Source organism: Flavobacterium sp. AK-345, from assembly GCF_058310175.1.
Genome location: NZ_JBZEER010000005.1, coordinates 288,358 through 346,028, shown reverse-complemented (window position 1 = coordinate 346,028; position 57,671 = coordinate 288,358). Strand labels below are relative to the sequence as shown.

Annotated in this window: 55 protein-coding genes and 1 tRNA gene (2 of these 56 only partly in view); 25 read left to right on the top strand and 31 right to left on the bottom strand. The window is 33.0% G+C overall.

Annotated elements, in window-relative coordinates; genetic code table 11:
• Positions 1–261 carry the beginning of an ABC transporter permease gene (locus AC4FQ3_RS12190; RefSeq protein ID WP_042565142.1) on the bottom strand. 984 nt of this gene lie to the left of the window's left edge, so 261 of the gene's 1,245 nt are visible here — the first part of the coding sequence; the start codon lies at positions 259–261; its stop codon lies beyond the left edge, outside the window.
• Positions 262–473: 212 nt separating this feature from the next.
• Here AC4FQ3_RS12190 and hisS point away from each other — a divergent pair, with 212 nt between their 5' ends.
• From hisS to AC4FQ3_RS12130, 12 genes are all read left to right on the top strand, one after another.
• The gene (gene hisS / locus AC4FQ3_RS12185) at positions 474–1,901 is read left to right on the top strand and encodes a histidine--tRNA ligase (RefSeq protein WP_491182023.1); all 1,428 of its coding nucleotides are present in this window, start codon (positions 474–476) and stop codon (positions 1,899–1,901) included.
• A 299-nt stretch (positions 1,902–2,200) separates the two neighbouring features.
• Positions 2,201–2,271: transfer RNA gene (locus AC4FQ3_RS12180), tRNA-Trp, on the top strand.
• A 613-nt stretch (positions 2,272–2,884) separates the two neighbouring features.
• Complete coding sequence (locus AC4FQ3_RS12175; protein ID WP_042565144.1) at positions 2,885–3,463, top strand: nucleotide exchange factor GrpE; 579 nt, start codon at positions 2,885–2,887, stop codon at positions 3,461–3,463.
• Between the two features lie 81 nt (positions 3,464–3,544).
• Positions 3,545–4,657, top strand: a complete 1,113-nt coding sequence (gene dnaJ, locus AC4FQ3_RS12170) for a molecular chaperone DnaJ (protein WP_073395470.1) — start codon at positions 3,545–3,547, stop codon at positions 4,655–4,657.
• A 163-nt stretch (positions 4,658–4,820) separates the two neighbouring features.
• Complete coding sequence (locus AC4FQ3_RS12165; protein ID WP_491182022.1) at positions 4,821–5,747, top strand: ABC transporter ATP-binding protein; 927 nt, start codon at positions 4,821–4,823, stop codon at positions 5,745–5,747.
• Between the two features lie 71 nt (positions 5,748–5,818).
• A complete protein-coding gene (locus AC4FQ3_RS12160; RefSeq protein WP_491182021.1) occupies positions 5,819–7,135 on the top strand; it encodes an ABC transporter permease in 1,317 nt (438 codons plus the stop codon).
• Positions 7,136–7,239: 104 nt separating this feature from the next.
• Positions 7,240–8,403: a sigma-54-dependent transcriptional regulator gene (locus tag AC4FQ3_RS12155; RefSeq protein WP_491182020.1), complete on the top strand. Its 1,164-nt coding sequence runs from the start codon at positions 7,240–7,242 to the stop codon at positions 8,401–8,403.
• Between the two features lie 152 nt (positions 8,404–8,555).
• Positions 8,556–9,218: a DEAD/DEAH box helicase gene (locus AC4FQ3_RS12150; protein ID WP_042565150.1), complete on the top strand. Its 663-nt coding sequence runs from the start codon at positions 8,556–8,558 to the stop codon at positions 9,216–9,218.
• A gap of 84 nt (positions 9,219–9,302) precedes the next feature.
• A complete protein-coding gene (locus tag AC4FQ3_RS12145) occupies positions 9,303–10,118 on the top strand; it encodes an alpha/beta hydrolase (RefSeq protein ID WP_073395466.1) in 816 nt (271 codons plus the stop codon).
• 19 nt (positions 10,119–10,137) lie between these two features.
• On the top strand, positions 10,138–10,356 hold the full coding sequence (locus AC4FQ3_RS12140) for a putative signal transducing protein (RefSeq protein ID WP_042565152.1): 219 nt from the start codon (positions 10,138–10,140) through the stop codon (positions 10,354–10,356).
• A 73-nt stretch (positions 10,357–10,429) separates the two neighbouring features.
• The gene (locus AC4FQ3_RS12135) at positions 10,430–11,257 is read left to right on the top strand and encodes a Cof-type HAD-IIB family hydrolase (RefSeq protein ID WP_491182019.1); all 828 of its coding nucleotides are present in this window, start codon (positions 10,430–10,432) and stop codon (positions 11,255–11,257) included.
• Positions 11,241–11,768 (top strand): GNAT family N-acetyltransferase, encoded by a 528-nt coding sequence (locus tag AC4FQ3_RS12130; RefSeq protein WP_491182018.1) that lies wholly within the window; start codon positions 11,241–11,243, stop codon positions 11,766–11,768. The genes AC4FQ3_RS12135 and AC4FQ3_RS12130 overlap by 17 nt, the downstream gene beginning before the upstream one ends.
• A gap of 107 nt (positions 11,769–11,875) precedes the next feature.
• Here AC4FQ3_RS12130 and AC4FQ3_RS12125 read toward each other — a convergent pair whose 3' ends face one another.
• Positions 11,876–12,406, bottom strand: coding sequence for a hypothetical protein (locus AC4FQ3_RS12125; RefSeq protein ID WP_042565155.1), 531 nt, complete (start codon positions 12,404–12,406; stop codon positions 11,876–11,878).
• Positions 12,407–12,911: 505 nt separating this feature from the next.
• On the opposite strand from AC4FQ3_RS12125, the gene mtaB reads away from it, so the two are divergent.
• The gene (gene mtaB, locus AC4FQ3_RS12120; protein WP_042565156.1) at positions 12,912–14,246 is read left to right on the top strand and encodes a tRNA (N(6)-L-threonylcarbamoyladenosine(37)-C(2))-methylthiotransferase MtaB; all 1,335 of its coding nucleotides are present in this window, start codon (positions 12,912–12,914) and stop codon (positions 14,244–14,246) included.
• 147 nt (positions 14,247–14,393) lie between these two features.
• Here mtaB and AC4FQ3_RS12115 read toward each other — a convergent pair whose 3' ends face one another.
• The 8 genes from AC4FQ3_RS12115 to AC4FQ3_RS12080 form a co-directional block, all read right to left on the bottom strand.
• The gene (locus AC4FQ3_RS12115) at positions 14,394–14,903 is read right to left on the bottom strand and encodes a hypothetical protein (protein WP_073395522.1); all 510 of its coding nucleotides are present in this window, start codon (positions 14,901–14,903) and stop codon (positions 14,394–14,396) included.
• Positions 14,904–15,193: 290 nt separating this feature from the next.
• Complete coding sequence (locus tag AC4FQ3_RS12110; protein WP_491182017.1) at positions 15,194–15,910, bottom strand: 3-ketoacyl-ACP reductase; 717 nt, start codon at positions 15,908–15,910, stop codon at positions 15,194–15,196.
• Between the two features lie 115 nt (positions 15,911–16,025).
• On the bottom strand, positions 16,026–16,613 hold the full coding sequence (locus AC4FQ3_RS12105) for an LURP-one-related/scramblase family protein (protein ID WP_491182016.1): 588 nt from the start codon (positions 16,611–16,613) through the stop codon (positions 16,026–16,028).
• A 37-nt stretch (positions 16,614–16,650) separates the two neighbouring features.
• Positions 16,651–17,352 carry an SIMPL domain-containing protein gene (locus AC4FQ3_RS12100; protein WP_491182015.1) on the bottom strand — a complete coding sequence of 234 codons (702 nt, stop codon included), beginning with the start codon at positions 17,350–17,352 and terminating at the stop codon, positions 16,651–16,653.
• A 248-nt stretch (positions 17,353–17,600) separates the two neighbouring features.
• Positions 17,601–19,766, bottom strand: coding sequence for a vWA domain-containing protein (locus tag AC4FQ3_RS12095; RefSeq protein ID WP_491182014.1), 2,166 nt, complete (start codon positions 19,764–19,766; stop codon positions 17,601–17,603).
• A gap of 79 nt (positions 19,767–19,845) precedes the next feature.
• Positions 19,846–20,811 carry a hypothetical protein gene (locus AC4FQ3_RS12090; protein ID WP_491182013.1) on the bottom strand — a complete coding sequence of 322 codons (966 nt, stop codon included), beginning with the start codon at positions 20,809–20,811 and terminating at the stop codon, positions 19,846–19,848.
• Positions 20,812–20,813: 2 nt separating this feature from the next.
• Complete coding sequence (locus AC4FQ3_RS12085; RefSeq protein ID WP_042565163.1) at positions 20,814–21,314, bottom strand: RNA polymerase sigma factor; 501 nt, start codon at positions 21,312–21,314, stop codon at positions 20,814–20,816.
• Between the two features lie 451 nt (positions 21,315–21,765).
• Positions 21,766–22,602 carry a DUF6929 family protein gene (locus AC4FQ3_RS12080; protein ID WP_491182012.1) on the bottom strand — a complete coding sequence of 279 codons (837 nt, stop codon included), beginning with the start codon at positions 22,600–22,602 and terminating at the stop codon, positions 21,766–21,768.
• 135 nt (positions 22,603–22,737) lie between these two features.
• Here AC4FQ3_RS12080 and AC4FQ3_RS12075 point away from each other — a divergent pair, with 135 nt between their 5' ends.
• Entirely contained in the window at positions 22,738–23,619 is an 882-nt protein-coding gene (locus tag AC4FQ3_RS12075; protein ID WP_491182011.1) for a PPK2 family polyphosphate kinase, read from the top strand.
• A gap of 171 nt (positions 23,620–23,790) precedes the next feature.
• Here the strand turns inward: AC4FQ3_RS12075 and AC4FQ3_RS12070 are convergent, their stop codons facing one another.
• Positions 23,791–24,309 carry a hypothetical protein gene (locus AC4FQ3_RS12070; RefSeq protein ID WP_042565167.1) on the bottom strand — a complete coding sequence of 173 codons (519 nt, stop codon included), beginning with the start codon at positions 24,307–24,309 and terminating at the stop codon, positions 23,791–23,793.
• A gap of 369 nt (positions 24,310–24,678) precedes the next feature.
• Here AC4FQ3_RS12070 and AC4FQ3_RS12065 point away from each other — a divergent pair, with 369 nt between their 5' ends.
• Both AC4FQ3_RS12065 and AC4FQ3_RS12060 read left to right on the top strand, forming a co-directional pair.
• Positions 24,679–24,906 (top strand): DUF8828 family protein, encoded by a 228-nt coding sequence (locus tag AC4FQ3_RS12065; protein WP_017495128.1) that lies wholly within the window; start codon positions 24,679–24,681, stop codon positions 24,904–24,906.
• 47 nt (positions 24,907–24,953) lie between these two features.
• Positions 24,954–26,891: an LTA synthase family protein gene (locus AC4FQ3_RS12060; protein ID WP_491182010.1), complete on the top strand. Its 1,938-nt coding sequence runs from the start codon at positions 24,954–24,956 to the stop codon at positions 26,889–26,891.
• Between the two features lie 59 nt (positions 26,892–26,950).
• Here the strand turns inward: AC4FQ3_RS12060 and meaB are convergent, their stop codons facing one another.
• The 5 genes from meaB to AC4FQ3_RS12035 all read right to left on the bottom strand — a co-directional run bounded on the left by meaB (position 26,951) and on the right by AC4FQ3_RS12035 (position 30,520).
• The gene (gene meaB, locus AC4FQ3_RS12055; protein ID WP_042565169.1) at positions 26,951–28,048 is read right to left on the bottom strand and encodes a methylmalonyl Co-A mutase-associated GTPase MeaB; all 1,098 of its coding nucleotides are present in this window, start codon (positions 28,046–28,048) and stop codon (positions 26,951–26,953) included.
• A 140-nt stretch (positions 28,049–28,188) separates the two neighbouring features.
• Complete coding sequence (locus tag AC4FQ3_RS12050; protein WP_042565251.1) at positions 28,189–28,830, bottom strand: NAD(P)-dependent oxidoreductase; 642 nt, start codon at positions 28,828–28,830, stop codon at positions 28,189–28,191.
• Between the two features lie 55 nt (positions 28,831–28,885).
• Positions 28,886–29,293, bottom strand: a complete 408-nt coding sequence (locus AC4FQ3_RS12045) for an Rrf2 family transcriptional regulator (protein WP_491182009.1) — start codon at positions 29,291–29,293, stop codon at positions 28,886–28,888.
• A gap of 142 nt (positions 29,294–29,435) precedes the next feature.
• Positions 29,436–29,900 carry a DoxX family protein gene (locus AC4FQ3_RS12040; protein WP_491182008.1) on the bottom strand — a complete coding sequence of 155 codons (465 nt, stop codon included), beginning with the start codon at positions 29,898–29,900 and terminating at the stop codon, positions 29,436–29,438.
• Between the two features lie 53 nt (positions 29,901–29,953).
• Positions 29,954–30,520, bottom strand: coding sequence for a Crp/Fnr family transcriptional regulator (locus AC4FQ3_RS12035; RefSeq protein ID WP_042565172.1), 567 nt, complete (start codon positions 30,518–30,520; stop codon positions 29,954–29,956).
• A 105-nt stretch (positions 30,521–30,625) separates the two neighbouring features.
• Between AC4FQ3_RS12035 and AC4FQ3_RS12030 the strand changes: the two genes are divergently transcribed.
• Together AC4FQ3_RS12030 and AC4FQ3_RS12025 are read left to right on the top strand one after the other, a co-directional pair.
• Positions 30,626–31,537, top strand: coding sequence for an AEC family transporter (locus AC4FQ3_RS12030; RefSeq protein ID WP_491182007.1), 912 nt, complete (start codon positions 30,626–30,628; stop codon positions 31,535–31,537).
• Between the two features lie 111 nt (positions 31,538–31,648).
• Positions 31,649–32,287: a peroxiredoxin gene (locus AC4FQ3_RS12025; protein ID WP_042565174.1), complete on the top strand. Its 639-nt coding sequence runs from the start codon at positions 31,649–31,651 to the stop codon at positions 32,285–32,287.
• 133 nt (positions 32,288–32,420) lie between these two features.
• Here AC4FQ3_RS12025 and AC4FQ3_RS12020 read toward each other — a convergent pair whose 3' ends face one another.
• From AC4FQ3_RS12020 to AC4FQ3_RS12005, 4 genes are all read right to left on the bottom strand, one after another.
• Positions 32,421–34,655, bottom strand: coding sequence for a cation:proton antiporter domain-containing protein (locus tag AC4FQ3_RS12020; RefSeq protein ID WP_302097265.1), 2,235 nt, complete (start codon positions 34,653–34,655; stop codon positions 32,421–32,423).
• Between the two features lie 228 nt (positions 34,656–34,883).
• Positions 34,884–36,230, bottom strand: coding sequence for an adenylosuccinate lyase (gene purB / locus AC4FQ3_RS12015; RefSeq protein WP_463460049.1), 1,347 nt, complete (start codon positions 36,228–36,230; stop codon positions 34,884–34,886).
• A gap of 90 nt (positions 36,231–36,320) precedes the next feature.
• Positions 36,321–36,908, bottom strand: a complete 588-nt coding sequence (locus AC4FQ3_RS12010) for a sterol desaturase family protein (protein ID WP_491182006.1) — start codon at positions 36,906–36,908, stop codon at positions 36,321–36,323.
• 101 nt (positions 36,909–37,009) lie between these two features.
• Complete coding sequence (locus AC4FQ3_RS12005) at positions 37,010–37,711, bottom strand: SIR2 family NAD-dependent protein deacylase (RefSeq protein ID WP_491182005.1); 702 nt, start codon at positions 37,709–37,711, stop codon at positions 37,010–37,012.
• Positions 37,712–37,773: 62 nt separating this feature from the next.
• On the opposite strand from AC4FQ3_RS12005, the gene cysC reads away from it, so the two are divergent.
• The 5 genes from cysC to AC4FQ3_RS11980 all read left to right on the top strand — a co-directional run bounded on the left by cysC (position 37,774) and on the right by AC4FQ3_RS11980 (position 41,175).
• Complete coding sequence (cysC, locus tag AC4FQ3_RS12000; RefSeq protein WP_491182004.1) at positions 37,774–38,367, top strand: adenylyl-sulfate kinase; 594 nt, start codon at positions 37,774–37,776, stop codon at positions 38,365–38,367.
• A 16-nt stretch (positions 38,368–38,383) separates the two neighbouring features.
• The gene (locus AC4FQ3_RS11995; RefSeq protein WP_491182003.1) at positions 38,384–39,067 is read left to right on the top strand and encodes an aspartyl/asparaginyl beta-hydroxylase domain-containing protein; all 684 of its coding nucleotides are present in this window, start codon (positions 38,384–38,386) and stop codon (positions 39,065–39,067) included.
• 8 nt (positions 39,068–39,075) lie between these two features.
• On the top strand, positions 39,076–40,035 hold the full coding sequence (locus tag AC4FQ3_RS11990) for a sulfotransferase family protein (RefSeq protein WP_491182002.1): 960 nt from the start codon (positions 39,076–39,078) through the stop codon (positions 40,033–40,035).
• 136 nt (positions 40,036–40,171) lie between these two features.
• Positions 40,172–40,453, top strand: a complete 282-nt coding sequence (locus tag AC4FQ3_RS11985; protein WP_491182001.1) for a hypothetical protein — start codon at positions 40,172–40,174, stop codon at positions 40,451–40,453.
• Between the two features lie 59 nt (positions 40,454–40,512).
• Positions 40,513–41,175: a TrmH family RNA methyltransferase gene (locus AC4FQ3_RS11980; RefSeq protein WP_491182000.1), complete on the top strand. Its 663-nt coding sequence runs from the start codon at positions 40,513–40,515 to the stop codon at positions 41,173–41,175.
• A 97-nt stretch (positions 41,176–41,272) separates the two neighbouring features.
• Here AC4FQ3_RS11980 and AC4FQ3_RS11975 read toward each other — a convergent pair whose 3' ends face one another.
• From AC4FQ3_RS11975 to AC4FQ3_RS11945, 7 genes are all read right to left on the bottom strand, one after another.
• Complete coding sequence (locus AC4FQ3_RS11975) at positions 41,273–42,880, bottom strand: PepSY domain-containing protein (RefSeq protein WP_491181999.1); 1,608 nt, start codon at positions 42,878–42,880, stop codon at positions 41,273–41,275.
• Positions 42,881–42,991: 111 nt separating this feature from the next.
• Positions 42,992–45,151: a TonB-dependent receptor gene (locus tag AC4FQ3_RS11970; RefSeq protein WP_491181998.1), complete on the bottom strand. Its 2,160-nt coding sequence runs from the start codon at positions 45,149–45,151 to the stop codon at positions 42,992–42,994.
• A gap of 97 nt (positions 45,152–45,248) precedes the next feature.
• Positions 45,249–45,626 (bottom strand): hypothetical protein, encoded by a 378-nt coding sequence (locus AC4FQ3_RS11965; RefSeq protein ID WP_491181997.1) that lies wholly within the window; start codon positions 45,624–45,626, stop codon positions 45,249–45,251.
• 243 nt (positions 45,627–45,869) lie between these two features.
• Complete coding sequence (gene secA / locus AC4FQ3_RS11960) at positions 45,870–49,214, bottom strand: preprotein translocase subunit SecA (protein ID WP_491181996.1); 3,345 nt, start codon at positions 49,212–49,214, stop codon at positions 45,870–45,872.
• An 89-nt stretch (positions 49,215–49,303) separates the two neighbouring features.
• A complete protein-coding gene (locus AC4FQ3_RS11955) occupies positions 49,304–49,525 on the bottom strand; it encodes a DUF2795 domain-containing protein (RefSeq protein WP_007138072.1) in 222 nt (73 codons plus the stop codon).
• Between the two features lie 263 nt (positions 49,526–49,788).
• Entirely contained in the window at positions 49,789–50,358 is a 570-nt protein-coding gene (locus AC4FQ3_RS11950; RefSeq protein WP_042565188.1) for a cob(I)yrinic acid a,c-diamide adenosyltransferase, read from the bottom strand.
• A gap of 86 nt (positions 50,359–50,444) precedes the next feature.
• A complete protein-coding gene (locus tag AC4FQ3_RS11945) occupies positions 50,445–51,131 on the bottom strand; it encodes an ABC transporter ATP-binding protein (protein ID WP_491181995.1) in 687 nt (228 codons plus the stop codon).
• 312 nt (positions 51,132–51,443) lie between these two features.
• On the opposite strand from AC4FQ3_RS11945, the gene AC4FQ3_RS11940 reads away from it, so the two are divergent.
• A complete protein-coding gene (locus AC4FQ3_RS11940) occupies positions 51,444–52,100 on the top strand; it encodes a DUF6565 domain-containing protein (RefSeq protein ID WP_042565190.1) in 657 nt (218 codons plus the stop codon).
• Positions 52,101–52,173: 73 nt separating this feature from the next.
• Here AC4FQ3_RS11940 and AC4FQ3_RS11935 read toward each other — a convergent pair whose 3' ends face one another.
• From AC4FQ3_RS11935 to AC4FQ3_RS11920, 4 genes are all read right to left on the bottom strand, one after another.
• A complete protein-coding gene (locus tag AC4FQ3_RS11935; RefSeq protein ID WP_052483664.1) occupies positions 52,174–53,181 on the bottom strand; it encodes a pyocin knob domain-containing protein in 1,008 nt (335 codons plus the stop codon).
• Between the two features lie 92 nt (positions 53,182–53,273).
• Positions 53,274–54,065, bottom strand: a complete 792-nt coding sequence (locus tag AC4FQ3_RS11930; RefSeq protein ID WP_042565191.1) for an O-methyltransferase — start codon at positions 54,063–54,065, stop codon at positions 53,274–53,276.
• A gap of 100 nt (positions 54,066–54,165) precedes the next feature.
• A complete protein-coding gene (locus AC4FQ3_RS11925) occupies positions 54,166–56,028 on the bottom strand; it encodes an ABC-F family ATP-binding cassette domain-containing protein (RefSeq protein ID WP_302097249.1) in 1,863 nt (620 codons plus the stop codon).
• A gap of 93 nt (positions 56,029–56,121) precedes the next feature.
• Positions 56,122–57,087, bottom strand: coding sequence for a T9SS C-terminal target domain-containing protein (locus AC4FQ3_RS11920; RefSeq protein WP_491181994.1), 966 nt, complete (start codon positions 57,085–57,087; stop codon positions 56,122–56,124).
• Between the two features lie 417 nt (positions 57,088–57,504).
• Here AC4FQ3_RS11920 and AC4FQ3_RS11915 point away from each other — a divergent pair, with 417 nt between their 5' ends.
• Positions 57,505–57,671, top strand: partial view of an adenylyltransferase/cytidyltransferase family protein gene (locus tag AC4FQ3_RS11915; RefSeq protein ID WP_042565194.1) — the start only. It continues 259 nt past the right edge of the window; only the first 167 of its 426 coding nucleotides appear in the window; it begins with the start codon at positions 57,505–57,507; its stop codon lies beyond the right edge, outside the window.

Below are 57,671 nucleotides of genomic sequence, written 5' to 3'. Positions count from 1 at the left end.
AATTGGATTTATAATTTCGCGTTCATTTCCTCCTCGGTTTTTAACGTTATTTTCGTATTGATTGATGTTGAAAGTATTGGCTCCCATTGAAGCAAAATTGGTAGAAACCGTATTTTCAAGCGCTGTTACAACGGTCAAAATCCCAACCAAAGCGGTAATCCCGATAGCAATAATTAATACGGTAAGAATGGTTCGCAGTAATTGTGTTTTGATAGAACCAAAAGCAATTCGGATATTTTCTTTAAATAATTTTAGCATCATGACCAATTTGTCACGAAAATACGTTTTTTGTTACAAGTTTGTTTTCGAACTGCCAATATTTATTTTAAAAAATAAGATATTTGCAGTCCATTTAGAATTTGTGATTTCGAAAGTAAATTACGAATCTGAAAAATAAAATAATCCAAAAAGATTTTAATTAGGATTTGAAAAACAAATCTAAAATCTAAAATCAGAAATCTAAAATAAAAAAGATGGCTTCAAAACCAAGCATACCACAAGGAACAAGAGATTTTTCGCCTGCAGAGGTGTCAAAACGTCAATATATTATTCAGACGATAAAAAGTAATTTCGAGAAATTTGGTTTTCAGCCAATTGAAACTCCGTCGTTTGAAAATTCAGATACCTTAATGGGAAAGTATGGTGAAGAAGGAGATCGCTTGATTTTTAAAATACTGAATTCAGGTAATTTTTTCTTCAATAAAAATAAAATAGAATTACCGGAATCAATAGCATCTTTACAAGTTAATTCTGCAGAAACGATTGATTTGAATCAAAGAATTGAGCTGAATAAATTTACCGGAAAAATTTCTGAGAAGGCTTTACGTTACGACTTGACAGTTCCGTTTGCAAGATATGTGGTACAGCACCAAAACGAAATTGAATTTCCTTTTAAAAGATATCAGATTCAACCAGTTTGGAGAGCAGATCGCCCACAAAGAGGTCGTTACAGAGAATTTTATCAATGTGACGCCGATGTTGTAGGTTCAAAATCACTTTGGCAGGAAGTTGAATTGGTTCAGTTATATGACACTGTTTTTACTTCTTTAGGTTTAGAAGGCGTAACCATTAAAATCAATAACAGAAAAATTTTATCTGGAATTGCAGAAGTTATTGGCGCATCTGATAAATTGATCGATTTTACGGTAGCTCTTGATAAGCTGGATAAAATTGGTGAAGATGGTGTTAAAAAAGAAATGATTGAAAAAGGCATTGCCAAAGAAGCATTGGTTAAAGTACAGCCGCTTTTTAATTTTACAGGAACATTTGCAGATAAAATCAATCAGCTTTCAGATTTATTAGCTTCATCAGAAGAAGGAATGAAAGGTGTAGAAGAATTGAAATTTATTTGTGACAATGTGGCTACTTTAGGTTTAGCGACTGCGACATTAGATCTTGACGTGACATTAGCGCGTGGACTAAATTATTATACCGGAGCTATTTTTGAAGTAGCAGCGCCAAAAAACGTTTCAATGGGTTCTATCGGCGGTGGCGGAAGATACGATGACTTGACTGGTATTTTTGGTTTGAAGAATATGAGCGGTGTCGGAATTTCTTTTGGACTAGACAGAATTTATTTGGTTCTGGAAGAGTTGCAATTATTTCCTGAAACTGTTGCCGCAACATCAAAGGCATTATTTATTAATTATGGAGATGCTGAGGCTTTATATGCTTCGCAGGCAATTCAGAAATTGAGAAAAGAAAATATAAAAGTAGAATTGTATCCTGATAATGTAAAAGTAGGGAAACAATTTCAATATGCAGACAAGCGCTTGATTCCGTTTGCAGTAATTGCTGGCGATCAGGAAATTGCTTCAAATTCATATTCGCTTAAAAATTTAGTTTCAGGCGAACAGGTTTCAGTTGATTTTGAAGGATTGAAAAATGCTTTATTAGCATAATTGAATGGTAAAGTGTTTTGCCACTCCCGATAGCTATCGGGATAAAAGGATTATTAGATTTTTGTTTCACGCAAATTTTGCAGATTTGAGCAGATTTATTTGATTGTTATATAAATAAATCTGCTTTAATCTGCCAAAATCTTTTTTGAAATCTTCGTGAAATAAAAATTATAGGTTAACTATTTGAAGCAAAGGTTTTTGCTTCGGATCGTGCGTGTTTAAAGGATTTTCTTTTTAAATCTCTGCCTGAAATAGTTGCCGGGGAAGAAAAAAAACTTTTAATTTGCCGACCTTAAGTTACGGGCGTAGTTCAAGGGTAGAATAGCGGTCTCCAAAACCGTTGATGGGGGTTCGAATCCCTCCGCCCGTGCAATATTCTTTACCGCAAAGAACGCAAAGATTTATATCTAAGAATAATTTTAAAATCATAAAAGTTTGCAAAGCTAAATAATACAGCTTTGCGAACTTTTCGTTTTTGAAGATCAAGGCTAATTTTTTTGGAGAACATTAAAAAATATACATACAAAGTATTTTTACTGCAAAGAACGCAAAGGTTTTTCGCAGAGTTCACTAAGATTTAAAGTTGTGTTTACACAATCTAAGTGCGCAAAGCTTTGCGAACTTTGTATTTTTCATAAAGCTAAGAGTAAAAAAACTTTGCGTTCTCTGCGGTAAATTTTTTTCGTTCAACAAAAAAAAGCTTCGTCTCATAAGGCGAAGCTTTTTTTAATATAAGGTAAATTTGAATTAATAATTATTTTGAGGCCGAGGCCAACCCTTAAATTCAATTTTGATAGGTAATAATTTAGATTATAATTTTGTCTTCAAATATACTATAAACTAAAACGTAATAGTCTTAAAATTATACTAAATTTTAAAGTAAGAAAATTATTTATATAAACAGCCAAATTTTAATAGCGTGACAATTTGACATTTTATAAGATTTGGCAGTACTTTTGCAATCCAAAAGAAAGAAATTGAAAATGAAGTTTAAGAATATTTTTAAAAATACAAGTAATATGACTACGGAAAATACAGAATTCGATCAGGAATTAGATGATGTAACGTTAGAAAACAATGCCAACGGTGAGCAGTTAATTGTTGAAGAATTAAGTGTTGAAGAGCAATTGGCTCAAGACTTGGCAAAAGAAAAAGATAAGTTTTTGAGATTATTTGCCGAATTTGAAAATTACAAAAAAAGAACTTCAAAAGAGCGTATGGATTTGTTTAAAACAGCAAACCAAGAAGTTTTGTTAGCAATGCTTCCTGTTTTGGATGATTTTGACAGAGCAACTGTAGAGATCAACAAATCTGACGATGAAAATTTGAAAAAAGGTGTTGAGTTGATTCACGAAAAATTGAAAAGCACTTTGGTTTCTAAAGGTTTAGAGCAAGTTGAAGTAAGAGCAGGTGATGCTTTTAATGCTGATTTTGCTGAGGCAATTACCCAAATTCCAGCTCCGTCTGACAAATTAAAAGGAAAAATTGTTGATGTTATTGAAAAAGGCTACAAATTAGGAGACAAAATTATTCGTTTCCCTAAAGTGGTTATCGGAAACTAAAAAAACAAATTAAATATTCTGAAAGTCAATTTTTTAAGTATTGGAATTTGGAATTTTTAGATTTGGAATTTAACCTAAATTATGAAAAAAGATTTTTACGAAATACTAGGCATTTCAAAAAATGCTGACGCTGCCGAAATAAAAAAAGCTTACAGAAAAAGTGCTTTGAAATATCACCCGGATAAAAATCCAGGCGACAAAGAGGCAGAAGAAAACTTTAAACTTGCGGCAGAAGCTTATGAAGTTTTAAGTGATCCTAACAAAAAAGCTAAATACGACCAATACGGACATCAGGCTTTTGATGGTTCTGGCGGATTTGGCGGTGGTGGTCACGGTGGTATGAATATGGATGACATTTTCAGCCAGTTTGGTGATATTTTTGGTGGAGGATTTGGCGGTTTCGGTGGAGGCGGAGGCGGTCCTCGTCGCGCTAAAGGAAGCAATCTTCGAATTAAAGTTAAACTGACTTTAGAAGAAATTGCAAATGGTGTTGAGAAAAAAGTAAAAGTAAAACGTAAAGTTCAGGCAAAAGGAGTTACATACAAAACGTGTTCGACTTGTAATGGTCAGGGACAGGTAATGCGTGTAACAAACACAATTTTGGGAAGAATGCAATCTGCATCAACTTGCCCTACTTGTGGAGGTTCTGGACAAATTCTAGATAAAAGACCATCTGAAGCAGATGCTCAGGGAATGGTTTTGGAAGATGAAACAGTTTCAATCAAAATTCCTGCAGGAGTTGTTGACGGAATGCAGCTTAAAGTTTCTAACAAAGGAAATGATGCTCCCGGAAACAGCGTTCCTGGTGATTTAATTGTTGCAATTGAAGAGTTGGAACACGAATTTTTGAAACGTGAAGGCGAAAATATTCATTTTGATTTATATATCAGTTTCCCTGAAGCAGTTTTAGGAGTTTCTAAAGATATTGAAGCAATAAATGGAAAAGTTCGTATTAAACTGGAAGAAGGAATTCAATCAGGAAAAATATTAAGATTAAAAGGAAAAGGTATTCCAAGTATTAACGGTTACGGAAGCGGGGATTTACTGGTTCACGTAAATGTATGGACACCTAAAACATTGAATAAAGAGCAAAAACAATTTTTCGAAAATGCTCTTAACGACGAACATTTTGTTCCAAGTCCTGAAAAATCAGAAAAATCATTTTTTGAAAAAGTAAAAGATATGTTTTCATAACAGAAACTTTTTCTAAAAAGAGAAAATAAATTTTAAAACCCATTCTGAAGTAAATTTAGAATGGGTTTTTTATGTATTATTACTTAGAATCGGTACTAATTATTTACTTTTACACTCGCTAGGCCACAATGGTCAAACTGACGTAGAAAATTCTAAAAACAGCATGAGCAACTTACTCGAAGTACATAAAGTCGTAAAACAATATGGCGATTATGTAGCGCTTAACGAAGTTTCATTGAATGTGCCCAAAGGCAGCATTTACGGATTGTTAGGTCCAAATGGAGCTGGAAAAACTTCCCTTATTCGAATCATCAATCAAATTACACTGCCAGACAGCGGTCAGATTATTTTGGATGGAGAAAAATTGCAGCCAAAACATGTACAGAATATCGGTTATCTTCCGGAAGAAAGAGGTTTGTACACTTCTATGAAAGTGGGAGAGCAATGTTTGTATTTGGCACAAATGAAGGGACTTTCTAAAGCCGAAGCTAAAAAGCAACTGGATTTTTGGTTTGATCGTTTGGGAATCCAGGGTTGGTGGAACAAAAAAATTCAGGAACTTTCTAAAGGAATGGCGCAAAAAATTCAATTTGTAGTTTGTGTATTGCATAAGCCTAAATTGCTAATTTTTGATGAGCCATTTTCCGGTTTTGATCCCGTAAATGCTAATATAATTAAAGATGAAATTTTGGCATTAAAAGAACAAGGCGCCACAATTATCTTTTCTACGCACAGAATGGAAAGTGTTGAAGAACTTTGTGATCATATTGCCTTAATTCATAAATCGAATAAACTGATCGAAGGAAAAGTAAGCGATGTAAAACGCGAGTTTAAAACCAATAGTTTTGAAGTTGGAATCCTGACTAATAATGTTGAAGGTTTGATGTATGACATTACACAAAAGTTTACAGTTTCGCCGGCTAATTTTAAATCTTTAAATGACGATTTAAAACTAAATATTCAGATAGGAAATGCAGCTCCAAACGAGTTATTACATATTCTGACACAACGCGGACAAGTAACACATTTTGTAGAAAAAATCCCGAGTGTAAACGATATTTTTATTCAGACAGTTACTGAAAAAGTTTAGATTTCAGATTTTAGAGTGAAAACCTGGAATCTAAAATCTAAAGTCAACAATCTAAAATAAAAAATAAAAAAATGAGCATCATTTCGCTGATTATAAAAAGAGAATTTATTGCCAAAGTGCGCAATAAGTCTTTTGTTGTTATGACTTTTTTGAGTCCGTTACTGTTTGTGGCAATTGCCGGATTTATTGGTTATTTAAGTTCAATGAAAGCTGAAACCAAACGAATCGCAATTCATGACGAAACAGGTTTGTTTGCAGATGATTTTGTAAAACAGAATAAAAAAGACGGAGAATACAGATATTTAGATCTTTCTCAAATTGATACAAAATCTTTGAAAGACAGTATTGTCAAAGAGAATTTTACAGGTTTAATTATTATTCCCAAAACGAGTAATTTAAAAGATTTAGAAAGTAAAATAGATTTTATTTCGAATAATAGTCCAAGTATTGCTTTTATAGAAAACACACAGGATGTTATTGCTGATAAAATAACAAAGTTAAATTTCGAACAAGCTAAACTAGATACATTAGCCATTCAAAAAGCACATGCTGAGGTTAATATTCATTTGGCGAAAGCTTCAGGAGAAGAAAGTTTAAAAGGTCTGAACGAAATAAAAATTGGAATTGGAGGTGCTTTCGGATATTTAATTATGATGTTCATTATCATTTATGGAAATATGGTAATGCGAAGCGTGATCGAAGAAAAAACTAATAGAATTATCGAAATCATCATTTCATCAGTAAAACCATTTCAGTTAATGATTGGTAAAATTGTTGGAACTTCCCTTGCCGGATTATTACAATTTATAATCTGGGCTATCATTGGTTTGGGATTAATGTTTGCAGCTTCAGCATTTTTTGGAGTAAATGTTGGTCCAACAGCCAAAATTCCACCAGGATTAATGCATTCTGCACAACAGGAATTTTCGGGGACAGCACAAATGTATATTAGTGAATTATGGAATTTACCAATCGCCAGTATCATTATTGGTTTTGTGGTTTATTTTATTGGAGGATATTTTCTATATAGTTCATTTTATGCCGCAATTGGCGCAGCGGTCGACAATCAAACCGATTCACAGCAATTTTTGCTGCCTATTATAATGCCGCTTATTTTAAGTGTATACATCGGATTTTTTACCGTAGTAAACGATCCACACGGAACTGTTGCAATTGTGTTTTCAATGATCCCGTTAACGTCGCCAATTGTAATGTTAATGCGAATTCCGTTTGGCGTACCGTGGTGGCAAATTGCAATTTCGGTATCATTATTGTTTGCAACCTTTTTCCTTGTTGTCTGGTTCGCTGCAAAAATTTACCGCGTTGGTATTTTAATGTACGGCAAAAAACCAACCTGGAAAGAATTGTATAGATGGCTTAAATACTAATTAAAGTTGCTAAGATTCTAAGATACTGAGTTGCTAAGTTTTTTTTAGCATCTTTTAAAAGCTTAGAATCTTAGCAACTCAGAACCTTAGCAACTTTAAAAAGAATGAGTAAAATACTAATTATAGAAGACGAAGCGGCGATCAGACGAGTTTTGGTAAAGATTTTATCAGAAGAAAATGATACGTATCAGGTTGATGAGGCAGAAGATGGTGCTGCGGGACTTGACAAAATTAAAAACAACGACTATGATTTGGTTTTGTGTGATATCAAAATGCCAAAAATGGACGGTGTTGAGGTTTTGGAAGAAGTAAAAAAAATTAAGCCCGAAATTCCTATGGTGATGATTTCCGGTCACGGCGATATGGAAACGGCGATTCATACAATGCGTTTGGGAGCTTTTGATTATATTTCGAAACCACCGGATTTAAATCGTTTACTGAATACAGTTCGTAATGCTTTAGACAAAAAACAACTTGTAGTCGAAAATAAAATTCTAAAGAAAAAAGTAAGTAAGAATTACGAAATGGTAGGTGAGAGCGAAGCCATCAGTCATATTAAATTAATGATTGATAAAGTAGCGCAAACCGAAGCCAGAGTTTTAATTACAGGACCAAACGGAACCGGAAAAGAATTAGTCGCGCATCAATTGCATGAAAGAAGTGAGCGCGCTAATTTTCCAATGATTGAAGTAAACTGCGCTGCAATTCCAAGTGAATTGATTGAAAGCGAATTATTTGGTCACGTAAAAGGTGCTTTTACATCGGCAGTGAAAGATCGCGCAGGAAAATTTGAAGCAGCAGATAAGGGAACCATTTTCTTAGATGAAATTGGAGACATGAGCCTTTCGGCGCAAGCCAAAGTTTTACGTGCTTTGCAGGAAAGTATGATTACCAGAGTTGGGGCAGAAAAAGATATCAAAGTGGATGTTCGCGTTGTGGCTGCAACTAATAAAGATTTAAAAACAGAAATTGCCGAAGGTCGTTTCCGAGAAGATTTGTACCATCGTTTGGCAGTGATTTTAATTAAAGTTCCGCCATTGAACGAAAGACGCGATGATATCCCGGCTTTGATACGACACTTTGCAGAGAAAATTGCTTCGGAACAAGGAAATGTTGTTAAAGTATTTTCGCAGCCAGCCATAAAATTATTGCAGGAATACGACTGGACAGGAAATATCCGTGAACTTCGAAATGTAGTCGAAAGACTAATTATTTTGGGAGGAAACGAAATATCTGAAACAGATGTAAAAATGTTTGCAAGCAAGTAGGTGCTTCGCGCAATAGGCTTTAGGCAATAAGCTTTAAGCTATTAATGATGTAGAATTTTTGCCTATAGCTTATTGCTTAAAGCTTATAGCATTTTAAAATATAAATAATTTTTGCTTATGGCTTATTGCCTAAAGCTTAAAGCATAAAAGAGATGAAATTAAAGAAGATAAACGAGAAGTTACAAGACGCATTAATCGAAAATGGTTTAACAGAAGCTAATATTCTGCAAAAAGAAACTTTTTCGACCATAAAAAGTGGTGCCGATTGTATTATTCTTTCTCCGGAGGGAAGTGGAAAATCGACGACAATTGTTTTGAATGTGATTCAGCAATTGGCGGGTCAGACAGAAGAATCGCCACGTGCTTTGATTTTTGTGGAAGACAAAACCAAAGTATTAGAAATGGTAGACCTTTTCGCGAAATACGGAAAATACACCAATCTTGAAGTGTACGGAGTGCATGACAAAGGCGATATGGATTATGATAAAAATTATATTTCAACCGGAATTGATGTTTTAATAGGTACGCCAAATAAATTAAGTGATATGTTTACAACAGCGGGTTATAATGTAAACCGTTTGAAAATGTTCATTTTGGATGATGCAGATCCTATTTTGAAATTGCGTCATGAAACTAAAATTATGCGTATTTCTAATAGTATTCCTAAAACACAGCGAATTATTTTTGCTGAAACACTAACAGAACGTATAGAAATTTTAGCAGATAAAATGTTGCTTGAACCTTTTTTATTCGACATGGATGAAGAAGGTGAAGAAGAATTAGACGAAGAAGAAGGTTTTATCGAAGAGGAGTAATTTATAGTCTCAGTTCTCAGTCTCAGTTTTCAATACTATAAACTGAGACTGGAACTGAGAACTGCAAACTAGAAACTAAACTATATGGAAATACTCAAGACCTTTAAATTTCTAACAATTGTGCTTTTGCTATTTTTTGTTGTTATTTATATTTTGGTAGTTTCTTATGTATATTTTAATCAGGTTGGAATGATTTTTCAAAGTGCAAGACTTCCAAAAGATTTTAAGTTTGATTATCAGCAAAAATTTGAAGAATTAAATATTAAATCGTTTGACGGAATTAATTTGAACGGTTTGTTATTCAAAGCTGAAAACTCTAAAGGTTTGATTTTTTATCTCCATGGAAACGCCGGAACACTAGAAACCTGGGGAAAAATTGCAAAAGTGTATACCAAACTAGGGTATGATATTTTTATTTTGGATTACAGAAGTTTTGGGAAAAGTGAAGGAGAAATCGAAAATGAAGATCAATTAAATAAGGATGTTTCTGTTGTTTATAAAAAAATGCTTGAAAGATATCCTGAAGATAAAATCATTATTACGGGTTATTCAATAGGTTCTGGATTGGCAACTATTTTAGCTTCTCAAAACAAACCTAAAGCTTTAATTCTTCAGGCGCCTTATTATAGTTTTACAGAATTATCGAGTTCGAGAGTTCCGTTTTTTCCTAATTTCATGAAGAAGTTTAGTTTAGAAACGAGGGATTATTTGCCAAAAATAAAAGGACCCATTTATATTTTTCACGGAATAGAAGATCAATTGATTCCATTTAAAAATTCAGTTCGATTGAATGAATTATTGAAGTCAGATAAAAATTTGTTTCTGCTGAAAAACCAGGATCATATAGGAATAAATGAAAATGAAGATTTTCAAAATCAGCTAAAAATAATATTACAATAAAAAATTAAAAATAAATGTTATGGGACTAATGAAGGTGTTTTCAGGAAGTGAAGTATTAGCAATTGCTTTACAGGAAAGATTAGAACAAGCGGGAGTAGAAACCGTAAAAAAAGATAATATTCAATCAGCGCGTATGGGAGGTTTTCCAATGTCAGACGTTGCGGTAGAAGTTTTTATTCAGGAAACAGATTTTGCAAAAGCAAATCCGGTAATTGAAGATTTTAGAATGAGTATCTAAATTAGTTTTCAGTCGCAGTTTACAGTCTCAGTAAAGATGAAAACCGCGACTGAAAACTGAAAAACTACAAAATATGCAATATAAAATGCTTGTACTCGACATGGATGATACCTTGTTGACAGACGATCATAAAATTTCAGAATTAAATAAAAAAGTCCTTCTTGAAGCTCAGGCAAAAGGGGTGCATGTTGTCTTGGCTTCGGGTCGGCCAACATCGGCAATGACGGCTTATGCCAAAGAATTAGAATTAGACTTAAACGATTCGTATATTATTTCGTTTAATGGCGCTGTAATTAGTACGGCAAAAGATGACCTTATATTATTTGAACAGTGTTTAACTCCGGAGCAAATTCATGATTTATACGATTATAGTGTAAAGATGAAAACACATATCATCACCTATCTTGATGGTGAAATAGTAAGTGAGACAGACTCTGAATATATCGAAATCGAAAAAGATATCACAGGATTGCCTCATAATAAAGTGTCTGATTTTAAAGCTGCAGTAACTAAACCTGCTGTAAAATGTATTTTATTGGCAGAACCTTCATACTTAAAAGAAGTAGAAAAAGATTTAAAGTTAGCAATGCCAAATTTGAGTGTCGCTATGTCTAAACCTTTTTTTCTGGAAGCTGCTCAAAATGGCATTGATAAAGCAAACAGCTTAAAACTTTTGGCAGAAAAACTAAATATTCACCAAAGTGAAATTATTGCTGTTGGAAATGCAGGAAATGATTTAACAATGATCGAATATGCCGGTTTAGGTGTTTGGGTTGATAATGTAACACCAGAATTGCGTGACAGAGCCAATGTAATTGTGGCTTCAAATAACAATGACGGAGTTGCTGAAGTGGTACAACGTTATATCTTAAATAATTACATTCATGAAGAAATCAATTGAGACAGAACGTTTGCTTTTGAGAGAATTAAACCTTTCAGATGCAGCTGGAATGTTTGAATTGGATTCTAACCCAAATGTGCATATTTTTCTGGGGAAAAAACCAGTAAAGAATATTGAGGAAAGTATAAGTCAGATTGAAAATATCCAACAGCAATATGCAGATTTTGGAACTGGTCGCTGGGCTGTTGTCCTTAAAGAAACCAATGAGTTTCTAGGCTGGTCAGGAATAAAATTCATTACAAATGAAATCAATAATCATAAAGATTTTTATGAAATTGGTTATCGTTTCATCGAAAAACATTGGGGAAAAGGATACGCAACCGAAGCAGGAAAAGCTTTTATAGCATATGCTTTTAATGAAATGAAGATAGACTCTCTTTATGCTTATGCAGATGAAGGAAATGAAAACTCAAGAAAGATTCTTGAAAAACTGGGTTTTCAGTACATAAATTCGTTTTTGTATGAAGACGAATTAGAAGTTTGGTACGAATTTAAAAATCCGAACAAATAATATTAAATCAGAGAAATGTGTCCCAAATCTTTATAAACTTTCGTAATGAGTTTGCAAAGATTTGGAAAACAGCTCGTTGTTTTTATTCTCTGAGAAATTAATTCTTATTATTTTTTAGCTACAGAAACAAAATATTTATTTCCATCACCCATTGTTAATTTTACACGTTCGTCGCAAAGATCAATAGCAAAATTTACACTTTCGTAACAGCTGCAAGTAGTGTTTTTATCTTTAGACATTTCAGTTTTGCAATTGTTGTTTTTAAAAGTAGCTAATTGCGGCGTATACAAGCTTACTAAATCTGTAGAAGCCGTTACTAAAGAAATGATACTTGCAGAATTGTTGTTCGCAATTCTATATACAATTCTATCAGTATAGTTTACTTCGTTTACAGTTACTTTACGAATGTAGGTATAAGCAGTTGATCCTTCACCTGGTTCTTTTACTTCAAACTTAAAACCAACCGCACGAATAGCAATGTCAAATTGTGATTGAGAGTTTAAACTCGCCCAATTTGTCAAAGTACTAATAGATGGGAATGGATTAGTAGTAGCGGGAGCAGCAGGTTGTTGCGTTTGCGCTTGCGAAGTGAAAAAGGTTAAGAACATCAAGCAGATTGTGGGTAAAAATGCTTTCATAATAAGTGTGGATTTTTTTAATTTTTTGCCTACTCTTTATGGTTTTCGGCTTACCCATTTTTATTTATAACAAAACAACAATATAACGACTAAATTTCAAAATTGTTATCGTTAAATCTACGGTTTATTAAATTATTTTATGTTAAAATTTTTATCTAATAATAGCATAACTTCAAACGATGATTTTTTTAAAGCTAAATGTAAGAAAAATTTAATTTAACTGTAAAAAAAATGTATTTAACCGACAAAATTTGCTTTTAATCGATGTTTTGTCATTTTATTCTTATTGAATTATTTTTTTCTCTTTACAAATAAAACTTATTTTTTGATTCTACGAATAGAGTTTAATGTTTTTTTAGTCCTGTTTTAATAGATGTTTACTGCAAAATATTGATATATAGTATATTATTGATTTTATTTTAAAGAATATTGTATGTAAATTTGCAAACTCTCTAAATTGAGATGTAAATATAATATCTTACTACTTAAAACGTAGTGTATTCCTATGGAAAATAGAAAAAAAGTTGCTTTTTATACGCTTGGATGCAAATTGAATTTCTCAGAAACTTCTACAATTGCCAGAAACTTTAATGATGAAGGTTTTGATCGTGTTGATTTTGAAGAAGTAGCCGACATTTATGTGATCAATACCTGTTCTGTAACTGAAAATGCAGATAAACAATTTAAGCAGGTTGTAAAAAAGGCGATGAAACTAAACGAAAAGGCTTTTGTTGCCGCCGTGGGTTGTTATGCGCAATTAAAACCAGAAGAATTAGCTGCTGTTGATGGCGTTGATTTGGTTTTGGGAGCTACCGAAAAATTTAAAATTACCGATTATATTCACGATTTAAGCAAAAACGATATGGGTGAAGTGCACTCATGCGAAATTGCCGAAGCCGATTTTTATGTAGGAAGTTATTCTATTGGCGATCGCACGCGCGCTTTCCTGAAAGTTCAGGATGGCTGCGATTATAAATGTACATATTGTACAATTCCTTTAGCAAGAGGGATTTCGAGAAGTGATGCTTTAGAAAATGTTTTAGAAAATGCCAAAGAAATTTCGAAGCAAAACATCAAAGAAATTGTTTTGACCGGAGTAAATATTGGAGATTACGGAAAAGGAGAATTCGGAAATAAAAAACACGAACATACTTTTCTTGATTTAGTTCAGGCTTTGGATAAAGTGGAAGGAATCGAACGTTTGAGAATTTCATCCATCGAACCTAATTTACTGAAAAACGAAACGATAGAATTTGTGTCTAAAAGCAGAACTTTTGTACCGCATTTTCATATTCCGCTGCAATCCGGAAGCAATGATATTTTAAAATTGATGAAACGCCGTTACTTACGTGAAGTATATACAGAACGTGTGAATAAAATTCGTGAAGTGATGCCGCACGCTTGTATTGGTGTTGATGTAATTGTTGGCTTTCCCGGAGAAACTGACGAGCACTTTTTAGAGACATATCATTTCCTGAATGAAATGGATATTTCATATTTACATGTCTTTACCTATTCTGAAAGAGACAATACCGAAGCTGCCAATATGCCTGGAATTGTTCCTGCAAATGTTAGAGCAAAACGCAGTAAAATGTTGCGAGGATTATCAGTAAAAAAACGCCGCGCCTTTTATGAAAGTCAGTTAGGAACAAACAGAACAGTTTTGTTCGAAAGTGAAAATAAAGAAGGATATATACACGGTTTTACCGAAAACTACGTAAAAGTAAAAACACCGTGGAACCCTGAATTGATTAATACATTGCAAGAAATCAATTTAACAAAAATCGACGAAGACGGAAGTGTTCGATTAGAGTTTTTAAACAAATTAGCGGAAGCTTAAAAGTATACGGAATTGTAGTTTAGATCTTTGTCAAAGTTTTAAACTTTGATAAAGATTACACATAGAAAGATTTACAGTTTGTTATAAAGACAAAAATAAAGCCCTTTTTATTTAAAAAGGGCTTTTTCATTTTCTATAAAAATTAATCTATTTCTTCTCTTGCTGAAGCATTAATTTCAATGAATTAATATAATCTGTGTCAAATTCAATTACTCTGATTTTTTCAGGATTAAAACTTAATTCACCGCCAAACTGACCTTTTGTGTCTAAAAAATCAATCGTAAGTTCTTCATCGTTCAATTCAATCAATTTACCCAAATAGGCTGATTTTGCTGATTTTTTAGAAATCTGTAAAATGCCATATTTATTGTTTATGAAATTTACAATCGACGCCAAATCCCTAATCGGAATAATATCTTCGGCATTTGTTTTTAAACCTTTCAGGCGAATTACTTTTTCGGTAAATTCCAGATCTTCATCTCTGTGAACAGCTTCAATATTCTTATTTTTTAAAATTACAAATCCATCCAAAATAAAATCTACCGGATTGTTTCTTAATAAAATCCAGTCATCAGAATAATCAATAAGAAAGCCTGTAAAAAGCTCTTTTTTGTCGCTAAATTCTATAGCTATTAATTGTCTTAAATATTGCTCCATCATAATTTTTTTAAAATTCCAATTTTTTAAAACTCAAATTCCAATTCTCGCTGCTCGATTCCAATTTCAACAAATAATTGGAATTTGGAATTTGTTTTTTAGAATTTATGTTTTTAAGGCTTTTAGATCTTTGTCAAAGTTTCAAACTTTGACAAAGATTAAGGTACGATAGTTTTTATGAAATTCCAATAAATAATTAAATTCCAAAAATAAATTCCAATTCCCGTAATTCAATTATAATTTCCACACAATTGGAATTTGGAATTTAAAATATTGGAATTTAATTCACCTTATGGGTTTGTCGACCAAATACTGCTATTTTTTATAAAAACCCTGCTGTTTAATTTCAGTTGTGCAATAATTAATTCAGCAATATCTTCAGATTGCATAACCTTTTCAGGATTACCATCTGTCAGGTTCAAATCTTTTGCCATATCAGTCGCAACTGTACTTGGCGTTAAGGCAGTAACGCGAATATTGTGTTTTCTCATTTCCTGCATTAAAGAATCGGTTAATCCTAAAACAGCAAATTTTGAAGCACTGTAAGCACTTGTTAACGCATTTCCGTTTAATCCTGCAGTTGATGAAATATTAATAATATCTCCTGTTTGTCTTTCAATCATATTGGGGATAACGGCACGGGTTGTGTAATATGTCCCCATTAAATTTACCTGAATAATTTTTTCCCACTCTTCTGGTTCTAATTCCAGGAATTTCCCAAAAGAAGCAATTCCGGCATTATTAATTAAAATATCAATGGTTTTAAATTCTGCCAAAGCTTTTTGAACTGCTTTGTTTATAGAGTTAATGTCTGAAACATCTGCAGAAAGAGCTAATGATTTTACACCCAAATGTGAAGTTTCAATCGCAAGCTGATCAACGTCTGTTTGTGTTCTTGAAACTAGAATTACATTTACGCCTTCTTTGGCTAATGCAATCGCGATTGCTTTTCCAATTCCTTTTCCTGCTCCTGTAATTAGTGCATTTTTATTTTTTAAGTCTGTCATGATTTATATATTAGAAATGCAAAAAGCATCATTTTAAGTCATACAAAAATAAAGCTTTTGATAACTAAAATGATGCTTTTAGAAGTTTTCTTAAACTAAGTTTAACAAACTGTTTTTATTCTTTTAAAACCATATCAATGCACATTACGGCTGCAAGAATTAATTGTCTTAACGGACTTTCTGGTGTTACAGTTTCTTCTATTTGAAGAACGTAATTATCGGCACTCGTAAACAATTCTTTGCCCATTCCTGCCCACTTTTTGCTTACTTGCGCAAGCTGTTTGTTTTCGTGCGAGAATTTAAAATCCCAACCCGTCCATTTTCCCTGAAGCGTTGCAACCGGTTTTTCGTTTTTATCTAAAATTTCAAATTTCCCTCCAAATGAAAAGAATTTCTGTTTAAAAGTTCCCACCAAACGATCTTTTTCGTCCAAAACTTCAACGGTAGAACGAAACCAGGCAATGCCACGTCTCACTGAAATTAATTTTTCTCCGGAAGCTGTTGTAATTTCAATATTAAAAGGCGTCATTCTTTTATAATCGGTAAAACGAAAAACTTTGGTAAAAAAGCCAAGATTATTTTCACGGCAATTCATGATAATCTGATTGCTTTCAGTATCATAAATGTCATAATTGTTTGCGGCCTTGAACATTCCAACGTGTTCTTTTACAAGAAATAGATTTTGATTTAAGATTGGGTTCATTAAGTTTTGTTTGAAATTGATTTATAAATATTTTAATTTATTCTAAGAGAAAGCGCACTTGCACATTACTTACAATTTTTATTTTTTCAAATTCAATGTTAGGTTGATTACTTGATTCTTCAGAATAATAGCTTCCTCCTGTTCTAACTGCTATTCCGGCAACGTTGCCCATTAATTGATTCGAAATATCTTCAAAGTTATTGATTTGAATGGCATTTCCAACTTTTTGGCTTAAAGGTTTCGTTAAACTTTCAGCAATTTGTTTGGCACGAAGAATGGCTTTTTCATTTATTAAAAGACGAATGTTTTTTTGCTGGTCGTTTTCAACTTTCTCAATTTGAACATTCGAGATGCCAATTTTTTCTAATCCCAGAAAAACCTTTGAAGCCGTTTTAGCATCGCCAACCAAAACAGAATAGGATTTACTTTTGAAAACATCATTTTGTTTTAAAAGATAAAATTTAAAATTGCTCGACATATCGCTCACACTCACATTTTTATCTGTGTTGATTCCAATTTCCTTTAATTTCTGGATCATTTCTTTTTCAAGATCTTCTACAGATTTTTTTCCTTTTGAATCTTTTTCGGTTAATAAAACATTAATCCAGATTTTATTAGGTAAAACTAATGTATCGGCCTGACCGGAAACTTCAATAAAAGGTTTTTCATAAATACTTTTAGTTTGAGAAAAAGCATTTATGGTGATGAATATTAATAGTGCAAAAAGTAGATTTTTCATTTGTATAAAAATTAAATAATAAATGAGTGTAATTTGTAAAGTTTAATTAAACACATAGAAACATAGGTCTCTATTTGTGAAAAAGAATATAAAAAGAAACTAGTTTCTCAAACATAGTCCCGAAGCTTCGGGATGTGTTAATGCAAGTGAAACACCTTTTTAGGTTTGCAAAAATCTATGTTTCTATGTGTTAAAATATTTTATGCTCAACAGTTTAAATAGTGACTAATATGTAATAAGACATTGATTTAATAAACCTGTTTCGCGCTTTCAATAAGTCGGATAAATTCTGCTTTATATCCTTCTGAATCATTTGTTGTTCCTTGTTTGGCTAATTTTAAAATATCTTCGGATGATTTATTTGTAATCAGTTTTGAATCTCTCAATTTTAGTCCAAACCACGCAACCGCCGTACTGAATTTAAAATCATCACTTGATTTTTCTAAAGAAACCGATTTATTTTCGATCACTTTTACCATTTCTATGCTTTTATCGCCATCTGGTTTTTTGTAACGGAATTTTACCGTGGCCAATTCACCAGCATAGTTGTTCGTGCTTTCGGGAACTGTAGTATATTTTAAGGCATCAGGCTGTTGGTTTAGGTAGTCGCTTGTAACTCCGGCCGGAATAATTTCATACAAAGCCGTAACGGTATGATTGCTTCCTAATTCTCCCGCATCGATGGCGTCATTTTTAAAATCTTCCGGACGTAATTTTCTGTTTTCGTATCCAATTAAGCGATACGCCTGAATTTGTTTTGGGTTAAATTCTATTTGAATTTTTACATCTTTTGCAATCGCAAACATTGAACCTTTAAACTCTTTTCCTAAAAATCGATTTGCTTCCTGAATGTTGTCGATATACGCATAATTTCCATTTCCTTTATCAGCCAGCGTTTCCATTTTGCTGTCTTTGTAATTGCCCATTCCGTAACCCAAACAAGTAAGGAAAACGCCTGATTTTCTTTTCTCTTCAATCAGTTTTTCCATGTCGGAGTTAGAAGTACTGCCTACATTAAAATCACCATCCGTTGCCAGAATCACTCTGTTATTTCCATTTTTAATGAAATTTTCAGCAGCAATTTTATATGCCAGTTCAATTCCGGCTCCTCCGGCAGTACTTCCTCCGGCATTTAAGTTTTCAAGCGCATCAATAATTGTTTTTTTCTCATCTCCGGATGTTGGAGCTAAAACCAAACCTGCTGCACCTGCGTAAACTACGATGGCCACTTTATCTTTGTTGCGCAACTCGTTTACCAATATTTTTAAAGATTGTTTCAATAAAGGCAATTTATTAGGCTCGCTCATTGACCCCGAAACGTCAACCAGAAATACAAGATTGGATGCAGGTAAATCGTTTGTTGGAATGTTTTTCCCCTGTAAACCAATTTTCAAAACTCTGTTTTTAGCATTCCATGGAGATTCGCTTACTTCAGTATTTATTGAAAAAGGATTTTGATCTTGCGGTTGCGGATAAGTGTATTTAAAGAAGTTGACCATTTCCTCCACACGAACAGCATCTTTAGGAACTTCTTGTCCGTTATTAATAAAACGTCTCACATTCGTGTAAGAAGCATTGTCAACATCAATCGAAAAAGTAGAAAGCGGTGCCGTTTTTGGGCTTTCAAAAGCATTTTCTACAAAAGCATCGTAATCTTCGTTGTTTGGTTCAGTTGGCTGAGGTACATTGACAGGTTTTAATTTGTTGCTAATTTCTTTTTCAGAAAGGTTTTTATACATTTCATTTTTAGTAGCAATAACTACAACGCCGTTTGCACCTTTAGTTCCATAAATAGCAGTTGAGTTCGTATCTTTTAAAACTTTTACATCCTGAATATCGTTCGGGTTTATTTGTGCCATTTGGTCGGCTTTTATGGCAACTCCGTCTACAATATACATTGGTTCATTTTTAGATGAAATAGATTGAGTACCATGAATTGCAATAGTCGATCCCGAAATATATTGCGAACTATTTTGTACACTTGGCGCAATTAAAGTTCTTCTCTGAACAGATTGGCTGACTGATTTCGTCGCCATCTTTCTTTTCTCAGATCTATAACTATTATCTTCATATTCTGAAGCAGTTCCATAACCTACGACTATAACTTCTTCTAAATGATTACTTTTCTCTGCCATTTTTACATTGATGACATTTGATTTTTTAACTGAGATATTTTGGGTTTTCATTCCGATATAGCTAAAAACCAAAACATCTCCGGTTTGTGCCTGAATAGAATATTTTCCATCAAAATCTGTTAGTGCTGTTTTTGTAGTTTTTTTAACGGTTACTGTAACTCCGGGAAGTGGCATATTAACATTATCGGTTACTATTCCCGTAATCGTTTTTTCCTGTGCAAATGTTACGAAACATATAAGCATAGTAATAGCTGATGAAATAAGTTTTAGACTTTTCATGATAGTGATTTTTTAAATTAATGTTCGGGTTTATCTTTGCCAAAGCCTCAACTCTGACAAAGATTTTTTGATGTAAGAATTATTTTTTGTTGATCGGTTTTCCTGTTTTCGTGGTGATGATTACAACTCCTTTTTTTCCTTTTTCGCCATATTTTGATGTGGCTTCCAGATCCTGAAGTATTGTAATGGTTTTAATTTCCTGTTTGTCCAAAGGCGCGTACGGACTCGTTGGATTTGAGCCGTATAAATCATTTTCAGAATAATAAATTCCGTCAATAATATATAAAGGTTCGTCCAGAATTACTAATGAATCTACGTTTGAAGGTTCAAGATTTGATATTTCAGCAGACATCATTTTGTCTTTTTTGGCGTCATCGCTATTGGCCATCGCATTTCCGTTTATAACCACCAGCGGAGCACTTTTCTTAGCTTTTACAGATGATTGCTTTTCAGCGAAAGCTACTCGGGCAGATTCTTTTTGTACTGCTTTTGAATAACCGAAACTTTCATTTTTATCTTGTTCGACAGCAACTTCTTCTTCTGCGTATTTTGGTGCAGATTGAACCGGAGCTGCCACAACGACCTCATTAAGAACTGGTGCTGCCGATACTGCATCTGCAGTTCCTTCGCTAAACGAACGTTGTATTTCGTTTACCGCTACTTTTTGCTGTTGTTGAATTTGTTTGTCCAGAATTTTAACAGCATCTTCTTTCGGAACTATTTCAGAATTTTCAACAGCAACACCATCTTTTTCTACAACAGCATTCTGAGTTTTCGTTTCAACAGAATCAGTAACGACAACTTGATTATTTTGAATTTCTTTTGTTTTATCTGATAGCAAAAACTGAGATCCTAAAGAAATTAATAATAAAAGAGACGCTGCAATGGCAATTTTTTTCCATAACGCGATTGTTTTTTTATCTTCTTTCTTGTCGAGTTTCTCTTCAACGCGCGACCAGACTTTTTCCATTCCCGGAAAATCTTTCAGCTCAGAGTTTTGCGCTGCCTCTTTAAATTTATCGAATATTTTATCTTGATTGTCCATGACTACTTTGCTTTTTGGTAATACAATTTGTTTACTAATTCCTTCAACTTAGTTTTAGAAGCATTCAATTGTGATTTTGATGTGCCTTCAGAAATGTTGAGCATGCCGGCTATTTCCTTGTGTCCGTAACCTTCTATAACAAAAAGGTTAAAAACAGTTTTACAGCCATCCGGAATATGATTCAATAAATTGAGCAAATCTTCTTCTTCGAGCGAATTGATCTCGTCAGTAAAAGGTTGCGAAAGCAGTTTGACATCATCCAAATACATATTAAAGTTTGTATTTTTCTTGATCGTTGCCAAACAATGGTTAACCGCTATTTTTCTTGCCCACGCCTCAAAAGCTTTATCTTCTTTAAGCTGTTCTATTTTTGTAAAGATGGTATAGAATGCATCAGCCATAGCTTCTTCAATTTCTTCTTCCTTCTTTAAGTATCGTTTGCAAACGCGATACAGTTTTGGAGCCATATGCTCATAAACCTGACGCTGTGCGTCGCGGTTCATTTTTTTGCAGCCGGATATTTGAGTTTCGTTTATCACAATTGGTGTCTTTCTTATATAGAGAGATAAAAAGATAAAAAGGTTGGGACGAGGTTAAAAAAAAGTTTTTTTTAAAAGGTTTAAAGTAACAAAGATACAAAGGTTCAGGGTTTTATCTTTGAATATATTTGTAAAGGCGCATTTGTAGAGGCGCACAGCAGTGCGTCTCCCTCAAAGATATTCGCCAATTTTTTTTAAGGGATTAAAATCCCTTGCTACAAAATAAATCATTCCTCCGGAATTTTATAAAGAGTTCCGGAGGAACGGATCATATTGTAGGGATGGATTTTAATCCATCATTCGCAATTGAATCGACAATGTATATATCATTCTAAATATATGAATGTGGAAATTCTTTGCGGGAGACGCACTGCTGTGCGCCTCTACGATTAACGTTGTGGTTATGAATTGTGTATTACTTAACTGGTAAAACCAACTTAAAAATCTTCGTTTCTAAAAGTTCAGTATCATTATCCTCACATAATAAAAATTCAATTTTATCATTTGATTTTTTATAGTAAGTCAAGCCTTCAAATTTATTTGTGGATGTTATTTTTTGCGTAAAATCAATTTTCATGGTTTTAAGATCGATTCTACCAATGAAGCTTCCCAAAATATCTCCGTCGTCGTAAGTCGATTTGGTATCTTCTGCGGTAGAAAGGAAATAGATTTTATCTTCGACCAAAATAGCATCGGTAAAACTAGAACGAACGCCTTTTATTTTTGGCAGCTTATAATTGGTGGCAACCAAAGCAAATTCTTCACCCAGACTTTTAGCATGAATCGTAAAAATGGTGTTTTTGTTTGAGATTCCATTTCCGCGATTGAACAAATACCAGTTTTCGCCATCAAAAATAGCGCCTTCCAAATTAAAATCTTCTGGTTTTATAGCGCCGAAACTTTGCATTACGGCGTATAAATCGGCCAAATTATTTTTTTGTAAAATGGTTTTGTTTTTTAAATCAAAGGCAATCATTTTGTTTCTGTTTTCGGTTGAACCGGAACCAAAAACATAAAGTGTATCATTATGATGCGTAACAGATTCAAAATCTGGTTTTATATTTTTCGGAATATTTTGTGACGGATTATCGATTAATGGATGATGGCTTAATTGCTGATTCTGCATATTGTATTCGTATAAAAATCCGCTGTTATCGCCAATGATATACAATGAATCGTTATTGAAAAATAATCCTGATGCCGAACCGATTCCGATGATTTGAAATAATATTTCTAATGTAAATTTTTCCATGAATGTTGTTTTGAAAACTAAATGTAGCCTTAATAGTCCTGAAACTCCGGGAAAAACTATTGCAATGAATAGCAGTTCCGATAGCTATCGGAATTCGTAAAATTAGTATATTTATAATACAAAAAATAAAAACATATGAAATCTATAGATCCGAATGATTTTAAAGTTACAGATAAAATAAAATTATCCAAGATTCCAACTTTGTTAGATATAGAAGCTGATGATGAAGAGAAAGAAGAAAAAATGGACAAAGTGAGAGACAAATTAAGCGATTTGCAGGACGTAATGTATTCGCATAATAAATACAGCGTTTTAATTTGTTTGCAGGGAATGGATACATCCGGAAAAGATAGTTTGATTCGGGAAGTTTTTAAAGAATTTAATCCGCGTGGAGTAGTGGTGCATAGTTTTAAAACGCCCAATTCGACTGAGTTGGAGCACGATTATTTATGGCGTCATTATATTGCTTTGCCCGAAAAAGGAAAATTTGCGATTTTTAACCGCACGCATTATGAGAATGTTTTGGTTACACGCGTACATCCGGAATATGTTTTGGGAGAGAATTTACCCGGAATAAATTCTGTGGATGATATTACGCCTAAATTTTGGAAAAAAAGAATCGAGCAAATCAATAATTTCGAAAGTCATATTGCCGAAAACGGAACGATTGTCATGAAGTTTTTTCTGCATTTGAGCAAAGGAGAGCAGAGAGAACGATTGTTACGCCGCTTGGAAGAAGGAAAGCACAATTGGAAGTTTTCTCCAGGCGACCTGAAAGAACGCGAGCATTGGGACGAATACCAACAATATTATGAGGAAGCTATAAACAGAACTTCGACAGAGCACGCGCCTTGGTTTGTAGTTCCTGCCGATGATAAAGAAATGGCCCGCTATATTGTGGCCAAAATTATCTGGGAAGAAATGAAAAAATACACGGATATTAAAGAACCGGAATTAGACGACAAAATAAAAGCCAACTTTGAAATGTATAAGAAGGAATTATCGGGGAATAAATAATTAGATAATTTGTCAATTGAGATAATTAGATAATTTTTGTCAGGATGAATAATGGCTGTTCCTTATTATTATATAGATATTTTAGAACTTCCATAAAATTATAAACCCGGCGATTGTGAGGATCTGCCGGGATTATTACCAAAAACAAAAGAATAAAAATGAAAGTATTTTTTACAAATCAAATCCATACGCTAAACGAAGCGCTACCTGATTTGTTTTGAATTTATTGTAATCTTCGTAACGTACACTGATATCAATGTATTTGTTAGCATATCCAATTCCGGGTGCCCATAAAAAAGTAGTATCGTCATAACCGTTTGTTACGGCAAAACCGGCACCAACTTCACCAAGAACATAAAATTGATCTTCCCATACAAAAGCTTTAAAACCAGCTTTTGCCGGAATAAATCCAAGATCATTTACATCAACTCCATTTTCATCTTTTCCCATAAATAAATTGGTGAAACCAGTAGTTAATGTAAGTGAAGTTCTTCTTGATAAATCATATTGTAAACGAACGTCACCACCAAGAGACCAATCGTAAGCATTATCAGTTGGCAAACCACCGTTTACCCCAAAACCTAATCTAAATCCCTGATCGTAATTTTTTACTTCACTGTCTTGAGCGAATGTTGTGTTGGTGTATAAAAAAGCAAAAGCAGCAAGGCATATAAATTGTAATTTTCTCATGACAATATTTTTTTAATTATTAATAGTGTAAAATTAAACGCAAGGCATTTGGTGTTTGTTATATAATTTTTTGAAATTTTTATATAATCTCGTATTGAGCTATTAAATGCTTAATATTTGCTTATAATTTTAATAATACCTAAGAATTCAAAGCTTCTGATTATCTTTGCCGGGATTAACGACAGCAGCAATATTTGTGTATATTCGCTTTCATTACGTAACCAAAAAATTAATCCATAATTCATCTTCAAATAACTAAATTTGGAGATTAAAATATAAGTAACAGATTCTCACAGATTATTTTTGAAACACTTTAATCCGTTCAATCTGTGACAAAAAAATATAAACAAAAAAATAAATTAAATAAAAATGGAATTACCTAAATTTTTACTTGGAGATAATACTGATTTCCCAGATGATATTTTTATCATTCACCTTGATTACCCAAGATTTATAATCAATTTAAAAGATGATGAGGTTGAATTTATGGAAGAAGCTGAAGATCTTGATGAAGCAGAATTGAATGCTGAAATGGAAGGACTAATTGTTTTGGCTAATGAGTTTTATGATAGAGAAATAAACCGTTACGAAGAATAGAGAATCTGTAATTATCTACCTCAGCCCAAAACATTTAAATCTTTTTGATGAAAAATTTACGTTTTTTAAAACCTGTTTTTAATTTTATAGCAATCGGATTGCTAATTACCACTTTAAGTCGAATCTTTTTATTTTTTCTCTTTAAAGATAGAGTTGTCGAAACACCCAATTTCTGGTATATTTTTCCAATCGGTCTTCGAATGGATTTGATTTTACTTTGTTATTTGTCTTTTCTTCCCGCTGTACTAATTACATTTTTGCCTAATAAATGGCTTAAGTTTACGAATACATTTTTGGTAATTTATAGTTTTTTATTCCTGTTTTTGATTTTGTTTGTAGAATTGGCTTCGCCGGATTTTGTAAAACAATACGATACACGTCCGAATAAAATTTTCTTAGATTATCTGATTTACCCTAAAGAAGTAGTTGGAATGCTTTTAAAAAGCTACCTGACTTCGATTATTGTGACTTTTTTAATTTTGGGAGTTGTAATTTATTTTGCTTTCAAAAAAGGGAAACAGCTTTTTCATTCTAGAAGTGCCGAATATAAATTCAAACTGATGATTTTTCCATTAGTGGCTTTTTTATTGTTCTTTGGAGCACGTTCAAGTTTGGTTTCAAAACGTCCAATTAACGCCAGTAATGCTGTTTTTTCTACAGATCAATTGACAAATTGTTTGGGATTGAATTCATTTTATACTGTTGCTTTTGCTGCCTATTCGATTAAAAACGAAGGAAACACAAAAATGTATGGTAAAATGGACGAAGCCGAAGCAATCGCTCGTGTAAAAAAATACATGATAGCCGGAAAAAGTGATTTTAATGATGCTGATATTCCGTTTTTGCATGTGCAGCAGCCGGATTCTCTTATGAAGAAACCATATAACTTAGTAATCTTTTTGCAGGAAAGTTTAGGAGCTGAATATGTTGGAATTTTAGGTGGAAAACCATTAACACCTGAATTTGATAAATTATCCAAAGAAGGTTTGTTGTTTACCAACTTATATTGCACAGGAACCAGAAGCGTACGTGGAATTGAAGCGGTTGTAACCGGATTTTTGCCGTCACCGTCTGAAAGTGTTGTGAAGTTAGGGAACTCTCAACAAGGATTTTTCACGCTTGCAGATGCTTTAAAACAAAAAGGTTATGACACTAGTTTTATTTATGGTGGAATGGCAAATTTTGATAATATGGCTTCATTTTTCAACGGAAATGGCTTTGAGGATATCGTAGATCAAACAGATTTTGAATCGGACGGAAATGAATATGCGTTTAAAGGAACCTGGGGTTATTCTGATGAAGATTTGGTAACAAAAGCAAATAATTATTTTAAAGCAAAAGGGAATAAGCCTTTCTTTTCTTTAATGTTTTCGACTTCAAATCACGAACCTTTTGAATATCCGGCAGGAAGAATTAAAACGTATGACAAAACGGCTGCGACAGTAAATAATGCAATGAAATATGCCGATTTTTCGATTGGGAAATTCTTTGAAATGGCAAAAAAAGAAGCTTATTTCAAAAACACGATTTTCATCGTAATCGCGGATCATAATACAAGAACCTACGGTAAAAATTTAGTGCCAATAAACAAATTCCATATTCCGGCCTTAATTATGGGGCCAGGAGTTGCAAAAGGAGTTTCATATAACAAACTGGCAAGTCAAATTGATATTCCGCCAACATTATTGGGTTATTTAGGAATTCCTTTTGAAACGCCAATGGTGGGAAGAAACCTAAATCAATTGGATCCAAAAACACAAGGAAGATCGATTATGCAGTTTAATGATATCAACGCATTTAGAGTTGAAAATCAGGTTGTAATTATGCAGCCAAATTTGAAACCTCTGCAATTCGAAATCAAAAATGATACAACCTTAATTCCTGTAAAATTAAATGAAGAATTAGCAAAAGATGCTTTGGCGCATGTTATTACAGCAGGTAATTTATATAAGGAGAATAAGTATAAGTTGAGAGGAACTAAATAGGTCCAAAGGAAAAAGGTTCAAAGCGACAAAAGTTTTTACTCTGTCCCTTTGAACCTTTGCTACTTTGTCCCTTTGTTAAAATACAATTTTAATAAACTCTGAGCAGCTGCAAAAGGTGAAATTTCATCGTTTTGCACTGCTTTTTTGTTTTGTTCTAATTGTGAAATTATTTCCGGTTGATTATAGAAGTTGAATTTTAGTTGCTCGTTTATGGTTTCCATCATCCAGAAATGATTCTGCTCTTTTCGTTTTTCCTGAAAAAAGCCTGTTTTATTTGTCATTTCAAAATAAGCAGAAATTGTGTTCCAAATCTCTGATACACCTTCTTTTGTAATTGCGCTGCAAGTGGTAACTTTTGGCTGCCAATTTGATTTTTTTGGAGGAAATAAATGCAAAGCCCTGTTGAATTCAAGTTTCGCCTGATTTGCTTTTTTGATGTTATCGCCATCTGCTTTATTGATGACAATAGTATCTGCCATTTCCATAATGCCGCGTTTAATGCCCTGAAGTTCATCTCCGGCACCTGAAATCTTTAATAATAGAAAAAAGTCTACCATACTGTGTACAGCAGTTTCACTTTGCCCAACACCAACGGTTTCTATAATGATCGTATCAAAACCTGCAGCTTCGCATAAAATAATTGATTCACGGGTTTTTCTGGCTACGCCGCCCAAAGTATCTCCGGAAGCACTTGGCCTGATAAAAGCATTTTCATCTTTCACGAGTTCTTCCATTCGGGTTTTATCACCCAGAATACTCCCGTGCGAAAGCGAACTGCTTGGATCAACGGCCAAAACAGCAACTTTTTTACCCAGCTGTGTCAGGAAAGTTCCAAAAGCTTCGATAAAAGTACTTTTTCCAACGCCGGGAACACCTGTAATTCCTATTCTGATCGATTTATTGGCATGAGGCAAACATCCATTAATAACTTCATTTGCTTTTTCAGCATGTTCGGGATTTGTGCTTTCTACTAAAGTTATGGCACGGCTTAAAGAAGTTCTGTTTCCGTTAAGAATTCCGTCAATTAATTCATCTGAAGAAGGTTGCTTTCTCCTGTTTTTCTGAATTTGATTTATAGCAGAAATACTGGTAATTTCTGGGGGCGAAATTCCGGCTTTTTCTTGTAAACTGCTCGATTGTTTATTTGGACTTGGCAAAATACTTTTTTTGGTATTGTAAAAGTACAGAAAACAAAAACAGTTTCAAAAAAAAGGATTTTTGAAACTGTTTATGAGATTCAACACAAATTTCACAAATTAGCACTAATCAATTTGTAAAAATTAGTGAAATTAGTGTTTTAATACCCCGCTGTAAAACGTACTTGGTGATGTTTTGGCGTTTCTGTTTCGTCAGCGATAACAACTGCTAAATCTTCTACAGAAAGAATACTTCTTTGCTCATCATTAAAAACAGGATTTTCTAAACCTAAACGGTATTTTCCTGTTCTTCCGGTTGTAGTTCCTGCATGCATTTCGAAAGCCGGACTAAAAAATGCCCAATCTAAATCTTTTTCTTCTTTAATAATATTCAAATAATCTCTTGCGGCGCTTGCTCCCGGATAGATTTCTTTAGGAAAATCAGGAGTGTCAACTGCTTGTAAATCTGGTGCAACAAATAAACTTCCCGCACCACCGATCGTGATAAAACGTTTTACACCAGATTTTTTTGCAGCTTCCTGAATTGCTTTTGAACCTGCCAGAAAATCGTCATAAATATTTGGGTTTGTCCAACCTGGATTATAAGCGTTTATAATAACGTCATGTCCCTTTAAAACATCTGCCAAAGCATCAACATTAAAAATGTCTGTAGCAATCCATGTTGCGTTTGATGTTTCTTTCGGGTTTCTGGCAATAGCAGTAATGTTGTGATTTCTGTTTGCTAATTCGTTTAAAATAGCTGAGCCAACAAATCCTGTTGCTCCAATAATTGCGATTTTCATAATATATAATTTAATAGTAATAAAAAATGTTACAGTTTTGTATAAAAAAATAGCTTTAGAACTGATTCGAAAAATCTTCCAAAGAAATTCCTTCAAGTTGTAAACTAACTTTTTGATTCATATCTGCATATAAGGCAGATAGATTTTGATTGATTTTTTTTCCAACAGGACAATCCGGGTTGGGTTGATTTTTGGCATAACCTAAATTAATGGTTTCAAAAGTCATTTCGAAAATCTCTTTTAAGGTGATTTTACCTGGATCAACAGACAATTTTGTTCCGCCATTTTTACCTTCTTTACTTTCTACAATGTTGTGTGATTTCAAATTGGCAATTTCTTTTCGAACCAAAACAGGGTTCAGATTAATACTCCCCGCAATAAACTCCGATGATAAATAATCATTTGGGAATTTAGTGAGCAAAGTAAGAATGTGAATCGTAATGGCAAATTTACCTGAAAGCATACTGTAATAAAATATGTTACAAATGTAAGTTGTTTTATGAAATAAAAAAAAGTTTTAACTAAAATTTAATTTAAATAGAAGCTAAGATGAAACGGGAAGTGGTGCACATCATTTGTTTAAACAATGTGCATTCCTTTGATTGCTATTTGATTTTTGATTGATTTCTGATTGAAAAATAATAAACCCAAAGTATAAAAAGAAGTTGCAGTGGTATTCTAAACCATAGGTACGAAATGCCTTTGCCGCTATAATCGGCGGTTTGTAAATTTATATTGTGACATGCAGCATAGATGTTTGCAGGAAGCAACATTATAAAAAATACTATAAGTAGTTTGCCTGTAAGTGATGTTGTTTTTGGTATCAGAAGTCCTGCCGCCGCTACTAGTTCTATGATTCCAGTAATATATACAATTGTGATAGGTGAAGGTAAAAAAGAGATCATCATTGCCATTCCTTTGGCAAATGCAAAATGCCCAATCGCCGTAAATACAAGCATTGCAGCCATTGCTATTCTGCCAGCCTGTGAAACTTTAAATTTTTTAATTGTTAATTTTATAATAAGTAGAACACTTGCAAAGACTCCGAATAAAATAATTAAGGTTTCCATATCTTTTTTATGCAAAGTTGCATCCTAAAGAAACCTAAAACAATGAACCTGGGTTAATAAATGCGTTTTCTTATTCTGCTTAAAGCTTGTGGAGTAATGCCAATATAAGAAGCAAGGTATTTTTGAGGAATTTTTTGAATCAATTGTGGTTGTTCTGTAAATAAATTGCGATAACGTTGCTCAGCAGAATCGTTAAGGAGCGAAAGTTCCCGCTTCGATTTTTTTAGAAATAATCCCTCACTTGCAAGACGCCCAAGAGTATTACCAATTTTTGTTTCGGCATAAATATCCTGAAGATCGCTATATGATATGCGCCAAAGTATGGTGTCAGCAAGAGTTTCAATGGTATAATTTACCGGTTGTCTTGTAATAAACGAATCATATCCACTTGCAAATTCTCCATCAAATACAAACGTAAAAGTGAGATCATTATCTTCACCCGGAATATAATACCGAACTAATCCTTTCTCTATAAACGAAAGATAATTTTCGACATGCCCCGTTTCAAGTATAGGCGTTTTCTTTGAAAATTCCTGACGTATTAGCTTTGACGAAAAAGTATTCCAGTCCTCATCTGAAAGTTTTGCCATTCGCTCAAAATTATCTCGTATTCGCTGCATTGATTTTTTAAATTACAGATTAAAAGTAATAAAAACTTTATGAAGCGGTATAATTTGTTTTATACATCAGCTTATAAATGCCTATTTTTGTGGCTACTTAACGATATGAACAACTTTATTCTAATATTCTTCTTTTTGTTTCTAGGATTGCTTTTGAAAAATATAAAGCAATTTCCAACGCATATCTATAAGAGTATCAATAAAATTGTCATTTATTTATGTCTGCCGGCAATCACTTTATATCATATTCCGAAAATAAAATGGAGCAATGAGTTATTGTTTCCAATAGGAGCGGGCTGGATTAGTTTTTTACTGGCTTTTGTTTTTTTTCATTTCTTAGGAAAAAGATTAGGCTGGTCAAATAAATTGATTGGCTGTTTAATTCTGACTGCAGGATTAAGCAATTCATCTTTTCTTGGATATCCAATTGTTGAAGCTTTATTTGGAAAAAAAGGTTTAGAAACAGCTGTTTTGGTAGATCAGCCAGGAACTTTTGTTGTTGTTTCCACTTTAGGTGTTTTCGTTGCCGCTTTTTATTCTAAGGGAAGTCCCGATGCTTTGAGTATTTTTAAGAAAATCATCTTTTTTCCACCGTTTATTACATTTGTTGTCGCTTGTTTGATGAATGTTTTTGAGTACGATTTAGAACTTAATCTTCAATCTCTTTTATTGAAATTGGGAAGTTTAGTTACGCCATTAGCTTTATTTTCAGTTGGATTGCAATTGAGTTTTGATCGAAAAAGTCAGCACTTGCAATTTTTGCGACTAGGACTTTTTTTTCGGCTAATTGTCACTCCGTTTATCATTTTGGTTTTATACGTTTTTGTTTTTAATCAGCATTCTGAAGCTATAAAAATCACCATTATTGAAATTGCAATGGCACCGATGATAACAGGTGCAATTTTGGCTTCGACTTATGGTTTAAAGCCAAAATTGAGCAGTATGATGATTGGTTTCGGAATTCCAGTTTCGTTTGTAACCCTTGCTATATGGTACTTTGTCGTTAGTTTTATTTAGCTTAGAATAGTAATTAGATAGAAAAGATAGAATTTTAACTTTTTTTTCGGAATTGAATGTTTTCCTTGTTCTTTTTTTGACTAATTTTAGATGAACTAAAAAAATACAATTATGTCAACATTAAGATTAGGCGATATAGCTCCGGATTTTTCTGCAGAAACTACAGAAGGACCAATTCATTTTCACGAATGGTTAGGAGATTCATGGGGAGTTTTATTTTCGCATCCTTCAGATTTTACACCGGTTTGTACAACTGAATTAGGAACAGTTGCTAATTACCTTCCTGAATTTACTAAAAGAAATACAAAAGTTATTGCTTTAAGCGTTGATGGTTTAGAGTCACACAAAGAGTGGATAAAAGACATCAATGAAACTCAAAATACAACAGTAAATTTTCCGATAATTGCTGATGAGGATAAAAAAATAGCCACTTTATACGATATGCTCCATCCAAATGCAAGTGACAAATTTACAGTACGTTCTGTATTTGTTATTGGTGCCGATAAAAAAATAAAATTGACGCTTACGTACCCAGCTTCAACAGGAAGAAATTTTGATGAACTGCTTCGTGTTATCGATAGTTTGCAATTAACAGCAAATTATAGCGTTGCAACACCAGCAAACTGGAAAGATGGAGAAGATGTAGTAATTACTCCTGCGGTTCCGGACAGTGATATTCCTGCAAAATTTCCAAAAGGACATACTCCAATAAAACCATATTTGCGTATGACACCGCAACCGAATAAATAAGGTGCTAAGAAACTAAGGTTCTAAGCTGCTAAGTTTTCAAAGTGGTTAAAATACTAAGGTGCTAAGTCTGTAAGATTTATTGAGAAAAAACTCAGAAACTTAGAGACTTAGCACCTTAGATACTTTTAAAAAGCTATTTCTTAATTAACTCTTTCATTTTTTTTCTATCACCTACAACCCAGATAATATCATTTTTTTCGAGAATTAAATGCGATTCAGGGTTTAGGATTCTGTTTCCGTTTCTTTCAATTCCTACGACCATTCCATTAGTTTTAGTTCTAAATTGTCCAATGCTTTTTTGGATAAAATCTTCATCAGCAACTTCTAATTGACGTAAAACAATTTGAGATTCTTCTACCGTTTGAGCGTCGTCGATTTCATTTTGGTTGAGGTATTTTGTAAATTCAGTAACCTGTGCATCTGTACCAATTACACAAATTTCGTCTCCCGGAAATATTCTTTCATTTTTAGTCGGAATAGAAATAGTGACATCCCCTCTTTTTATGTAGGCTATATTAATTCCCATTTGCTCGCGAATTCTTAATTCCTCTAATGTTTTTCCGGCCAGATTAGATTCTCTTCCAATATCAAAAAATGACATGTGACCATCCCAGGGCATTAGATTAGCATAACGTCTGTCGATTTTTTTGTTCTCGCGATCGTTTAAATTCTTTAAAAAGTGACTTTCAATTTTATGATATTGTTCATTTAGTTTTTTCGGGAATAATTGATAAGCTGCAATGGCAATAATCAAAGCCACAAATGCCACTAAAGGAGAAAAGAAAATGTTTAATAGGAAACCAATAAAAAACAAACCAAGGCTCATTCTAATTAAAATCAACATTAATAAGGCACCTCGGTATTTACGTTCTTCCCATAATAATTCGACTTCTTCTACAGCCACACGTCGCAATGAAAGCGCCCATAAAAAAGGTGCAATTATAACTAATGTAATAAGAGCTGCCAGAGTATTTCCAAATCTTGTATCGGCAACCAGAGGCGCTACAAATTTAGACGATAATAAAATTATGGCAGCAATAATAATGGTGTGTATTATGATTTGAATAATATAAGCATTCATTACTTTTTGCCAAGTGCTAACAGCCTTTATGGCTTGGGCATTAACACTATAACGGTTGATGTTTTTGACCCATTTTTTAGGTAATTTTCGTTCCAGAAATTCAGAAAAAGGCACTGCATATTTTACCATAAATGGCGTGGTAAATGTTGTTATAGCAGAAACTGCTACAACAACCGGATATAAGAAAGAACTTGTAACGTTTAGCGTCATTCCGAGTGTTGCAATAATAAACGAAAACTCACCAATTTGCGATAAACTCATTCCGGTTTGTACGGATTGTTTTAGAGGCTGTCCGGCAAGTAAAGCTCCTATTGTTGAACTTACAGATTGGCCAACTATAATTACAACCGTTAATATGGCGACAGGAGCAGCGTGTTCGTATAACATTTTTGGATCAATTAACATTCCAACTGATACAAAAAATATCGCACCAAATAAATCTTTTACAGGTTTTATCAAATGTTCAATATGTTCAGCCTGTGTGGTTTCGGCAATAATAGAACCCATTATAAAAGCACCCAATGCAGGAGAAAAACCAACATTTGCTGCAAAACTTACCATCATTAAACACAATGCCAATGAAATAATAAGCAGCATTTCATCTGTCAATAAATGTTTTGTTTTTTTAAGAAGTGTTGGAATAAAAAAGATTCCGCCTACAAACCAAACCGTCAAAAAGAATATTAGTTTTAAAACAGACATCATTAATTCACCTCCTGAAAATTGCTGACTTACCGCAATAGTCGAAAGTAAAACCATCATCAAAATGGCTACAATATCCTGAACAATAAGAGACCCAATTACAATTCCGGCAAATTTTTGTGCTTTTACACCCAATTCATCAAATGTTTTCAGAATAATTGTTGTCGAAGAAATTGATAAAATTACCCCCAGGAAAATGCTATCCATTGATGACCAGCCCATCCATTGCCCAACCAAATAACCTACGAGGACCATAGTTACTATTTGGGTAATAGCTGTAATAGATGCGGTTCCACCAACTTTCATTAGTTTCTTAAAACTAAATTCGAGTCCTAAACTAAATAGCAAAATGATTACTCCAATTTCTGCCCAGACTTCCACACTTTTCATTTCGGTTATAGACGGAAAAAAATCAAAATGATTTCCGGCCAAAAATCCTGCGATTAGGTAACCCAGAACTAACGGTTGTTTCATTTTTTTAAAAAGAAGCACGGCTATTCCGGCAGTAATCAGGATTAATCCCAAATCACTAATTAAAGGTCTTAAGTGGTGTGTAGTTTCCGCAGCGGCGTTTAAGGCAATCATACAAGGTATTTTTTTGTTCAGGAGCTAGTTCAGGGTTTCCATTTCAAGCTTTTACTCAAAAAAATATAGTTTTTACAAAAAAACTTTCATTCTCAGATAAATTCACTGAACTACAAAAATAAAAGCTAAGTGAACAAGTTTGGACTAGTTCCCGATAGGGTTTATATATAAATAAAAAAGCTATCTCGATAAAGATAGCTTTTTTTGGTAAATTATTTTAGGTTTTCTTTAAATTCCTGTGAAATTACTAGGTGTTATCTGCATTAATTCTTCCTTAATTGCATCAGAAACCTCTAAAGTAGCAATAAAATTATGAATTGCTTTTTTGTCAATAGCTTCATTGGTTCTCGTTAAACCTTTCAGCGCTTCGTATGGATTTGGATACGCTTCACGACGTAAAATAGTCTGAATTGCTTCTGCCACAACTGCCCAGTTTTTCTCCAGATCTTCAGCAAATTTCCCTTCGTTTAAAAGTAATTTATTTAAACCTTTAAGAGATGCTTCAAAAGCAATAATGGTGTGTCCCATAGGAACGCCTATATTACGTAAAACAGTACTGTCTGTTAAATCACGCTGTAATCTTGAAATTGGTAATTTAGCTGCTAAATGTTCAAAAATAGCATTTGCAATTCCTAAATTTCCTTCAGAGTTTTCAAAATCAATTGGGTTTACTTTATGTGGCATTGCAGATGATCCAATTTCGCCTGCTTTGATTTTTTGTTTAAAATAATCCATTGAAACATACGTCCAGATATCACGGTCTAAATCGATAATGATATTGTTGATTCTTTTTAAAGCATCAAAAAATGCAGCAAAATGATCGTAATGTTCTATTTGTGTTGTTGGAAATGAATGGTGTAAACCAAGTTCATCCTGAACAAATTTACTACCAAATTGTTTCCAGTCAATTTGCGGGTAAGCAACATGATGTGCATTGTAGTTTCCTGTTGCACCACCAAATTTAGCTGCAAACGGAATATTAAACAACAAACGCATTTGCTCTTCTAAACGCTCTACAAAAACCAAAAGTTCTTTACCCAAACGAGTAGGGGAGGCCGGTTGTCCGTGTGTACGAGCTAACATCGGAATGTCCTTCCATTCTACGCTTAATTCTTTTAATTTAGAAATTAAAGCAATTAACGACGGCATATAAACTTGCTCAAAAGCTTCTTTTGTAGAAAGCGGAATTGCTGTATTGTTAATATCCTGAGAAGTTAATCCGAAGTGAATGAACTCTTTATATTGAGATAAGCCTAATTTTTCAAAAGCATCTTTAATGAAATATTCTACTGCTTTCACATCATGGTTGGTAACTTTTTCAGTTTCCTTAATCCAAAGTGCATCTTCAGTAGAGAATTTTTTGTAGATGTCTCTTAAACTGTCAAATAAACTTGGATTTACACCAGAAAGCTGTGGTAATGGTACTTCGCACAAGGCAATAAAGTATTCAATTTCAACCAATACACGGTATTTGATTAAAGCTTCTTCTGAGAAAAAAGGTGCTAATGAAAGGGTTTTGCTTCTATATCTTCCGTCAATTGGCGATATAGCATTCAATTCGTTTAAAGTAGTCATTGTTATGTTGTTTGTTCGAAAGTTGCAAATATAAGGTATTGTTAAAACTTCTGAAAATTACCGAAGCGTTATTATATATGAACTTTAAAATTAAATGATTGTTTTGAAAATTTTATCCCAAATTGTAAAATAGAAACCAAAATTATGAGCTTCATTTTTATGATGATTAGAATGAAATTTGGTTGTCGATATCCATTTTGTGATGTTACTATTGCACCAAAATTCAGGAAAAATATCTGTTTTTAAATGACCAAATATACCATAAGCCAAATTTAAAATCAGGTAAATAATAATACTGAGATAATTGAAATCGAGTATTGTAATCGAAAACAACCAAATACATCCAAAACCCAAAGTTTCTATAGGATGAAGTACATACAGGCTGTAAACACTGGTTTCGACATGTGTGTGATGAAGCTTATGAATAGGGCTGAACCATTTTAAATAATGTGCCAGAAAATGAAAGCAAAACATAAAAAAGTCCATTAAAACAATCAATATAAAAGTGTCGAATAATATGGAGAAAAGAGATGGCGAAAAATCTATTTTGATAATTTTATATTGATACAATTCAAATCCTAAAAGGGTTATTACTGTGTTGCAAAACAAAGTTGCAATAATCCATTTGCGGTCTTTTTTGTTTAATATGGTGTTATCGTATTCTATGATTTTTGCCAAAATGACTGACAGATAAATCAGCGTTAGATTTTCAATCAAAAAGAAAACAAATAAGCTCCCTAAATTGTACTCCGATAAATAGTGTAACCAACTTTGAAATATCATATTTTCTTTTCTATTTCAAATAATTTTTCTCTTAAAACTGCAACACCTTCAGATGCCGGTTTCGCAATAACTTCTACTTTGTTTTGAATATTCGGAATCGAGATTGGTTTTGGGTCAATATAAAAAACCGGCGTAGTGCTATACGTATATGAAATTAATCCTGCGGCAGGATAAACTTGTAATGAAGTCCCAATAACGGCAAAATAATCTGCGGTTTCTGTAATTGCGATCGCTTCTTCGAGTGCAGGAACTTCTTCGCCGAACCAAACAATATGCGGACGTAATTGATGTCCGTTTTCGTCAAAATCGCCTGTATATAAATCGTCTGTCCAATCGAGAATTAAATCACGATTTTTTGTACTTCTTACTTTTAGTAATTCTCCATGCAAATGCAACACTTTTGTGCTTCCGGCGCGCTCGTGCAAATCATCTACATTTTGCGTAATAATATGAACATCAAAATCCTGTTCTAATTCGGCTAAAATTTGATGCCCTAAATTCGGCTGAACTTCTTTAAGCTGCTGACGTCTTTTATTATAAAAATCCAATACCAATTCCTGATTTTTATGCCAGCCTTCCGGCGTTGCCACTTCCATAACATCATGACCTTCCCACAAACCATCGCTGTCACGAAAAGTTTTTATTCCGCTTTCGGCACTAATTCCTGCTCCGGTTAAAACAACAAGTTTCTTTTTCATTTTATTTAATTAAAAGATAAAAATAATGATTTAGCCAAACAATAAAAGGGTATTTATACTTATTGTTTCATTCTTACAAATTATTTAGTTTTAAGGTTAAAAAAAATCAAAGAAAATTCGCCATGATTTTAATACAATTTACAGGATTATCAGGTTCAGGAAAAACGACATTGGCTCAAAATGTTCGTGGCTTGTTAATTGAAAATGGTTATAAAGCCGAAATTGTTGACGGTGATGTTTACAGAGAAACGATTTGCAAAGATTTAGGATTTTCTAAAGATGACAGATGCGAAAATGTCAGACGCCTTTTTAATGTAGGACAAAATTTTATTAAAACAGATACGATTGTTTTGATGTCAGTAATAAATCCATACGAAAACCTGAGAAATGAATTGAGAATGCATGAATTTGTCAGAACTGTATTTTTGGATTGTTCTATAAATAATTTAATCGAAAGAGATCCGAAAGGGTTGTATAAAAAAGCTTTATTGCCAGATCATGACAGTAATAAGATAAACAACTTTACAGGAATAAGCGATGTTTTTGAAATCCCTTCAAGTGCCGATTTAATATTAAAAACCGATTTTGAAACGGTGCCTTTTTCGACAAATAAACTCTATAATTTTATAATTGATAATATATCTGGTTTGGCCTAATCTAATTTAAAATCATATGAATCCTTCTTCTAGTAAACTTCCGATTTCTTTTTCTATTGATAAATTACAAAAAGAACTCGCTATATGCGAAAATGATTTATGGACGCCCCATTTTAATACCAATCGTTATGAAGGAAATTGGACAAGCGTCTCATTAAGATCGCAATCTGGTTTGGTCAATGATATTACATCTTTTGCAAATACAGAACATAAAAACACCAATCTGCTGGATCGCTGTGATTATTTTAAAGAAATTATGGATTGGTTTCAATGCGAAAAAGAAGCCGTAAGATTGTTGAGATTAGGACCAGGAAGCGAAATAAAAGAACATGTAGACAATGATACTTCTTATGAAGATGGTTTTTTTAGAATTCACATTCCAATTATAACAAATGAGGAAGTGTTTTTTTATGTGGATAAAAAACGGGTTCCGATGAAAATGGGGGAGTGCTGGTATGCCAATTTTCAGCTTCCGCATAGCGTCGAAAATAAAAGTACAGAACCGCGCATTCATCTTACACTTGATTGTATCAGAAACGATTGGTCTGATAAATTATTTGCAGAAATGGGTTTTGATCTCCATTTCTCTCCAGAAACTACTTCATATTCTGATGGAGTAAAACAGCAAATTATTGATGAACTTTCCCGAAATTCATCAGAAGTTAACGCTAAAATTATTGCTGATTTATTAGCAGAATAAAATATAGAATGGAAAATATAAATCACCCTCTTTTAAATTGGATTCCTTATAAGCTGGTAGAAAAAGACAACGAAATTTATTTTGAATGGATTTATCTGGCTGATATAAAATATGCAGAACCTTTTTTTGATGAAACAATTGCAAAATGCCTAAGTCATGCTTATAATTCAAAGCCATTTAAAGTAATTACAACTGTAGAAAATCTCCTGGATTGGTCTGCTGCATTACTTTCTGTCGAACTAAAATCGCTTGTATTTCACGTATCACGATGTGGTTCTACAATGTTGAGTCAGTCTTTGGCAACTTCTTCTGAAAATATCATGATCTCAGAAGCGCCCATTATCGATGAAATTTTAAGAAGTGATAAATTTGATCGGAGAAAAAAAGCTTCTCTTTTAAAAGCTGTAATAACATTATTAGGTCAGAGAAGATTTCCGGAACAAAAGAATTTAATTATAAAACTGGATGCATGGCATATTTTTAATGCTGATTTTTTAAGATCAATTTTTCCTGAAATACCTTTTGCATTGCTTTACAGAAATCCGACAGAGGTTTTAAAATCGCATCAAAAATTGACAGGAATGCACATGGTTCCGAATTTATTGTCTTTTCAGGTTTTTGGAATTTCCGAAGAAGAAATGAACGAAATTAGTTTTCATCAATATGGAGCTTTGGTTTTAGAGAAATATTTTCAGGGATTTCTCGACTTTTCCCAAACAGATCAAAATGTAATTAAACTGAATTATAATGAAGGAATGAAAAATGTCGTTGAGAAATTTACCTCCTTTATTAATGTTGATTATGCTAATAATGAACTTGATAAAATGTATGAAAGATTAGAGAAGCATTCAAAAAATGAAAACACTGTTTTTAAAGGTGATTCTTTTAAGGAAGAAGAATTACAAGTTGATTTTACAGAAGTTAATCTTTTGCATGAAAAGCTCAATAATAGTTTTATTGAATTATAATATATTTTTCCGTCACTTTTTATAGTATTTTTATTCCATGAAAAAGTTGATTGTATTACTAGTCTTTTTTTTGAATACCGTTTTATTTGCCCAATCAAAAATTAATAGAATTCATTCCTTTAGTTATAATGGGAATATGGAAAAATTTGAATTTTTTAAAAGTGATAATTATACTGTAGATTATCATAAGTACTTAAATTTTCCTGTTGAGTTTTCTATTTACAATCCTAAACCTGGTTTTACTCCAACGAAAATTGAGGCGCAGAGATATTATTCATTTACCAATACTAATAGACTTCTAAAAAGAGAATTGAGTAATATAAAACCTGAGCCTATTTATCCGGAACAAGAAAAAAATAAAACAGTGAGAGATGTTATTTTTGAAGGTATAATAGATGGGATTTTTAGTAAAAAATAGAAATAAAGCAATTCAAATACTTCTTTTAAAATGTATTTTTGCTTTAAATAAGATTTAAAATGATTGATTTAGATTACCTCGCTTTTCTTGAAAATATATTAACAGACAATCGTAAGGAAAAATTCTTAAAAGTACTTGGAGACCGCACCAAACATTTTACAATTGTTGTAGAAGATGTTTTTCAAATGCATAACACAAGTGCCGTTATGCGTAGCTGTGAGGTTTTTGGAATTCAGGAACTCAATGTGATCGAGCAGCGTTACGGAAAAAAAATCGACAAGGAAATTGCAATGGGTGCTCAAAAATGGGTTGACATCAATCAGTTTGATTCGGTAACCAATTGTATTTCAACTTTAAAAAATCAGGGTTATCAAATTATAGCGACAACTCCGCATGAAAATGACTGTTTACTGGAGGATTTCGATATTACAAAACCAAGTGCTTTGTTTTTTGGAACAGAAAGAGATGGTTTATCAGAAGAAATTTTAGAAAAAGCAGATGGTTTTCTTAAAATCCCGATGGTTGGTTTTACAGAAAGTTTGAATATTTCTGTTTCAGCCGCAATCATTATTCAAAACCTGACAAACAGATTGCGTAATTCAGATATCGATTGGCAATTATCAGAAAATGAAATTCTGGAAAAACGTTTGGCTTGGGCTAAAAATTCGATTAAAGATATTAAGCGAATAGAAGCGCGTTATTTTGAAGAAAATCCGAGGTAGTTTGGTTTTCCTGCAAGGTTTTTACAACCTTGTAGGTGTTTAATTTGGATTTTTTAAACCTACAAGGTTTGGAAAACCTTGCAGGTTGTTGATGTGTTTATCTCTTCAAAAACAAAATAAACCCAAGGATACTAACAATCAAAATGGTCAAAGCAGCCAGTACCATTGTCAGATCGCGAATGTTTTTTCCGGCCCAATCCATAAATAAAAACTTGTGGAGAATAGCAAACGAATAGCCTTCAACCATATCAGAACTTTCAATTTTAGCGGCCAGTCTTGAAGTGGCGGTTTCTATAAAATAAGTTGTTTTTTCGGGAGTATCATATGCCAATTTTACAACGGGTAATCTTTTGTTGACAAAACCATATTCCCGGCTTTCAAAATCAGTTAAAACTTTTGATTCTAATAATTTTGCATTTTCCAATGATGTTTCGGGTTCGTCTGAACTTTCTACCATTTCACAGCATGCTGCTTTTGGAGCGCCATCTGTAAAATAATAAGCCAGGAATTCAGCGTATTCCAAATCAATATTGGGCGTAATTTTATTTGTATCCGCATTAATATAAACTACTTCAGATTTTTTATCGCCTTTTTTGTTCCATTTTGAATTTGAATCTCCTTTTGGTTTTTTAAACTTTTCTTTTTCTAATAATTGACAGCGGAAATATGTTGTGTCGTTTAAAGTAATAATACTTGCGTTTTTAAAACGATTCCAATCTAAATTTAAAGCATTATTAGCAACAGAGATTTCTTTGGTTTTAAAAGTGGGCTCGTAAATCATTTGCGATAAAGTATACGGCGTCCATTTTGTTGTGGCATGATATGCGCCGCTAAAAGCAAATGTCAACGTAAAAAGAGAAACCCAAATTCCGATTTGGCGATGGTATTTTCTCAATCCTTTTTTTGGTGCTAAACTATCTGTCTTTTTGAATTGTTTCCATAATAAACCATAAATCAAAATCCCGCTCAAGGCAGAAAATCCAATGATGGATAATAAGAAAATCATTGTAATAATACGGATACTATTGTTTGTAATAGCATCTATAAACGACCAGTTATGAAAAGTGTCAAAAAACCAAATAAACCATTGTCTTGAAGTTGGATTATAAGTTGCCAGTTTACCCGAAGAAGTTTCTACATAAACCTCCATTGTATCAGGACGATCAAAAGTCATTTTGTAAACTGGTAAATAGCGGTTTACATATTTATATTGCGAAGTGAATTCGGTAACAACTTCACTTTTTGTTATGGCACTTTTTTGATCATCTAAAAAATATCTTGAGAGCCATTCTGCATATTTTTGATCTCCATTGTCTAGTTTTTCAGCTGTTGAGGTATCAAAATACCATAACTCACCAAAAATCGTTTTTACCTGATAATAAGTTGCATTGTTAAAAGAAACGATTCTGAAATTTTTGAATTGTGTTAGCTCGTTTTTCTGTAAAACTTCCTGAATTGAAAGTTGTAATTGATTTTTATCAATAATTTGTTGTTCCAGTTTGTCATGGGCAATTTCAGGTTTGAAAAAATGCGCCATAAACGGATGCATCAAACCAGATAATGTCCAGAAGATTACAGGAATAATTGTAATCAACCCAATTGTACGATGCCACTTATACATATGTTGTTTGATTTTCTTGACAATCTTAGTCCCGATAGTCTTCGGGATCTTTTTAGACTTTTTCTCTTTTATTTCTTTGCTCATATTTGAGTTGTTTTTATTTGTCTAATTATGTTTTTTTACCATTAAGAGATTAAGAAAATTAAGTTTTGCTTGATGAAATTTAATCCCTTAATGGTTCAATTTTTTTTAATATTACTTTTTTAATGAAAAATTGTACTGAATTCCAAACACAAAAGTTCTTGGCGCTGCAGCTGTATAGGTTGGTTGTGCATTTGTGGTATTTGCTCTTGAAACATTATAAGCATACAATTTATCGGTTAAGTTTAATACATTTCCGTAAACTTCTATTCCCTTCCATTGATAGCCAACTCTTGCATTAAACAAATTGTATCCGCCATATTTTATAGTGTTGATTTGATCCTGATAATAGCTTCCTACAAGTTGCCATTCTACAGAAGTTCTTAAATTCGGAAGCCAGTTTGGGTAGTAACTTAATTCTGAATTTCCAGACCATTTTGGTGCTGCCGGCATTTCTTTTCCGTTTAAATCCTGAACCGGATCAGTCGATTTGTCAGAAAGTTTAAAATCAATATAAGTATGTTGAGCATAAGTTCCGCCCAGGCGAAAGTTCAATTGTTTTGAAGGACGATAAGAGACTCCAAACTCAATTCCTTTATGACGTGTCTCCCCAGCCGAGCGATAATCAGTTGAATTATCAGCAAGTTTAATGTTTAACAGCTCGTTTTTTCCTTCCATATAATAGAAAGCATAATCAAAATTTAATTTATTTTGAAGGAAAGAAAACCATCCGCCAGCTTCATAATTGTTGAAAGTTGCCGGTTCCAGGTTATAATAGAAATCAGCAGGAACACCAGTTGTTCCGCCAGTTCCGGGTTTTGTTCTAAAAATAGAGGTAATTCCGGGAGGAGCAAAACCTTGCGAATAATTGCCATAAAAACCGGCAAATTCAAATGGATTATAATTTGCACCGGCTTTAAAAGTCATTTTGTCGTAAACTTTACTTCCTGTAGAATTATCCAATGCGTTATCATAATTCACTTTCATATTATCATAACGACCGCCAACAGTGATGACTAATTTTTCTATCGGATTAATACTTACTTGTGCATAACCAGCCGTGTTGAAGATATCGGCTGTGTAATCTGCTAATTTAGAATCAGGGTGTTCTGCAATAATTTCATAAGAATCTACAGTTTGCTTTCCTGTTTCTCCGGGATTTAAATTTGCTTTCAAATCAATTACATAAGACCAATAGGTAACAGGCGAATAATCGTATAAGGCTCCTGCAACAATTTTAGTATTTAAGAAATCAAATTTTTGAGTATGCTGCCCGATTGCTCCGTAACTTTTAAAATTATTAGAATTAACTTCTCCTTTTGCCGTTGTCGGATTTATAGTCGGACTCCATTTAATACCATATGAGGGATTTTGACCTAATTTATTGTCACGCAAATAGGCTGTAATGTAACTGCTTGAATTACTATTCCAATCGTGTTCTAATGTCAATCGTGTTCTTAAAGCATCAGATTTTCTATAAGTAAAATCGGTTGTGCTTTTATAAGTTCTGTTATTAAAAGCATCTTCGTTTACGCTTCCGCTCATGTCAGAATAATATTTTCCATACATAGTATTGCTGATTAATCGGGTAGAAGAAGAGATGTTATAATCGATTCTCGCATTCAGATTATCTTTGTTGTAATCAGAATACGTCATCCAGCCATTTTCTTGCAGACTTGAAATTCCGGCAATATGAAAACCAATTTTTCCAATTGTTGCACCACCGGCAGCCTGAAATCTATGGTAGCCATAATTATCAGCCTGAACTCCAAATTTAAATTCAGGATCAACGGGTGGTTTCAGCGAAATTAAATTGATGGTACCGCCAACTGCTTCAGGTCCGTATAATGAAGAAACCGGGCCTTTTACCACTTCAATACTTTGTAAGTTATATTGATTTATTTCTAATAATGCGTTATGATTAAAAATTCCCATTGGGCGAATTGGCAAACCATCTTCCAGATATAAATAATACGCATTTGTTGTCATTGGCTGACGAATCGACATCATGTGCTGTTCGTTTCCTAAATTGACCATTAAAACTCCGGGTGTTTTGTTTATGATCTCGTAAACAGCTGTTGCTTTGGTTTCGTTGATTGTTTTTGCCGTTATTTTACTAATGGCAACAGGTGTTTCTTTACGTAAAGTAGCGGTACGATTAGCCGTTATAAAAACGTTTTCAAGTTCCTGGGATTTTGTAGTGTCTTGTTTCACTTCGTTTTGTGCGAAGACACATTGCCCTATTAGTAATAGGGTAAAGTATATTTTTTTCATTTTAAATTATATAAATTTTAAAAGTAACATGTGTTTTTCCTGACTTTAAGACAAGAAAAAATCTTTTCAGGTTTGAACTGAAAAGTGTAGCTAAAATTTATATAAAATAGGATGGAGGATGAAAGGTAGCATTTGAAACCGAAATTGGTTTAGTATCGAATGAAGCAAAAAGTTTGGCTTGTGATTCGATTGGTGCTATTAATTTGAAATTATTTGTGGCTGTACTCTGGATATAAACAACTTCTGCTTTTTCTTTCAGGTTGTTTTGCATTCTTTTTTCGTTATCGGAATATTTTTTTAAACTTTTTTGAAGTTCGCATCGACCGTTACAGCTGTTAAAAACCATTTTTCGTTGTACACAGATGGTTTTTGAAATTTCTTCCTGGTTTAATTTGAATGATGTATAAACAAAAAAACTGCCAAAAGATGGCACTAAAAGCATGCAGGAAATAAATATGATGAAAATTCGCTTCAAAGCTTTTTTATTGTTTACGATTGCAAAAGTACTGTTTATTCAATTTAGAAAGAATTTATTTTTAAGTTTTCCTAAAAAAAAGTTTACAGTCTCTGTTTGCATTCACTGACTATAAGTACGATTGGGCTAAAAAGTAAAAATTATTTAAAAGGCAAAACCCGACAGGTTTTTAAAACCTGTCGGGTTTGATGTATAATTTAGATGTCAGTCTGTAAACTGAAAACTGCGATTACAAACTGTGACTTATTTAACAAGAACCCATTCGCCAGAAGCGATTAAAGATTCTGCTTTTTTAAATTTCATTTCTTCAGTTTTGCCTGTAGCAACTTCCTGAACTGTTACAGTATCATTACGGTTGATTTTTGGCATATCTCTAACAATCGTTTCTGTAACCTGACGTTGTTGTGTTTCTCCAGCTTCACGGTTAATGTCTTCGCTGTTAACAATTTCATCTTTACTTAATTTGAAATTTTCTTTTTGACGAACTTCTCTTGCTTCGTGAATTTCTGAAGTAACGTTTTGAGCTGGTAAATCACCTTTAAACAAGAATGAAATTACTTCTTTGTTAACGTTGTCCAACATTCCTCTAAACAAATTGAAAGCTTCTAATTTGTAGATTAGTAATGGATCTTTTTGTTCGTGAACGGCTAACTGAACAGATTGTTTCAATTCGTCCATTTTGCGTAAATGTTTTTTCCAGGCCTCATCAACAATAGAAAGAGTGATGTTTTTCTCGAAATCAGCAATTAACTGAGCACCTTCGCTTTCGTAAGCTTTTTTCAGGTCAGTTACTACATTTAAAGTTTTGATTCCGTCAGTAAATGGAACTACAATACGCTCAAAATGATTGTTTGGCTCTTCGTAAACTCCTCTAATGATAGGGAAAGCTTCTCTTGCACTTCTTTCTGTTTTTTCAGTGTAAAAAGCCAGAGCTTCCTTATATACTTTTCCTGTGATTTCGACATCTGATAATTTCGTAAAATCAGCTTCAGAAATTGGAGAAGTAATTCCGAAATAACGAATCAAATCAAAATCAAAAGTTTTAAAATCGTTTGCTGCTTTATTGTTGCTTACGATTAATTCGCAAGTATCATAAAGCATATTGGCAATATCCAGTTTTAAACGCTCACCAAACAATGCATGACGGCGACGTTTGTAAACTACTTCACGTTGCGAGTTCATAACGTCATCATATTCTAATAAACGTTTACGAACACCAAAGTTATTTTCTTCTACTTTTTTCTGAGCACGCTCAATAGATTTGGTCATCATAGAATGCTGAATAACTTCACCTTCCTGTAATCCCATTCTATCCATTACTTTTGCCACTCTTTCAGAACCAAATAAACGCATTAAGTTGTCTTCAAGAGAAACGTAAAATTGAGAACTTCCCGGATCTCCCTGACGTCCTGCACGACCACGTAACTGTCTGTCAACACGACGAGAATCATGACGTTCTGTACCCACGATTGCTAAACCTCCGGCAGCTTTTACTTCTGGAGATAATTTAATATCGGTACCACGACCAGCCATGTTTGTAGCAATAGTTACAACACCGGCTTTACCAGCTTCTTCAACGATTTGTGCCTCTTGTTTGTGCATTTTAGCATTCAAAACGTTATGGGTAACGCCTCTCATTTTCAACATACGGCTTAATAATTCTGAAATCTCTACAGAAGTTGTACCAATTAAAACTGGTCTTCCTGCGTTTGATAATTCAGTTACATCTTCAATTACAGCATTGAATTTTTCACGTGTCGTTTTGTAGATATAATCTTCTTTGTCTTGTCTTGACATCGGACGGTTGGTTGGAATTTCAACAACATCCAATTTATAAATCTGCCACAACTCGCCAGCTTCTGTAACGGCTGTACCAGTCATACCACCCAATTTGCTGTACATTCTGAAATAATTCTGTAATGTAACAGTTGCAAAAGTTTGTGTAGCAGCTTCGATTTTTACATTTTCTTTAGCCTCAATCGCCTGGTGTAAACCGTCAGAATAACGACGACCATCCATGATACGACCTGTTTGTTCATCGACAATCATAATTTTGTTGTCCATGATTACATACTCTACATCTTTTTCAAAAAGAGCGTATGCTTTTAAAAGTTGAGTAAGAGTATGAATACGCTCGCTTTTTACTCCAAAATCCTGGAATAATCTTTCTCTTGCTTCCGCTTCCGCGTCTTTATCTAATTTTTGTTTTTCAATAGCAGCAATTTCAGTTCCGATATCCGGAAGTACGAAAAAGTCAGCATCAGTATCTCCAGAAAGGTATTGAATACCATTATCAGTCAATTCAACCTGATTGTTTTTTTCTTCAATTACAAAATACAAAGCTTCATCAACTTTGTGCATTTCGCGATTGTTATCCTGCATGTATTGATTTTCGGTTTTTTGAAGCAATTGTTTGATTCCTTCTTCACTCAAAAATTTAATTAATGCTTTATTTTTAGGCAAACTTCTGTAAGCTCTCAATAATAAGAATCCACCTTCTTTAGTGTTTCCTTCTTTGATTAATTTTTTAGCTTCGGCTAAGAAACCATTTGCTAACTGACGTTGTTGTGCTACTAAGTTTTCGATTTTTGGTTTCAGCTCATTAAACTCATGACGATCTCCCTGAGGAACCGGTCCTGAAATAATAAGTGGTGTTCTTGCATCATCAATTAATACAGAATCGACCTCATCAACAATAGCGTAGTTATGTTTTCTTTGTACAAGATCACTTGGCGAATGTGCCATGTTATCTCTTAAGTAGTCAAAACCAAATTCGTTGTTGGTTCCGTAAGTGATATCAGCATCGTATGCTTTTTTTCTTTGTTCTGTACTTGGCTGGTGATTATCGATACAATCAACAGTTAAACCATGAAATTCGAATAAAGGCGCTTTCCATGTACTATCACGTTTTGCCAAATAGTCATTCACAGTTACTAAGTGAACTCCGTTTCCGGTTAAAGCATTTAAATATAACGGAAGTGTAGCAACCAAAGTTTTACCTTCACCTGTTTGCATTTCGGCAACTTTACCTTCGTGCAAAACCATACCACCAATTAACTGAACATCATAATGAATCATGTCCCATGTAATTTCTTTACCGGCAGCATTCCATTTATTGGCCCATGTTGCTTTATCACCCTCAATAGTGATGTATGTTTTAGTAGCCGAAAGTTCGCGGTCTTTTGCAGTTGCAGTAACTTCAATAAAAGAATTGTCTTTAAAACGACGTGCCGTTTCTTTAACAACAGAAAATGCTTCAGGAAGAATTTCCAATAAAGTTTTTTCTGAAATTTCATAAGCTTCTTTTTCAAGAGCATCTATTGCATCATAAAGATCTTCTCTTTTATCGATGTCTTCGATGTTTTCTACTTCTGCTTTAAGCGAAGCAATTTTAGCATCTTTATCAGCTCTGGCTTCTTTTATCTTTTCCTTAAAATATGCGGTTCTGGCTCTTAATTCGTCGTGAGACAAACTCATTAAGCTAGTTTCGAATGTCTTAATTTTGTTTAAATAAGGTTGTAAAGCTTTGACATCTTTCTGTGATTTATCACCTACAAAGACTTTTATAATACTGTTTATGAAACTCATGATTTATTGTATTTCTATTATATGTAAATGTTGTATTTAGAACCAAAAAAAAAGCCTCTGTGATGAGACTTTTTCCTTTGGTTTATTTTTTAATATTCATCCTCATTCCAAAGATAATCTTCGTCTGTTGGATAATCAGGCCAAATTTCTTCCATTGATTCGTATATCTCACCTTCGTCCTCGATAGATTGAAGATTCTCTACTACTTCTAACGGAGCACCAGCTCTAATAGCGTAGTCAATAAGTTCGTCTTTGTTAGCAGGCCATGGTGCATCACTTAAATAAGATGCTAATTCTAATGTCCAATACATCTGTTATCTTGTTTAGTTTGTGCAAAAATAAATTTTTTACTGAAAAAGACAAGTAAATTTTGATTTATTTTAGTAAAATTTAAGAACGTCTCTTGTTAAATTCCAATATTTAAACTCCAAATTCCAAAAATATTCTTGAAATATCAGTATTTAAATTCCAAATTCCAATATTTGGAACTGTAATTTGTGATCTTAAAATTAAAAGAATTTTAATTTCTTTTAATTGGAATTTGGGATTTCAAAAATTGGAATTTTAAGAAAATTTATTTTCTTGGTATCCACTTTACTTCATCCGCTTTTAAGTCAAACGACAACTTCCGTGCCAAGACAAAAAGGTAGTCAGAAAGTCGGTTTAAGTACATGATTGCGATTTCAGGAACGTGTTCATTATGACTTAAATGAACTGCCAAACGCTCTGCACGACGGCATATGCAGCGCGCTATATGACAATGTGACACGGTTGGATGTCCGCCCGGCAAAACAAAATGAGTCATTTGAGGAAGACTTTCTTCCATTTTATCAATTTCATTTTCTAATAATTCAATATCAGTATCAATTATTCCAAGGTTTTTTAATCGAAGTTCTCCATTCTTTAAAACCTCTTTTTCTTGAGGAGTTGCCAAAATAGCACCAACTGTAAAAAGTCGATCCTGGATTTCGATTAAAATATCTTTATAATGCTTGTCTATTTCCTGATCACGAATGAGACCTATATAAGAGTTTAATTCGTCAACGGTTCCATAACTATCAATTCTGATATGATCTTTAGGAACACGTGTGCCTCCAAAAAGAGCTGTTGTTCCTTTATCTCCTGTTTTTGTATATACTTTCATTTTTATTGTAGATTTATGATTTTAGATTGAAATGTTGGATTTTAAATTTTAGATTTAGGAAATAATCTAAAATCAGCAATCTAAAATTATTTAGTGGTGTCGCTTTCAATTAAGCCATCTCGTAAACGGATTACGCGGTGTGCGTAAGCAGCAATATCTTCTTCGTGCGTTACAAGAATTACGGTGTTTCCCTGTGCGTGAATGTCGCCAAAAAGCTTCATAATTTCTACAGAAGTTTTACTGTCTAAGTTTCCGGTTGGCTCATCGGCTAATATAATAGAAGGTTTGTTTACCAAAGCGCGGGCAATAGCAACACGCTGACGTTGACCTCCCGAAAGTTGATTAGGCTGATGATCCATCCTGTCAGCTAGATTTACTTGTTTCAATACTTCTTCAGCTCGTATAGTACGTTCTGATTTTGAATGTCCGGCATATATCATTGGCAAAGCAACATTATCTAAAGCCGTAGTTCTTGGTAAAAGATTGAAAGTCTGAAATACAAATCCAATTTCTTTATTTCGAATTCCGGCCAATTCATCATCTTTCATTTTGCTTACATCTTTTCCGTTCAAAACATAATGTCCTGAAGTTGGAGTATCCAAACAACCTAATAAATTCATTAAAGTTGATTTTCCGGATCCGGATGGTCCCATTAAAGCTACATATTCTCCCTTGTTGATCTCTAAATTAATTCCTTTCAGAACATAAACAATTTCATTACCAAGTACAAAATCTCGTTTAATGTCTGTTATTTTAATTAATGGATTTGCCATTTCGTTTTACAATTTTGGATTTAAAAGTACAAAACACTTTTCAATAATATATAAGTAGTATTTAATTGATTTTTGTTACAGGAATTGAAACCAGCAAAATAACTTATGAGCTTACTTATTATTTCTTTTTTAAAAAGTATAATCCAATACAAGAAAATGTTGTTATATGATTTTAGATTGTTTTTATATAATTATCATATTTTTCATTTTATATTAAATTATTTTTATTTTAAGTATTAATTTTTTAATAATTATGTATAATAATTCAAATATTTAACTATATTTGTTGTAATAACTTTTAAAATCAAAATTATGAAAAATATACAAATTGTATCAGGAATTGCATTAATTGCACTAGGTTTTGCGTCATGTAAAGATGAAAAACAGGAACAGGCTAAAAAAACAATCGACTCATATGTAACATATGTAGATTCAGTAAAAAATGTGGCGGCAGATGATTTAAAAGCCGATTGGAAAGATGTTGAAGCTGAATACAACAGAAGAGCAGAAAATGCACAATTGGCTCTTGCAGACATTAAAGACAATGCAGCTGAGACGGAAAGAATAAATGCCAGTAAAATGAAATATGAAGAATTTAAAACCGGAATGGCAGCAACTCTCGCACCTCCTGTAAGTGCAAAACAACAATTACGTAATGCGTTGTTTGGTGAAGGAAAAATTGGTGACGACATGAGTTTTGCCTGGGTAAATGCTCAAAATATTCATAGTGTATATCAACAATTTGTACATACTGTAGAAGATAATAAAGACAGTTATTCTCGTGAAGACTGGGATGAAATTAAATTGATGTATGAAGCGCTTGACAGCCGTAAAAATACCGTTGAAAAAGAAGGACTTTCATCTGAAGATAACAGAAAAATTGCCGGTTTAAAAATAAAATTTGCCCCAATGTATACTGTTAACAGAATGGGGGCAAAATCTGAAGAAACAGCAGCAGCTAAAAAATAGGTTATTAGTTTAAATTCGATTTGAAAAATGGCAATCAGAAATGGTTGCCATTTTTTTATAAAAGTCTTAAATCTTACTTATTTTGTAACTCCTTTTTAATTGTATTTAATTCTTGATTTTGTTGCTCAAGTTTTTTATTTAAATCTATAATATATAATGTCAATTCTTCAATTTTTTGTAGAAGTTTGGCGTCCATTTCTCCTAAACTTATTCCATTTTTTAAAACTTCTTTTTCGCTTGGAATATTCTCCAAATGACCATTTTTATTAATATGTTTTTCAACTTCACTTAGTGTTGGTAAAGCATAATCCTTTTTGAAAACAAAATCAGACCAGTTATTCATATCAACTTTTACTTCCTGTGAATGAATAGTACCTTTTACATCTAGTTTATTTTTGGGATTGATAGTTCCAATTCCAACATTTCCTGAATTTATAAAGGAATTGCCTGAGCCAGAAAAGCGTATACGTGTTTCGTAATTATCAATTCCATGTGCAACATCAATTTCAAATGTATTATCTAAAAATCCATTAGCTGATCCGCCGGGTCTTAATATTAAACTATTATGTGCATAGGCTACTTTTGGAGATCCCATGATTAGTGAGTGACCCTTCCAATAAATATGTGAAATGCCCCATCCATCAAGGCTTTCATTACTATAGATTGCTAATTCTTTTGTTGTTAAATGGTTTGCGTGAAAATCTACACTGCTATTATTTAAATTTCCTGAATGAAATATTTTATTCCATCCTGTCCATACGGTCCCTGAATTATTTGTTGATTGGCGATAATATAATTCATTTTCGGTACCAAATGCCAGTTGGGTTCTCCAGTCTGATCCTCCTTCTGAGATGTAGCTAAGTCCTAATACAGTTCCGTAATTTGTTGGTGCATTTAAACTAGCTGTTGTGTAAAGTTCAAAACCATTTGAGAATGTATTAAGATTAGGTAATGCGGTATTTGCCGAAAACTGAGCTTGCAATAAAGCTGTAAAAAATAAGAACAATACTGTAAAATAAGGTTCTTTTGTTGTTTCTTGAGAATAAGAAAAAACTTTTTTTCTATTGTTTTTTGAAATCATGTGAATCGTAATTATATTTTTATGAATAAATAATAATCTTCAAAAGTAAAAAAATATTAATATAAATAATAGCCGAAATAGTTGTCATTTTTTTATGCCCTAATTGTAAAATGCTCTTTTTTCTGTTCCCTTCTAAAGAAAACAAATCCCCACTGAAAAGTATCAATGGTTACAATTACTTTTGAATGATTTTTTATGATTTCCCAGGCTTCTTCCATTTCTGCGGACCAATGAATGTCATCAAATATCCAAACAGAATCATTGTCTATTGTTGGTAATAAAAGTTCAAAGTAGGCTAAAGTTGCTTTTTTAGAATGATTACCGTCGAAGTATATTAAATTGAAATTCTCAGTCTCAGTTTTCAGTCTCAGTTGCAGATCTTCAAAATAGCTTTCAAATTCTGTAACTACGTTTTCAACATTTTTGCAATCAAATTCAGTTAATTGATTTTTAGCAACATTTGCAGTTTCCGGACAACCTTCAAGTGTAATTAGTTTGGCTTTTGGATAACCTAATGCGAGGGCAGAAGTTGCTAAACCTAATGAAGTTCCTATTTCAAGAATATTTTTAGGTTCAAAATAACGAGTTACGCGGAATAATAATTCTGCTCGTTTTGAAGAAATTCCGGCAGTTGATGCAATTTTTGAAATCTGTCTTTTATTCGATTTAAAAACTCTTGAACCAGCGCCAAAATCGGTAACTTCTATGAAGTTTTTATTTTGTAAAAGTGATTTTCGATAGTTTTTTAAAATAGAATATTCTGGTTTCGATTTTTTATCATAAAAACATTTCGTCAATAAATTAAATACAAACGGCGAATGAACGGCATGTTCGTTTTTAGAATGCCAAAGAAATTTTAAGTATGATTTTATGATGTGCAACATGATTTATTTCACAAAGGTTCACAAAGAAAAGAGAAGATTCACAAAGAAAAAATAAAGTTTAGTGTAACTCTGTGTTTTTCTTTGTGCATCTCTGTGGATCTTATCCCTCAATTTTAGCTGATAATTCAAACCAACGCTCTTCTTTCTGATCTATTTTATTGATAATATTTTGCAATTCGTTTGCTTTTTTCTCAATATCGGCATCTGCCACTTTTCCATCAGAGAATAATTGTTCGATTTTAGTCTTTTCGATTTCTAAATCTTTAATTTCTCTTTCCAGTTTTTGATATTCTTTTTGTTCGTTGAAAGTTAAATTTCCAGTTGGATTGTTTTGTTTCCAATCTTTCTTTTCAGCTTTGTTTTCTTCTTTTTGAGCAACATCGGCACTATCTTCATAAGCTCTAAAGTCAGAATAGTTTCCTGGAAAACTTTCAATTTCACCATTTCCTCTGAAAACAAATAAATGATCGACAATTTTATCCATAAAATAACGGTCGTGGGAAACAACTAGTAAACAGCCCGGATAATCTAAAAGAAAACTCTCCAGAACGTTTAGCGTTACAATATCCAAATCGTTTGTAGGCTCATCAAGAATTAAAAAGTTTGGATTCTGAATTAAAACTGTACATAAATACAAGCGTTTTAATTCTCCTCCGCTTAATTTTTCGACAAAATCGTATTGTTTTTTAGCATCAAATAGAAAACGCTCCAACAATTGTGAAGCAGAAATCATTCGACCTTTTGCAAGCGGAATAAATTCTCCGTATTCCTTAATGATATCAATTACACGCTGATTTGGTTTCGGGTTGATTCCACTTTGCGTATAATAGCCCACTTTTATAGTTTCACCTTTTACAACTCTTCCGCTGTCAAGAGGAATTGTTCCGGTAAGCAGATTTAAAAAAGTAGATTTTCCGGTTCCGTTTTTACCGATAATTCCGATACGTTCTCCACGCTGAAAATCGAAACTAAAATTATCCAGAATAACGTGATCTTTGAATTTTTTTGAGATTTTGTGAAGCTCGATAATCTTGCTTCCCATACGTTCCATATTAATTTCAAGCTCTACTTTGTTTTCAAGACGGCGACTTTGCGCTTTTTCTTTAATTACATAAAAATCATCCTGACGCGATTTAGATTTTGTCGTTCTCGCTTTCGGCTGACGGCGCATCCATTCTAATTCCTTAACAAATAAGTTTTTAGCTTTGTCGACACTTGCATTTTCAGAAGCAATTCGTTCTTCTTTTTTCTCTAAATAATAAGAATAATTTCCTTTGTATTGGTATAGTTTTCCGTTGTCCAATTCAATGATTTCATTACAAACGCGCTCTAAAAAGAAACGGTCGTGCGTAACCATAAACAGCGTAATGTTTTCTTTTGCAAAATAACTTTCAAGCCACTCGATCATTTCGAGATCTAAGTGGTTGGTCGGCTCATCCAGAATCAATAGATCCGGACGATTAATTAAGATAATCGCCAATGAAAGACGTTTCTTTTGTCCACCAGAAAGATTTTTTACTTTAAGTTTAAAATCTTCCAGTTTTAATTTAAATAAAATTTGCTTGTATTGCGTTTCAAAATCCCATGCATTATGCTGATCCATTCCGTCAAAAGCTTTTTGATATGCTTCTTCGTCATCTGGGTTTTCAAGCGCTTTTTCGTAAGCTTCGATTACTTTTAAAGTTTCATTATCTGAAGCAAAAATGCTTTCTTCAATCGTCAGTTCTTCCTGCAAATTATTATCCTGAGAAAGAAATGCCATTCTAATTCCTTTTCTCAAAACAACTTGTCCTGTATCTGGTTCATCCAAACCATTAATAATACTCATAATAGTTGTTTTTCCAGAACCATTTTTGGCAATAAAAGCTATTTTTTGGTCTTTATTGATACCAAATGAGATGTTGTCAAATAAGGTTCTTTCACCAAAAGACTTCGAGATATTTTCGACAGATAAGTAATTCACTTTGTAAAATATGAGTTATAAATTATAAGTCCTGAATGTTTTACAAAACAGAACTTTTTTGCAAAAGTAAGTTATTATATCTCGATTTGCGAATTATTTATGGAGATAGGAATTCAATATTGGACTTAAGTCAAAATAATGAATTTGCTGTGGCGTATTTAGAACAGGTTTTCGAATCAAAGATTCATTTGTTAAGAAATAATGTAAACCATCTTTTGTGGTAATCCCTTCGATTTGATGAAAAGAAAGTTGAAGCTCAATTTTTCTCTTATTACCGGATAGAAAATCATGATTTTTAAAATCATATAATAAGTATAAAAATGATTTCCCCATTTTTGAATATCCGCAAAGCGCAATCAATTTTTTATCCTCTATATAAGTGGCTCCGGTTACTAATCCTTTAATGTCGAGACTATCTTTGAATTGTGCAATATAATTTCCTGATTGTTTTGGTAAAGCATAAATGCTGGTTTTTGTAGATTCCCATTGTTTGGTAAACAAGTAAATACTGTCTTTTGAAACGATAAAAGCTTCACAATCAAAATTTGTTACATTATGTTTTTTTAAACTGAAATCACTCTGGTCTGAATACTTAAATGAAATAGTTTCGATAATTGGAGTTCCTTCTAAAAACGATTTTTTTTCTATTTTTAAAATATGTAAATCAGTTCGGTTTCCGGAATAATTATTACCAAAATCACCAATATATAAATATGAGCTGTCTTGTGATATTTCTTCCCAGTCATGATTCACAACTTTGTCCAAAACAACTTTCTTCTTAATTTTTCCTAAAGAATCTAAGCCGTAAATTGTTTTGTCATGGTCATCATTATGCGTCCATAATAAATTATCGAAAGCAATTATTCCTGATGTTTCTCTTATCGAATCGCTTAGTTTAATAGAGTATTGAGATCGTATTTTTAGACTTTTATACAAACAACTTCCGTCATTTTCTACAGCCATAGGATTGTAATTCTTGGAAAAAGAGTCCATACATCCGATAATTTGACCGTTTGTCGATGTAAAAATCAAAAATAAATAGAATGTTAATGTTTTCATTACTAGGTTTCTACTTTTTATTTTAAATATAAATGCAAAATAATTATAATTTTTTTATTTTTTTTCAGTTTGTAAGAATACGATGTTTTTTATTTATAGTGTATTTTTTTTTAGGTAAAATTATGATAAATAAAAATATTACGTTTTTAATATATCAAAATAAGGCATTTCCTTCATTTTGATTTTTTGTAGCAATATTCATGTATTATTTTTACAAGAAAATAATACGTATATTAGTCATAGAATTGAATTATTTATTTGATTTTAAGTAAATTGACATCTATTATTTGAAGATTGTCATTATTTTTTGTGTCTTCTTACAATTTCTAACTCATGACAAAATGTGAGTTGGAATAGCGAAGCTGTACAAAAAGGTTATGTGTAATTAAAATTCTATTAACTAAAAAATGTAAAATTATGAAAGTAGGAATCACCTTTAGTGCTTTTGATTTATTGCATGCCGGTCATATTAAAATGCTGGAAGAAGCTAAACAGCAATGTGACTATTTGATTGTAGGTTTGCAGACGGATCCAACGTTGGATCGCCCGGAAAAGAATCGTCCAACACAAACAGTTGTTGAGAG

Coding starts and splice junctions, on each gene's coding strand:
- AC4FQ3_RS12115 (WP_073395522.1), bottom strand. CDS start 14,903: ATGGAGCAATATTTAAGACAATTAATAGCTATAGAATTTAGCGACAAA.
- AC4FQ3_RS12020 (WP_302097265.1), bottom strand. CDS start 34,655: ATGATTGCCTTAAACGCCGCTGCGGAAACTACACACCACTTAAGACCT.
- AC4FQ3_RS12050 (WP_042565251.1), bottom strand. CDS start 28,830: ATGAAAATCGCAATTATTGGAGCAACAGGATTTGTTGGCTCAGCTATT.
- AC4FQ3_RS12080 (WP_491182012.1), bottom strand. CDS start 22,602: ATGGAAAAATTTACATTAGAAATATTATTTCAAATCATCGGAATCGGT.
- AC4FQ3_RS12090 (WP_491182013.1), bottom strand. CDS start 20,811: ATGGACAATCAAGATAAAATATTCGATAAATTTAAAGAGGCAGCGCAA.
- AC4FQ3_RS12165 (WP_491182022.1), top strand. CDS start 4,821: ATGAGCAACTTACTCGAAGTACATAAAGTCGTAAAACAATATGGCGAT.
- AC4FQ3_RS11955 (WP_007138072.1), bottom strand. CDS start 49,525: ATGTATTGGACATTAGAATTAGCATCTTATTTAAGTGATGCACCATGG.
- AC4FQ3_RS11970 (WP_491181998.1), bottom strand. CDS start 45,151: ATGAAAAAAATATACTTTACCCTATTACTAATAGGGCAATGTGTCTTC.
- AC4FQ3_RS11945 (WP_491181995.1), bottom strand. CDS start 51,131: ATGGCAAATCCATTAATTAAAATAACAGACATTAAACGAGATTTTGTA.
- AC4FQ3_RS12160 (WP_491182021.1), top strand. CDS start 5,819: ATGAGCATCATTTCGCTGATTATAAAAAGAGAATTTATTGCCAAAGTG.
- AC4FQ3_RS12130 (WP_491182018.1), top strand. CDS start 11,241: ATGAAGAAATCAATTGAGACAGAACGTTTGCTTTTGAGAGAATTAAAC.
- AC4FQ3_RS11990 (WP_491182002.1), top strand. CDS start 39,076: ATGGAAAATATAAATCACCCTCTTTTAAATTGGATTCCTTATAAGCTG.
- AC4FQ3_RS11940 (WP_042565190.1), top strand. CDS start 51,444: ATGAAAAATATACAAATTGTATCAGGAATTGCATTAATTGCACTAGGT.
- dnaJ (WP_073395470.1), top strand. CDS start 3,545: ATGAAAAAAGATTTTTACGAAATACTAGGCATTTCAAAAAATGCTGAC.
- AC4FQ3_RS11950 (WP_042565188.1), bottom strand. CDS start 50,358: ATGAAAGTATATACAAAAACAGGAGATAAAGGAACAACAGCTCTTTTT.
- AC4FQ3_RS11980 (WP_491182000.1), top strand. CDS start 40,513: ATGATTGATTTAGATTACCTCGCTTTTCTTGAAAATATATTAACAGAC.
- AC4FQ3_RS12145 (WP_073395466.1), top strand. CDS start 9,303: ATGGAAATACTCAAGACCTTTAAATTTCTAACAATTGTGCTTTTGCTA.
- AC4FQ3_RS11985 (WP_491182001.1), top strand. CDS start 40,172: ATGGAAAAATTTGAATTTTTTAAAAGTGATAATTATACTGTAGATTAT.
- AC4FQ3_RS12135 (WP_491182019.1), top strand. CDS start 10,430: ATGCAATATAAAATGCTTGTACTCGACATGGATGATACCTTGTTGACA.
- AC4FQ3_RS12045 (WP_491182009.1), bottom strand. CDS start 29,293: ATGCTTTCAGGTAAATTTGCCATTACGATTCACATTCTTACTTTGCTC.
- AC4FQ3_RS12060 (WP_491182010.1), top strand. CDS start 24,954: ATGAAAAATTTACGTTTTTTAAAACCTGTTTTTAATTTTATAGCAATC.
- AC4FQ3_RS12175 (WP_042565144.1), top strand. CDS start 2,885: ATGAAGTTTAAGAATATTTTTAAAAATACAAGTAATATGACTACGGAA.
- AC4FQ3_RS12065 (WP_017495128.1), top strand. CDS start 24,679: ATGGAATTACCTAAATTTTTACTTGGAGATAATACTGATTTCCCAGAT.
- AC4FQ3_RS12140 (WP_042565152.1), top strand. CDS start 10,138: ATGGGACTAATGAAGGTGTTTTCAGGAAGTGAAGTATTAGCAATTGCT.
- secA (WP_491181996.1), bottom strand. CDS start 49,214: ATGAGTTTCATAAACAGTATTATAAAAGTCTTTGTAGGTGATAAATCA.
- AC4FQ3_RS12155 (WP_491182020.1), top strand. CDS start 7,240: ATGAGTAAAATACTAATTATAGAAGACGAAGCGGCGATCAGACGAGTT.
- AC4FQ3_RS12070 (WP_042565167.1), bottom strand. CDS start 24,309: ATGAGAAAATTACAATTTATATGCCTTGCTGCTTTTGCTTTTTTATAC.
- AC4FQ3_RS12040 (WP_491182008.1), bottom strand. CDS start 29,900: ATGGAAACCTTAATTATTTTATTCGGAGTCTTTGCAAGTGTTCTACTT.
- AC4FQ3_RS11930 (WP_042565191.1), bottom strand. CDS start 54,065: ATGTTGCACATCATAAAATCATACTTAAAATTTCTTTGGCATTCTAAA.
- AC4FQ3_RS12085 (WP_042565163.1), bottom strand. CDS start 21,314: ATGAACCGCGACGCACAGCGTCAGGTTTATGAGCATATGGCTCCAAAA.
- purB (WP_463460049.1), bottom strand. CDS start 36,230: ATGACTACTTTAAACGAATTGAATGCTATATCGCCAATTGACGGAAGA.
- AC4FQ3_RS12035 (WP_042565172.1), bottom strand. CDS start 30,520: ATGCAGCGAATACGAGATAATTTTGAGCGAATGGCAAAACTTTCAGAT.
- AC4FQ3_RS11920 (WP_491181994.1), bottom strand. CDS start 57,087: ATGAAAACATTAACATTCTATTTATTTTTGATTTTTACATCGACAAAC.
- AC4FQ3_RS12005 (WP_491182005.1), bottom strand. CDS start 37,711: ATGAAAAAGAAACTTGTTGTTTTAACCGGAGCAGGAATTAGTGCCGAA.
- AC4FQ3_RS12075 (WP_491182011.1), top strand. CDS start 22,738: ATGAAATCTATAGATCCGAATGATTTTAAAGTTACAGATAAAATAAAA.
- mtaB (WP_042565156.1), top strand. CDS start 12,912: ATGGAAAATAGAAAAAAAGTTGCTTTTTATACGCTTGGATGCAAATTG.
- AC4FQ3_RS12025 (WP_042565174.1), top strand. CDS start 31,649: ATGTCAACATTAAGATTAGGCGATATAGCTCCGGATTTTTCTGCAGAA.
- AC4FQ3_RS12095 (WP_491182014.1), bottom strand. CDS start 19,766: ATGAAAAGTCTAAAACTTATTTCATCAGCTATTACTATGCTTATATGT.
- AC4FQ3_RS12105 (WP_491182016.1), bottom strand. CDS start 16,613: ATGAACCCAATCTTAAATCAAAATCTATTTCTTGTAAAAGAACACGTT.
- AC4FQ3_RS12150 (WP_042565150.1), top strand. CDS start 8,556: ATGAAATTAAAGAAGATAAACGAGAAGTTACAAGACGCATTAATCGAA.
- AC4FQ3_RS12100 (WP_491182015.1), bottom strand. CDS start 17,352: ATGAAAAATCTACTTTTTGCACTATTAATATTCATCACCATAAATGCT.
- AC4FQ3_RS11995 (WP_491182003.1), top strand. CDS start 38,384: ATGAATCCTTCTTCTAGTAAACTTCCGATTTCTTTTTCTATTGATAAA.
- AC4FQ3_RS11935 (WP_052483664.1), bottom strand. CDS start 53,181: ATGATTTCAAAAAACAATAGAAAAAAAGTTTTTTCTTATTCTCAAGAA.
- AC4FQ3_RS12125 (WP_042565155.1), bottom strand. CDS start 12,406: ATGAAAGCATTTTTACCCACAATCTGCTTGATGTTCTTAACCTTTTTC.
- AC4FQ3_RS12110 (WP_491182017.1), bottom strand. CDS start 15,910: ATGACAGACTTAAAAAATAAAAATGCACTAATTACAGGAGCAGGAAAA.
- AC4FQ3_RS12030 (WP_491182007.1), top strand. CDS start 30,626: ATGAACAACTTTATTCTAATATTCTTCTTTTTGTTTCTAGGATTGCTT.
- AC4FQ3_RS11975 (WP_491181999.1), bottom strand. CDS start 42,880: ATGAGCAAAGAAATAAAAGAGAAAAAGTCTAAAAAGATCCCGAAGACT.
- hisS (WP_491182023.1), top strand. CDS start 474: ATGGCTTCAAAACCAAGCATACCACAAGGAACAAGAGATTTTTCGCCT.